The 57671-nt window shown below is 64.3% G+C and carries 46 protein-coding genes and 1 tRNA gene (1 of these 47 running past the window's edge); 23 read left to right on the top strand and 24 right to left on the bottom strand.

Going from position 1 to position 57671, the window contains the following annotated elements:
* On the top strand, positions 1-17 hold the 3' end of the coding sequence (locus tag IFU31_RS00235; protein WP_122477946.1) for a SulP family inorganic anion transporter. Its footprint begins 1435 nt before the window's first position; 17 of the gene's 1452 nt are visible here — the last part of the coding sequence; the start codon falls outside the window, past its left edge; its stop codon occupies positions 15-17.
* Between the two features lie 195 nt (positions 18-212).
* Positions 213-563, top strand: coding sequence for a putative holin (locus tag IFU31_RS00230; RefSeq protein WP_122477944.1), 351 nt, complete (start codon positions 213-215; stop codon positions 561-563).
* Positions 564-568: 5 nt separating this feature from the next.
* Here IFU31_RS00230 and IFU31_RS00225 read toward each other — a convergent pair whose 3' ends face one another.
* On the bottom strand, positions 569-949 hold the full coding sequence (locus IFU31_RS00225) for a helix-turn-helix domain-containing protein (protein ID WP_192057036.1): 381 nt from the start codon (positions 947-949) through the stop codon (positions 569-571).
* 300 nt (positions 950-1249) lie between these two features.
* Here IFU31_RS00225 and IFU31_RS00220 point away from each other — a divergent pair, with 300 nt between their 5' ends.
* Entirely contained in the window at positions 1250-1510 is a 261-nt protein-coding gene (locus IFU31_RS00220) for an ogr/Delta-like zinc finger family protein (RefSeq protein WP_122477941.1), read from the top strand.
* A gap of 132 nt (positions 1511-1642) precedes the next feature.
* Here IFU31_RS00220 and IFU31_RS00215 read toward each other — a convergent pair whose 3' ends face one another.
* Entirely contained in the window at positions 1643-2602 is a 960-nt protein-coding gene (locus IFU31_RS00215; RefSeq protein ID WP_192101949.1) for a 2-hydroxyacid dehydrogenase, read from the bottom strand.
* A gap of 205 nt (positions 2603-2807) precedes the next feature.
* On the opposite strand from IFU31_RS00215, the gene IFU31_RS00210 reads away from it, so the two are divergent.
* Complete coding sequence (locus IFU31_RS00210) at positions 2808-4343, top strand: sensor domain-containing diguanylate cyclase (protein ID WP_192101948.1); 1536 nt, start codon at positions 2808-2810, stop codon at positions 4341-4343.
* Between the two features lie 12 nt (positions 4344-4355).
* On the opposite strand, the gene IFU31_RS00205 is transcribed toward IFU31_RS00210, so the two are convergent.
* The gene (locus IFU31_RS00205; RefSeq protein ID WP_192055960.1) at positions 4356-4640 is read right to left on the bottom strand and encodes a hypothetical protein; all 285 of its coding nucleotides are present in this window, start codon (positions 4638-4640) and stop codon (positions 4356-4358) included.
* Between the two features lie 716 nt (positions 4641-5356).
* Here IFU31_RS00205 and tusD point away from each other — a divergent pair.
* The 11 genes from tusD to modC all read left to right on the top strand — a co-directional run bounded on the left by tusD (position 5357) and on the right by modC (position 13335).
* Positions 5357-5749 carry a sulfurtransferase complex subunit TusD gene (tusD, locus tag IFU31_RS00200; RefSeq protein WP_192101947.1) on the top strand — a complete coding sequence of 131 codons (393 nt, stop codon included), beginning with the start codon at positions 5357-5359 and terminating at the stop codon, positions 5747-5749.
* Between the two features lies 1 nt (position 5750).
* On the top strand, positions 5751-6110 hold the full coding sequence (tusC, locus tag IFU31_RS00195; protein WP_192101946.1) for a sulfurtransferase complex subunit TusC: 360 nt from the start codon (positions 5751-5753) through the stop codon (positions 6108-6110).
* Positions 6110-6403, top strand: coding sequence for a sulfurtransferase complex subunit TusB (gene tusB / locus IFU31_RS00190; RefSeq protein ID WP_122477931.1), 294 nt, complete (start codon positions 6110-6112; stop codon positions 6401-6403). Before tusC ends, tusB begins: the two co-directional genes overlap by 1 nt.
* Positions 6400-6735 (top strand): TusE/DsrC/DsvC family sulfur relay protein, encoded by a 336-nt coding sequence (locus IFU31_RS00185; RefSeq protein WP_185793283.1) that lies wholly within the window; start codon positions 6400-6402, stop codon positions 6733-6735. Before tusB ends, IFU31_RS00185 begins: the two co-directional genes overlap by 4 nt.
* Positions 6732-7748 carry a glycosyl transferase family protein gene (locus tag IFU31_RS00180; protein WP_192101945.1) on the top strand — a complete coding sequence of 339 codons (1017 nt, stop codon included), beginning with the start codon at positions 6732-6734 and terminating at the stop codon, positions 7746-7748. Before IFU31_RS00185 ends, IFU31_RS00180 begins: the two co-directional genes overlap by 4 nt.
* 378 nt (positions 7749-8126) lie before the next feature.
* Positions 8127-9134: a glutathione S-transferase family protein gene (locus IFU31_RS00175; protein ID WP_192059570.1), complete on the top strand. Its 1008-nt coding sequence runs from the start codon at positions 8127-8129 to the stop codon at positions 9132-9134.
* Positions 9135-9139: 5 nt separating this feature from the next.
* Positions 9140-9790 (top strand): DNA oxidative demethylase AlkB, encoded by a 651-nt coding sequence (gene alkB / locus IFU31_RS00170; RefSeq protein ID WP_192101944.1) that lies wholly within the window; start codon positions 9140-9142, stop codon positions 9788-9790.
* Positions 9791-9863: 73 nt separating this feature from the next.
* Positions 9864-10706 carry a bifunctional DNA-binding transcriptional regulator/O6-methylguanine-DNA methyltransferase Ada gene (gene ada / locus IFU31_RS00165; RefSeq protein WP_122477924.1) on the top strand — a complete coding sequence of 281 codons (843 nt, stop codon included), beginning with the start codon at positions 9864-9866 and terminating at the stop codon, positions 10704-10706.
* 115 nt (positions 10707-10821) lie between these two features.
* Positions 10822-11571, top strand: a complete 750-nt coding sequence (gene modA / locus IFU31_RS00160) for a molybdate ABC transporter substrate-binding protein (RefSeq protein ID WP_185793278.1) — start codon at positions 10822-10824, stop codon at positions 11569-11571.
* Positions 11571-12251 carry a molybdate ABC transporter permease subunit gene (gene modB / locus IFU31_RS00155; protein ID WP_192101943.1) on the top strand — a complete coding sequence of 227 codons (681 nt, stop codon included), beginning with the start codon at positions 11571-11573 and terminating at the stop codon, positions 12249-12251. The genes modA and modB overlap by 1 nt, the downstream gene beginning before the upstream one ends.
* A 4-nt stretch (positions 12252-12255) precedes the next feature.
* Complete coding sequence (gene modC, locus IFU31_RS00150; protein WP_192101942.1) at positions 12256-13335, top strand: molybdenum ABC transporter ATP-binding protein; 1080 nt, start codon at positions 12256-12258, stop codon at positions 13333-13335.
* Between the two features lie 471 nt (positions 13336-13806).
* Here modC and IFU31_RS00145 read toward each other — a convergent pair whose 3' ends face one another.
* The 8 genes from IFU31_RS00145 to IFU31_RS00110 form a co-directional block, all read right to left on the bottom strand.
* Complete coding sequence (locus IFU31_RS00145) at positions 13807-15015, bottom strand: EAL domain-containing protein (RefSeq protein WP_163007560.1); 1209 nt, start codon at positions 15013-15015, stop codon at positions 13807-13809.
* Between the two features lie 88 nt (positions 15016-15103).
* The gene (locus tag IFU31_RS00140) at positions 15104-18724 is read right to left on the bottom strand and encodes a transporter substrate-binding domain-containing protein (protein WP_192101941.1); all 3621 of its coding nucleotides are present in this window, start codon (positions 18722-18724) and stop codon (positions 15104-15106) included.
* Positions 18724-19350: a response regulator transcription factor gene (locus IFU31_RS00135; protein ID WP_185793275.1), complete on the bottom strand. Its 627-nt coding sequence runs from the start codon at positions 19348-19350 to the stop codon at positions 18724-18726. The genes IFU31_RS00140 and IFU31_RS00135 overlap by 1 nt, the downstream gene beginning before the upstream one ends.
* A 366-nt stretch (positions 19351-19716) precedes the next feature.
* Positions 19717-20343 (bottom strand): response regulator transcription factor, encoded by a 627-nt coding sequence (locus tag IFU31_RS00130; RefSeq protein ID WP_192101940.1) that lies wholly within the window; start codon positions 20341-20343, stop codon positions 19717-19719.
* Positions 20344-20469: 126 nt separating this feature from the next.
* Positions 20470-21201 (bottom strand): molecular chaperone, encoded by a 732-nt coding sequence (locus IFU31_RS00125; protein WP_122477911.1) that lies wholly within the window; start codon positions 21199-21201, stop codon positions 20470-20472.
* 17 nt (positions 21202-21218) lie between these two features.
* Positions 21219-22199 carry a hypothetical protein gene (locus IFU31_RS00120; RefSeq protein WP_192101939.1) on the bottom strand — a complete coding sequence of 327 codons (981 nt, stop codon included), beginning with the start codon at positions 22197-22199 and terminating at the stop codon, positions 21219-21221.
* 197 nt (positions 22200-22396) lie between these two features.
* Entirely contained in the window at positions 22397-24919 is a 2523-nt protein-coding gene (locus IFU31_RS00115; RefSeq protein ID WP_192101938.1) for a TcfC E-set like domain-containing protein, read from the bottom strand.
* Between the two features lie 82 nt (positions 24920-25001).
* On the bottom strand, positions 25002-25502 hold the full coding sequence (locus IFU31_RS00110; RefSeq protein WP_122477908.1) for a CS1 type fimbrial major subunit: 501 nt from the start codon (positions 25500-25502) through the stop codon (positions 25002-25004).
* A 230-nt stretch (positions 25503-25732) separates the two neighbouring features.
* Between IFU31_RS00110 and IFU31_RS00105 the strand changes: the two genes are divergently transcribed.
* Together IFU31_RS00105 and uvrA are read left to right on the top strand one after the other, a co-directional pair.
* Positions 25733-26770 (top strand): DNA topoisomerase IB, encoded by a 1038-nt coding sequence (locus tag IFU31_RS00105; RefSeq protein ID WP_185793271.1) that lies wholly within the window; start codon positions 25733-25735, stop codon positions 26768-26770.
* 81 nt (positions 26771-26851) lie between these two features.
* The gene (gene uvrA, locus IFU31_RS00100; protein WP_192059584.1) at positions 26852-29356 is read left to right on the top strand and encodes an excinuclease ABC subunit UvrA; all 2505 of its coding nucleotides are present in this window, start codon (positions 26852-26854) and stop codon (positions 29354-29356) included.
* Between the two features lie 60 nt (positions 29357-29416).
* Here the strand turns inward: uvrA and IFU31_RS00095 are convergent, their stop codons facing one another.
* Positions 29417-29560, bottom strand: a complete 144-nt coding sequence (locus IFU31_RS00095) for a hypothetical protein (protein ID WP_163007541.1) — start codon at positions 29558-29560, stop codon at positions 29417-29419.
* Positions 29561-29713: 153 nt separating this feature from the next.
* Between IFU31_RS00095 and IFU31_RS00090 the strand changes: the two genes are divergently transcribed.
* The 3 genes from IFU31_RS00090 (at position 29714) to csrA (IFU31_RS00080) (ending at position 32778) form a co-directional block, all read left to right on the top strand.
* Positions 29714-30514, top strand: coding sequence for a glucose 1-dehydrogenase (locus tag IFU31_RS00090; protein WP_192049308.1), 801 nt, complete (start codon positions 29714-29716; stop codon positions 30512-30514).
* Positions 30507-32324, top strand: a complete 1818-nt coding sequence (locus IFU31_RS00085; RefSeq protein ID WP_192101937.1) for a glycoside hydrolase family 15 protein — start codon at positions 30507-30509, stop codon at positions 32322-32324. Before IFU31_RS00090 ends, IFU31_RS00085 begins: the two co-directional genes overlap by 8 nt.
* Before the next feature lie 256 nt (positions 32325-32580).
* Positions 32581-32778: a carbon storage regulator CsrA gene (csrA, locus tag IFU31_RS00080; protein ID WP_122477900.1), complete on the top strand. Its 198-nt coding sequence runs from the start codon at positions 32581-32583 to the stop codon at positions 32776-32778.
* Positions 32779-32865: 87 nt separating this feature from the next.
* Here csrA (IFU31_RS00080) and IFU31_RS00075 read toward each other — a convergent pair whose 3' ends face one another.
* Positions 32866-33183, bottom strand: coding sequence for a hypothetical protein (locus IFU31_RS00075; RefSeq protein WP_192101936.1), 318 nt, complete (start codon positions 33181-33183; stop codon positions 32866-32868).
* A gap of 209 nt (positions 33184-33392) precedes the next feature.
* Between IFU31_RS00075 and csrA (IFU31_RS00070) the strand changes: the two genes are divergently transcribed.
* Positions 33393-33587, top strand: coding sequence for a carbon storage regulator CsrA (gene csrA, locus IFU31_RS00070; protein ID WP_192049304.1), 195 nt, complete (start codon positions 33393-33395; stop codon positions 33585-33587).
* Between the two features lie 18 nt (positions 33588-33605).
* Here csrA (IFU31_RS00070) and IFU31_RS00065 read toward each other — a convergent pair whose 3' ends face one another.
* The 3 genes from IFU31_RS00065 to IFU31_RS00055 form a co-directional block, all read right to left on the bottom strand.
* A complete protein-coding gene (locus IFU31_RS00065; protein ID WP_192101935.1) occupies positions 33606-35984 on the bottom strand; it encodes a hybrid sensor histidine kinase/response regulator in 2379 nt (792 codons plus the stop codon).
* A 111-nt stretch (positions 35985-36095) separates the two neighbouring features.
* A complete protein-coding gene (locus IFU31_RS00060) occupies positions 36096-36557 on the bottom strand; it encodes a response regulator (RefSeq protein ID WP_122477893.1) in 462 nt (153 codons plus the stop codon).
* A gap of 3 nt (positions 36558-36560) precedes the next feature.
* Positions 36561-38831, bottom strand: a complete 2271-nt coding sequence (locus tag IFU31_RS00055; RefSeq protein WP_192101934.1) for an ATP-binding protein — start codon at positions 38829-38831, stop codon at positions 36561-36563.
* 239 nt (positions 38832-39070) lie between these two features.
* On the opposite strand from IFU31_RS00055, the gene IFU31_RS00050 reads away from it, so the two are divergent.
* Positions 39071-39156 (top strand) — tRNA-Leu (locus IFU31_RS00050).
* Between the two features lie 108 nt (positions 39157-39264).
* Positions 39265-40371 carry a Gfo/Idh/MocA family protein gene (locus IFU31_RS00045; protein ID WP_192059592.1) on the top strand — a complete coding sequence of 369 codons (1107 nt, stop codon included), beginning with the start codon at positions 39265-39267 and terminating at the stop codon, positions 40369-40371.
* Between the two features lie 242 nt (positions 40372-40613).
* Here IFU31_RS00045 and IFU31_RS00040 read toward each other — a convergent pair whose 3' ends face one another.
* The 8 genes from IFU31_RS00040 to IFU31_RS00005 all read right to left on the bottom strand — a co-directional run bounded on the left by IFU31_RS00040 (position 40614) and on the right by IFU31_RS00005 (position 57318).
* The gene (locus tag IFU31_RS00040; protein ID WP_192101933.1) at positions 40614-42011 is read right to left on the bottom strand and encodes an FAD/NAD(P)-binding protein; all 1398 of its coding nucleotides are present in this window, start codon (positions 42009-42011) and stop codon (positions 40614-40616) included.
* Between the two features lie 29 nt (positions 42012-42040).
* Complete coding sequence (locus IFU31_RS00035) at positions 42041-44875, bottom strand: bifunctional diguanylate cyclase/phosphodiesterase (RefSeq protein ID WP_244657615.1); 2835 nt, start codon at positions 44873-44875, stop codon at positions 42041-42043.
* Between the two features lie 422 nt (positions 44876-45297).
* Positions 45298-46044: an SDR family oxidoreductase gene (locus IFU31_RS00030; protein WP_192101931.1), complete on the bottom strand. Its 747-nt coding sequence runs from the start codon at positions 46042-46044 to the stop codon at positions 45298-45300.
* 26 nt (positions 46045-46070) lie between these two features.
* The gene (locus tag IFU31_RS00025) at positions 46071-48161 is read right to left on the bottom strand and encodes a putative bifunctional diguanylate cyclase/phosphodiesterase (RefSeq protein ID WP_122477884.1); all 2091 of its coding nucleotides are present in this window, start codon (positions 48159-48161) and stop codon (positions 46071-46073) included.
* A gap of 169 nt (positions 48162-48330) precedes the next feature.
* Entirely contained in the window at positions 48331-49770 is a 1440-nt protein-coding gene (locus IFU31_RS00020) for an efflux transporter outer membrane subunit (RefSeq protein ID WP_192101930.1), read from the bottom strand.
* A complete protein-coding gene (locus IFU31_RS00015; protein ID WP_192101929.1) occupies positions 49767-52874 on the bottom strand; it encodes an efflux RND transporter permease subunit in 3108 nt (1035 codons plus the stop codon). The genes IFU31_RS00020 and IFU31_RS00015 overlap by 4 nt, the downstream gene beginning before the upstream one ends.
* Positions 52871-56026, bottom strand: coding sequence for an MdtB/MuxB family multidrug efflux RND transporter permease subunit (locus tag IFU31_RS00010; protein ID WP_185793259.1), 3156 nt, complete (start codon positions 56024-56026; stop codon positions 52871-52873). Before IFU31_RS00010 ends, IFU31_RS00015 begins: the two co-directional genes overlap by 4 nt.
* The gene (locus tag IFU31_RS00005) at positions 56023-57318 is read right to left on the bottom strand and encodes an MdtA/MuxA family multidrug efflux RND transporter periplasmic adaptor subunit (protein ID WP_192059605.1); all 1296 of its coding nucleotides are present in this window, start codon (positions 57316-57318) and stop codon (positions 56023-56025) included. Before IFU31_RS00005 ends, IFU31_RS00010 begins: the two co-directional genes overlap by 4 nt.
* Positions 57319-57671: the final 353 nt, after the last annotated feature.

The raw sequence follows: 57671 nt of genomic DNA, 5'->3' as shown, positions 1-57671 counted from the left end.
CCGTGACCATCGGCTGAGTTCATCTGCGCCGTTCAAGCGGGGTACCTCTGTCCGGCTTTCCTACAAGGCTCGATCCTTGAGCCATGAGAGTCGCCGGGCGAGGATGGGTCCAGTGCCGCTGGTTGCGGCTCCAGACCCGAGGCGAGGTGCCAAGTGCTTGAACAATACGGATCGTGCCATTGCGACGAGTCACCGGCCCCGGGGGACGCGTCATGAACCAGGACACTCTGGTCGCTGGCGCCGCCGCGGCATCGGGCCTGGCACTGGGTGCGTCAGCTTCCTGGCCAGCCTTCGATAACCTGCTGGGCGCGGCACTGGGCGCCTGCCTGGTGATCAGCCGACAACAAGGCGCGAGCTGCACGCGCAAATTGACCAACTTACTGCTATCTGCCGGCGTCGGTCTGCTGTTCGCGCCAATGGTGCACGATCAGGTACCGCAACTTACCGGGGGCATTGCCGCTTTCGGCTGCGCACTGCTGGTGATTCCGCTGAGCGTGAAGTTGCGAGACTGGGTTCGGGGGCTGGACATCGAGGACATTCTGCGCCGTTTCAGAGGTTCCTGAGCCCGTCAGTTCGAGCGCCGCAGGCTGGCAACTTCCCGTTCCAGCTCACGCAGCCGTTTGCGCTCGAGCGCAACCTGGTGAACATGCTCCAGGTCCTGGGCACACAGCCCTTGCAGGGTGGCCAGCACCGCAACCACCGCATCGTCGGCGAGCAGGGTCTGCGGTTCGAGCAGCATGGCACCGCGGCCCAACAGCAACCAGTCAAGGGAAATGCCGTCGGTGCGCGCCAGGTCCATGCACAACGCGTAAGGAATGCTGCAGCGAGCGCGCCAGCTGGCCAGGGTTTGCGGGCTGATGCTCAGGGCCTTGGCCAGCGCTGCGTCGTTGGAAGCCGCCAACAGATGCTTGAGCCGATTCAGCACTTCGGTTGTTTCAGAGGTACACACGTTGGGAACTTCCGCTTGACCCACTCAATTTGAGTATATTAATTTATTCGAATTGCATATTAATATTAACCCTAGTTCATAAATCAAGGATATCCAAGATGCAGCCCTACAGCTTACATACATCATAACGAAATTTCCTACATGGCGTGGCTACTCAGACTCAATGTATTTAGCCGCCCGTTGTGCAAAGGCAAGACGCAGGTAGCGCCAGCAGTTCACTCAAGGAAGACTTACTTAAAATTTTGTAGTTGATCCCGGTGTCTCGGTGGTACGAGCGGCGCGGGTCATAAGGTTTGAAGAATGAGCACTTACAAGATGGTTTGCCCTCACTGCAAGAACAGAATGCGCATCCGCACCAGCGAGGGCACCCATGTGTTCCTGCGCGTGGCGTACCTGCAGTGTACGAACGAGATCTGTGGCTGGTCGGTGCGGGCGGAGTTCGAGATGACCCATGAGTTGTCGCCCAGCGGGGTGGCGAACCCTGATATTCATTTGCCCAGCGCGCCCATCGCCCTGCGTCGCGCGGCGAGCAAACCGGCCGAGACGGCTGGCGCCGCCTGACCGTCTGCCTGCGCCGGGCACCCGATCAGGGCGGCCGGCGCCGGTGCAAACAAGCAAACAAGCAAACAAGCAAACAAGCAAACAAGCAACCATCGGCATGCCCGCGTTGCGCGGGCAGCTTTCGGATGTGTATCAGCCTACCGGCGTCAGCACTTTGCGCTCGTCGTGAAAATAACCCTGAATATTGCTCCACACCAGGTCGCCCATGGCCTGGCGTGTCTCGTGAGTGCCGCTGGCCAGGTGTGGCAGCAGGACGACGTTGTGCAGGTCGATGAGCGCCTGGGGCACATTGGGCTCGTCTTCATAGACATCCAGGCCGGCGCCAGCAATCCGACCCTCGCGCAGCGCCTCGATCAGCGCCGGTTGGTCGACCACGCTGCCGCGGGCGATATTGACCAGGAACCCCTTGCTGCCCAACAGGCCGATGCGCTTGGCATCGATCAGGCCTTCGGTGGACTTGCCACCGGGCACCGCCAGCACCAGCACGTCACAGTCGGCGATCATCGTATCCAGGTCGGCGTAGTACTGGTAGGCGACACCGGCCTTGGGTTTGCGATTGTGGTAGAGCACCTGCATGTCGAACGCCGCGGCGCGCCTGGCGATGGACTCGCCGATGTTGCCCAGGCCGACGATGCCGATCTTCTTGCCGCCGATCTTGCTGGCGAGCGGAAACTTGCCTTGGGTCCACTTGCCCGCGCGCACGAAGCGGTCGGCCTCGCTGTAGCGGCGCATCACATCCAGGGTCAGGGCCATGGCCGTATCGGCTACGCAATCATCCAGCACCGCCGGGGTGTTGGTGACCACGATGCCGCGGTCACGGGCGGCATCGACGGCGATCGAATCGTAGCCGACACCGAAGCTGAAGATGGCCTCGAGCTTGGGCAGGCGGGCGATCACTTGGCTGCTGGCGCCCAGGGCACCCGAGGTGACGATCGCCTTGATTCGCTCGCCGTGCTGCGCCAGCCAGGCGTCCTGATCGGGCAGTTCCCAAAAGCGGGTCGCGTCGAAGTGGGTTTCCACGGCCTCCTGCAGGCTGGGCAGCAGCGCGCCAATGATCAAGACGGGAACGTCGCGGGTCGATGGCTGTGTCATGAAACCTCCTGTTTGCATCGTTGAAATTGTTATGGAAGCCAAGCGTGGCGCAACGACGCCACGCAGCCCGTATGATGGACGACCAAGGTCATCGTACAACCTGCTCCAAGGTGATTACAACCACACAGGCCTGCGTCGCAGACAGCGGTTGTATGCTGAGCGTAACCCACTAGACTGCACCTACCTGCCGATCAAGAAGCCCCTGATGCCAGACGACGCACAGTATCGACCCGCCCTGAAGTCCGACAGTTCGGCCCAGCGCATGGCTATCCTCTTCGTGGCGCTGGTAGTCGTCTCGCTGATCGTGCTGGATGTATGGCAGACCCTCACCGCGCGCGCGCAGGCCATGCATGTCAGCGAGATCACCACGTCCAACCTGGCCCGCTCGCTGGCCCAGCATGCCGAAGACACCATCAAGCAATCGGACACGGTACTGCTGGGCCTGATCGAGCGCATCCAGGTCGACGGCACGGCGCCTGCCGAGGTGCAGCGTCTGCGCAACCTGATGCAGGGCTGGACGCGCTCGATGGAGCAGTTGCAGGGGCTGTTCATCTATGACAGCCAAGGGCGCTGGGTGGCCAGCTCCAATCTCGCGGATCCGCCAGCCATCAACAACGCCGACCGGGAATACTTCCGCTTTCACCAGGACAATCCCGACCCCGGGGTGCATGTCGGGCCGGTCATTCGCAGTCGTTCCACCAACGCCTTGGTGATTCCTGTCTCCAGGCGCCTGAGCAGTGCCGACGGCAAGTTTGCCGGCGTGGTGCTGGCTACCTTGAAAGTAGAATATTTCAACCAGTTCTACGCCGGCTTCGACCTGGACGAGCGCGGGGTCATCGCCCTGCTGCTCAACGACGGCACCATTTTGCTGCGCCGCCCGTTCGATGAGAACGTGATCGGCAGCAGCATGGCCAAGGGCAGGATCTTCAGCGAGATGTTGCCGCAATCCAGCCATGGCACGCTGATGCAGCGCTCGCTGGTGGACGATGTCGAGCGGATGTACAGCTACCAGGCGCTGCGCAATTATCCGCTGGTGCTGGAAACCGCCGAATCCAAGGCGTCACTGCTGGCCAACTGGTACGAGAACCTGCTGCGTTCGGCAGTCTTCGTGCTGGTGGTCGGGATAGCCTTGGGTCTGTGCGCGATGACACTGATCCGGCAGATTCGCCATGGCCTGCGCACCGAGGCGGAACTGCGCAATGCCCACGCCGCGCTGCAGAAGCTGGCGATGCAGGACGGCTTGACTGGCCTGGCCAACCGCCGCCAGCTGGACGCGGCGCTGCCCGACGAGATCGGTCGGGCGCGACGCAACGCCCGCCCACTGGGCGTGATCATGCTCGACATCGACCATTTCAAGCGCTTCAACGACCTGTATGGACATCCCGCAGGGGATGAGTGCATCAAGGCCGTGGGCCAGGCGGTGCTGAGCTGTGTGGGCCGTTCGGGGGACCTGGTGGTGCGCTACGGCGGCGAGGAAATTCTGGTGCTGCTGCCCGAGAGTGACGAGGCCGGTGCCTGGCAGGTCGCCGAGAAGGTACTGCTGGCGGTGCGCGCGCTGGCGATTGCCCATGCGGGCAGCGACCTGGGAATCGTAACCATCAGCGCCGGTGTTCACGTGTGGCGCAACAGCGACCCGGACGTACGCGCGCAGAGCCTGGTGGAAGCGGCGGATCAGGCGCTTTACCGGGCCAAGAGCTCGGGCCGCAACCGGGTCTATCCGCTACAACCGCTGGTGGTCTAGCGCAAGGCCGCTTCAGAGCATCTGCTGGTTGGCGGCCATGGACTCGATGACCATGCTTTTCTGATCTTCGGACAGCGCGTCCCAGATATGCACCTTGGCGTAAAAGCCCAGGCTGCCGAGGATATAGAAGCTCAGCACAGCGATGGTCAGCAGCGTCAACCACGACCAACGGCCACCCTCCTCGGCTTCTTCATAGGTCGAGTAGGCGTTTTCGATGCGCTGATCGCGCATGGAGGCCAGGCTGGTGGTGACGCGTTTGTAGCAATAGGACAGCAACAGCAGAAACAGGCGCAACATGGAAAAAAGGCCTCGGTGGGTGGCGATGTGTGAGCGGCAGCCTGGAAAAAGGCGCGCTGAAAACGCAAAAAGCCCGTCTTGGACGGGCTTTTTTTATGGGTAGCGCGCTGTCGACCGGTCAGGCCCCGACGCTTGGGGTGAATTTTAGGCAGCTGCTTGGGCGCTGTAAACCGCACGGAGGCGCAGATGTATGACAACCAAGCCCGCTCGTCTGCGCAATCGCACGGCCCAGAGCGGTGCGCGGTGGCACTGCGGCACGCTGTCACACCGGCCACGACAGGCCTCCTGTGGGAGCGATCGGTGGCCGCGAACCGGGGGCCGAGGTGCATCAGCCCATCGGCGGCGCCTTTTCGCGGCCGCTGACCGCTCCTACGGGAAACACATCCTTGGCAACCATGGACAACCTCTGTAGGAGCGGTCCGTGGCCGCGAACCGGGGACCGAGGTGTATCAGCCCGTCGGCGGCGCCCTTTTCGCGGCCGCTGACCGCTCCTACGGGAAACGCATCCTTGGCAACCATGGACAACCTCTGTAGGAGCGGTCCGTGGCCGCGAACCGGGGACCGAGGTGTATCAGCCCATCGGCGGCGCCCTTTTCGCGGCCGCTGACCGCTCCTACGGGAAATGTGCGAGCACTGATTCCCCGCGCGGCGCTTCTTGCTAGGCTTTTTGCAAAGGCAGCCTTTATCATGGCCACAGTTCCACACCAGAGCCGACCATGAAGTTTGCCATCGCTGTCTATTCGCCCGCCCACTCGCCGGCCTCGCGGCGCGCGCTGCTGTTCGCTCGAGCGGTCTTGGCTCAAGGCCATCAACTGCTGCGGGTGTTCTTCTACCAGGACGGCGTGCACACGGCTTCCAGCAACATCGTCACCGCCCAGGATGAAACCGACACGGCGGCGCAGTGGCGCGCTTTCGTCGTCGAACATCAGATAGACGCGGTGGTGTGCATCGCCGCGGCCCTGCGGCGCGGCGTGCTCGACGAAGAAGAAGCACGTCGCTACCAGCGCACGGCCGCCAACCTGAGCCAACCCTGGCAGCTGTCCGGGCTGGGGCAATTGCACGAAGCCGCCCAGCAGGCCGATCGGCTCGTCAGCTTCGGGGGACATTGACATGGCCAAGTCCATGCTGATCATCAGCCGCCAAGCCCCCTGGGCAGGCCCCGCCGCGCGCGAGGCGCTGGACATCGCCCTGGCCGGCGGTGCCTACGACCTGCCGCTGGCCATGCTGTTTCTCGACGACGGTGTCTACCAGTTGCTGGACACCCAGGCGCCGGCTGCCCTGCAACAAAAGAACCTGGCGGCCAATCTGCAGGCGCTGCCGCTGTTCGGTGTCGACGAGGTATTCGTCTGCAGCGCCAGCCTTGCCCAACGTGGCCTGACCTGCTCCGGGCTGGCCTTGCCCGCGCAGGCGCTTGCAGATGCGCAATTGCGCGAGCTGCTGGCGCGCTTCGACCTTGTGGTGACCTTGTAATGAGTACTCTTCACGTATTGTCACACTCGCCTTTCAGCGACCAGCGCCTGCACAGTTGCCTTCGTCTGCTGGGCGACGACGACGCCATTCTGCTCAGCGGCGATGCGGTCTACGCCCTGGCGCCCGGCAGCGAGCCCTGGGCAGCGCTGGCGAGCGCCGGCGTCGCCGTCTTTGCCCTGGCCGAAGATGCGCAGGCACGCGCTTTGCCGAACAACCCCGGGGTCGAGCTGCTCGATTACCCGGCGTTCGTCGAGCTGACGCTGGCCTATGAAAAGGTCAATAGCTGGCTATGACGACACTCATCGTCGACGGGCGCAGCATCGCGCTGGATCAGGACGGCTACCTGCAGTCGCTCGCCGACTGGAGTCCGCAAGTCGCCCAGGCGCTGGCCGGCGCCGAGGATCTGCAGCTGACGCCCGACCACTGGCAGATCATCGAACTGCTGCGCCGCTTTCATGCCCAGTACCAGCTGTCGCCCGCGACGCGGCCGCTGATCAAGTACGTCGCGCAGCAGCTGGGCGCCGACAAAGGCAACAGCCTGCACCTCAATCGCCTGTTCAACGGCACTCCTGCCAAACTCGCTGCGAAGCTGGCGGGCCTGCCCAAACCGACCAATTGCATATGACCGACTACCCTGCACTGATGCTGGAAACCCCCGAAGAACACCCATTCGCGCAATTCGTGCGAGCCTTGGGCAAGGGCAAGCGCGGCGCACGCAACCTCACCGGTGAAGAGGCCCGCGAGGCCATGGGCATGCTGCTCGATGGGCGGGTAGAAGACGCGCAGCTGGGCGCCTTCCTCATGCTGCTGCGGCACAAGGAAGAAAGCGCCGAGGAACTCGCCGGTTTCACCCTCGCCTTGCGCGAACGCTTGCAGGCGCCGGCGTTGGCGGTCGATCTGGACTGGCCGACCTACGCCGGCAAGAAGCGCCATCTGCCATGGTACCTGCTGGCGGCCAAATGCCTGGGCGGCAGCGGCCGGCGCATATTCATGCACGGCGCGGGCGCCCACACCGCCGGGCGGCTGTACAGCGAACAATTGCTCGGCACCTTGAACATCGCGCTGTGTCGGGACTGGGATGCCGTCGGCCAGGCGCTCGACCAGCACGGCCTGGCGTTTTCCCCGTTGATGGACTGGGCAGCGCCACTGCAACGCATGATCGACCTGCGCAACACCTTGGGCCTGCGCTCGCCCATTCATTCGCTGGCGCGGATTCTCAACCCGCTCGGGGCACGCTGTGGCCTGCAGAGCATCTTCCACCCGGGCTACCAGGCAGTGCATCGCGATGCCAGCAGCCTGCTCGGCGACACGGCGATCGTGGTCAAGGGTGACGGTGGCGAAATCGAGATCAACCCGGACAGCGCCAGCCATCTCTATGGCACCGGCGACCACCTGCCCTGGGATGAGGAATGGCCTGCCCTGGCCGCCCAGCGCCACGTGAAGCCGCCGACTCTCGAAGTCGGCCACCTGGTTGAGTTCTGGCAGGGTGAGCGGCAGGACAGCTACGGCGAAATGGCCTTGATCTCCACCATGGCCCTGGCCCTGCGAGGGCTGGGCAGCTCCCGCGAGCAGGCCTTCGACGAAGCCCGCGCGCTGTGGGCGGCACGCGACCTGGCGGCGTGTACGAAGAAGAGCTGACAGCGCCCTCTGTGGGAGGTCTGTGGCCGCGAAACAGGCCCTGCGGCTTGCCTGATCCATCGCGGCGCCAGTTTCGCGGCCACTGACCGCTCCTACGGAGAATCGCGGGGCGTATGTAGCAGCGGCGCAAGCCGCGTCGGCGGCACACGCGCTGTGCCCTGATTACGCGTGTAGCAGCGGCGCGAGCCGCGTCAGCGGTACACGCGCTGTGCCCTGATTACGCGTGTAGCAGCGGCGCGAGCCGCGTCAGCGGTACACGCGCTGTGCCCTGATTACGCGTGTAGCAGCGGCGCGAGCCGCGTCGGCGGTACACCCGGTATGGGCCGCTGCGGCGGAGCAGCGTGATACAGTTCGCCGATACGCACTCGGGAGACGACCATGGGTTTGCTGATCGAAGGACGCTGGCACGACCAGTGGTACGAAAGCAGCGAGGACGGCGCGTTCCAGCGCGAAACCTCGCAGCGCCGCCATTGGGTCACCGCCGACGGACAACCCGGCCCCAGTGGCCAGGGCGGCTTCAAGGCCGAAGCCGGTCGCTACCATCTGTACGTCTCGCTGGCGTGCCCGTGGGCCCATCGCACCCTGATCGTGCGCAAGCTCAAGGCCCTGGAAACGCTGATCGACGTATCGGTGGTGAGCTGGCACATGGGCGAGCACGGCTGGACGTTCGACAGCCAGACAGGCTCGAGCGGTGATCACCTCGAGCCTTTGCGCTACCTGCACGAACGCTACACCCGCGACGATCCGCGCTACACCGGCCGGGTCACGGTGCCGGTGCTGTGGGACAAGCAGCAGAGCCGTATCGTCAGCAACGAGTCGGCCGAGATCATTCGCATGTTCAACAGCGCCTTCGATGCCCTCACCGGCAATCGCCTGGACCTCTATCCCGAGTCGCTGCGCCCAGCCATAGACCGCGTCAACGACGCGGTCTACCCGAATGTGAACAACGGCGTCTACCGCGCCGGCTTTGCCACTTCGCAGCAGGCTTACGCCAGTGCGTTCGACGATGTATTCGCCGAACTCGACCGCCTCGAAGCCACGCTGGACACCCAGCGCTACCTGACCGGGGAGTCCCTGACCGAAGCCGACTGGCGCCTGTTCACCAGCCTGATCCGCTTCGACGCGGTGTACCACGGACACTTCAAGTGCAACCTGCGGCGCATCGCCGATTACCCGAACCTGTCGAACTGGCTGCGCGAGCTGTACCAATGGCCGGGCATCGCCCAGACGGTGGACTTCGAACACATCAAAGGCCACTACTACACCAGCCATCCGACCATCAATCCGACCGGTATCGTGCCCAAGGGGCCCGCGCAGGATTTCAACGCTGCGCATGACCGTGAGCGCCTTCACGGCCGGGGTATCTGGCAACACGGCGAGGGGTGAGCCCGGTGCAGTCCTCACTGTTCGATGAGCCACAACAACCCAGTCGTCGCGAATCCCTGGGCGAGCAAACCTTCGTCCTGCGTGGCTTCGCCCTGCCCTGGCTGGACGGCATCCTGCCGGCCTTGCGCGAAGTGCTCAAGGCAGCCCCGTTTCGGCGCATGGAAACGCCCGGTGGGCACACCATGTCGGTGGCGTTGAGCAACTGCGGGCAGTTCGGTTGGAGCACGGATGCGCGAGGATATCGCTACGTCAGCGACGATCCTCTCACCGGTCGCCCGTGGCCGGTGCTGCCCGAAGTGCTGCGCACGCTGGCTCGGGAAGCAGCGGCAGCGGCCGGTTTCGATGATTTCATACCCGATGCCTGCCTGCTCAACCGCTACGTGCGGGGCGCCAGGATGTCCCTGCACCAGGACCGCGATGAACGTGACTACGGCGCGCCCATCGTTTCGGTTTCACTGGGCCTCGCGGCGATGTTCCAGCTCGGTGGCCTGCAGCGCAGCGACCGCCCGCTGCGCGTGCCCCTGCTGCACGGCGATGTAATGGTATGGGGCGGTGTCGACCGTCTGCGCTTTCACGGCGTGCTGCCGCTCAAGGAAGGCGTGCACCCGGTGATGGGCCCACAACGGATCAATTTCACCCTGCGCAAGGCTGGCTGAGCGCAAGCAGCGGAGTGTCAGTGCCCGCAGCAACGGCTAACATGGCTGCTTCGACGATCCACGGAATCGCGCCATGCCCACCCCCACCGCTCACCACAGCCAACTGGTTGCCGCCGCTTGCCGCCAGATCGAGGCCAGCGACGCTCCGCCCGAGTTGAGCGCGCTGGCCGAACGGGCCGGCTTGAGCCCATGGCACTTCCACCGGGTGTTCAAGGCCGTGACCGGGCTGACGCCGCGCAGCTATGCCAGTGCCCGACGGGCGCAGAAGGTCCGCGAGCAGCTTCAGCAGGGCAAATCCGTCACCGAAACCCTGTACGCCAGCGGTTTCAATTCATCCGGGCGGTTCTACGAGGCCGCCAACGGCATGCTCGGCATGACCCCGGCGGCCTTCCGCCAAGGGGGCAGCAAGGCTTCGATCCATTTCGCCCTTGCCCAATGCAGCCTTGGCGCGGTGCTGGTGGCCTGCAGCGAGCGCGGTGTGTGCGCGATCCTGCTGGGTGACGAGCCGCAAGCCTTGCTCGATGATCTGCAACGGCGCTTTCCCAAGGCAGCACTGATAGGCGCCGACTCAGACTTCGAAGCGATCGTGGCCAAGGTGCTGGGCTTCATCGAGGCGCCGAGGGCGGGTCTGGACTTGCCCCTGGACATTCGCGGCACGGCTTTCCAGCAACGGGTATGGCAAGCACTGGGCAAGATCGAACCGGGCACTACCGCCAGCTACGCGCAGGTTGCGGCCAGCATCGGCGCGCCGAGCGCGGTACGTGCGGTGGCCGGGGCCTGCGCGGCGAACGCCCTGGCCGTGGCGGTGCCCTGTCATCGAGTGGTACGCACCGACGGTGGGCTTTCCGGATACCGCTGGGGTATCGAGCGCAAGCGCGAACTGCTCGAGCGCGAGCGTCGGCCTGACACGCCTTGACGCCGATCTCGTCAGTGGACTTCTCGCAGGCTGCGGACACCAGCGTGCAAAACTGGCAAAGCGCTATATATTTTGCTATATGACGGTAGTCTTTTTTCTCACAGAGCGCCGCCCAATGAAGTTTACCACCCGCCTGCTTGCCCTCGGCGCCGCCATGGCCCTCAACAGTGCGTACGCCGATGAGGTACAGGTGGCTGTCGCCGCCAATTTCACTGCCCCCATACAGGCCATCGCCAAAGCCTTCGAGGCCGACACCGGGCACAAGCTCGTCGCCGCCTATGGCTCGACCGGCCAGTTCTATACCCAGATCAAGAACGGCGCGCCGTTCGAAGTGTTCCTGGCCGCCGACGACAGCACCCCGGCAAAACTGGAAAGCGAGCAGGAAACCGTTCCGGGCTCACGTTTTACCTACGCCACCGGCACCCTGGCGCTGTGGTCGGCCAAGCCTGGCTACGTCGACGCCGAAGGCGCCGTGCTCAAGGGCAACAGCTATCAGCACCTGTCCATCGCCAACCCCAAGGCCGCACCCTACGGGCTGGCGGCGACCCAGGTGTTGGCGAAGATGAACCTGACTCAGGCCACCCAGCCCAAACTGGTCGAAGGGCAGAACATCACCCAGGCCTTCCAGTTCGTCTCGACCGGCAATGCCGAGCTGGGTTTCGTGGCACTGTCGCAGATCTACAAGGATGGCAAAGTCGAACAAGGATCGGCCTGGATCGTCCCGGCCGCCTTGCATGATCCGATCAAGCAGGACGCGGTGATTCTCAACAAAGGTCGTGACAGCGAAGCCGCCAAGGCGCTCATGCAATACCTGAAAGGCCCGGCAGCTGCGGCCATCATCAAGTCGTACGGCTACCAGATCTGATGCCGCTGGACGCCAGCGACCTGGGTGCGATCTGGCTGACGGTGAAGCTGGCCAGCCTGACCACGGTGATTCTGCTGCTGGTCGGTACGCCCGTCGCCTGGTGGCTGGCGCGCACCGCGTCGCCCTGGCGCGGTGCTGTCGGCGCAGTGGTCGCCCTGCCCCTGGTATTGCCGCCGACGGTCATCGGCTTCTACCTGTTGCTGCTGCTGGGCCCCCACGGTTTCATCGGCCAGGCAACGCAAGCGCTGGGTCTGGGCTCGGTGGTGTTCAGCTTCACCGGGCTGGTGATCGGTTCGGTGATCTACTCCATGCCTTTCGTGGTCCAGCCCCTGCAGAACGCTTTCAAAGCCATCGGCGAGCGACCTCTGGAAGTGGCGGCGACCTTGCGTGCAAGCCCTTGGGATTGTTTCTTCACCGTGGTGCTGCCGCAGGCCAAGCCTGGTTTCGTCACGGCCAGCATTCTCGGCTTTGCCCATACTGTGGGTGAATTCGGCGTGGTGCTGATGATCGGCGGCAACATACCGGACAAGACGCGGGTGGTGTCGGTGCAGATCTTCGACCATGTCGAAGCCATGGAATACACCCAGGCGCACTGGCTGGCCGGCGCCATGCTGGTGTTTTCCTTCGCCGTGCTGCTGTTGCTGCACCGCGGCCGCCAATCGCGCTCGGCGTGGAGTTGATGGAATGATCCGTGCCCGTATCGACATGACCTATGGCGCGTTTTCGCTGGACGTCGACCTGCAACTGCCCGGACGTGGTGTCAGCGCGCTGTTCGGTGACTCCGGATCCGGCAAGACCACCTGCCTGCGCTGCCTGGCCGGGTTGGTGAAAGCGCCCGATGCCTGCATCGAAGTCAATGGCGAGGTCTGGCAGGACAGCGCCAGGGGAATTTTCCTGGCGCCGCACAAACGTGCGCTCGGCTATGTATTCCAGGAAGCCAGCCTGTTCGAGCACCTGTCGGTGCGCGGCAATCTTGAATACGGCTGGCGGCGGATCAAGCCTGGTCAACGCAAGGTCGCGCTCGATCAGGCGTGCGACCTGCTTGGCATAGAACATCTGCTGGAACGCCAGCCGGCCAACCTGTCCGGCGGCGAACGGCAGCGCGTCGGCATCGCCCGCGCGCTGCTGACCAGCCCCGGGCTGCTGCTGATGGACGAGCCGCTGGCGGCGCTGGACAGCCGCCGCAAGGCCGAGATCCTGCCCTATCTGGAACGGTTGCATGACGAACTGGACATTCCCGTGGTGTACGTCAGCCATGCCCAGGATGAGGTCGCGCGACTGGCCGACCATCTGGTGGTGCTGCAGGAGGGCCGCGTGCTGGGCAGCGGGCCGCTGGGGCCGACGCTGGAGCGCCTCGATCTGCCCATGGCGCGCGAAGCCGACGCCGGTGTGGTAGTGCAGGCCACGGTCCGCGGCTACGATCCGGTCTATCAGCTACTGTCCCTGCAACTGCCGGGGGCCGTCGAACCGTTGCGCGTCGCCCATACCCCTCGGGCGGTTGGCGACCGCTTGCGGGTCAAGATCCAGGCCCGTGACGTCAGCCTCAGCCTGAGCCCGGACGACGCCAGCAGCATCCTCAATCGTTTCGCCGTCACCGTCGAGCAGGTGTCGACAGCGCACAATCCGGCCCACGTGCAGCTGAGTCTGCGCGCCGGCGAGACAGTGATCCTGGCGCGAATCACCCGTTATTCGGCGGATCAGTTAGGGGTGGTGGCGGGCCTGCAGGCGTGGGCGCAGATCAAGGCCGTGGCGGTATTGGCCTGAGCACTGCAGCGCACCCGGACGCGGCTTGCGCCGCTGCTGCAGACCGCGATCCCCTGTAGCAGCGGCGCTAGCCGCGTCATCGGCGCACGCAACCCACCTGACACCCCGCAGCGCACCCGGACGCGGCTTGCGCCGCTGCTACAGACCGCGATCCCCTGTAGCAGCGGCGCTAGCCGCGTCATCGGCGCATGCGATCCAGCTGAGACTCCGCAGCGCACCCGGACGCGGCTTGCGCCGCTGCTACGGACCGCGATCCCCTGTAGCAGCGGCGCGAGCCGCGTCATCGGCGCATGCGATCCACCTGACACCCCGCAGCGCACCCGGACGCGGCTTGCGCCGCTGCTACAGATCGCGATCCCCTGTAGCAGCGGCGCGAGCCGCGTCATCGGCGCACGCAACCCACCTGACACTCCGCAGCGCACCCGGACGCGGCTTGCGCCGCTGCTACAGGTCTTGCGCACGCGGACGGGGCTACTCCCGGCGTATCGGTTGCAGCGTTTTCGGTTGCTGGAGACGTTCGCGCAGCGCGTCGGCGCTCAGCGGCTTGGCGAAGTAATCGCCCTGTCCGCGCAGGCAGCCGAGGTCGAATAACAGCAGATGATGCACCGCACTCTGCACCCCCGCCACCGTCAGTTCGATACCCAACGTGCGCGCGGCGACCGACATGTGCTGCACCACCGCCAAATGGCGCGACTGGTGCGGGGCTTCCAGCAGAAAGGGTGACGCCAGACGCAGCTGATTGATCGGCCACTGACACAGGCGCTGCAGCGAGGCACCGCCGAAACCGAACCCCTGCATGCCCAGGTCACAGCCCATCAACCGCACGCGCAACAGGGTTTCCAGGTATTCCGCCTTGGGCCGGGCCAGGCCGACATGGCTGAGCTCCAGTGCCACGCGGTGCTTGCCGGTCAGGTGCCCACGCAATATGCCCAGCAACTCGTTCATCAGCGGCTGGTGACCGAGTTGTTCGAGCCGCATACCCAGGCTCAGGCCCACCTGCAATCCGGCTTGGGCAAGCTGCTGCTGCACCTCGACCGCCTGCTCGGCCATGTACAGCAGCAACGCATTGCCCAGCCCGGCCCGCTCCACCGCCGGGCAGAACTGCGGCATGGCCAGCAGGCCGTGGCGTGGATGCTGCCAGCTCAGTTGCGCATCGACGCTGCGGATGCGTCCGTCGGCCACCGTGCAGCGCGGCAGGAAGCACACCTCGAACTGGCCGCCAGCGATCGCCGCCTGCACCTCCACGCGCCCGATCCGCACCTTTGCAGGCGCTGGCACCAGCGCGCCGCGAGGCGTGTTCAAGGCTTCGAAGAATCGCTGCAAGCGGTTGAAGTCCAACGGGCTGCCAGCGTCGACCAGGTACTCCAGGCCGAGCATCGACACCCACTGGTACAGCCCGGTGCGCACTTCCGGCTCGATCCCGCCGCCGATCAGCACGGCGCGCACACGCTTGCGGGTAACCGCTTCCTGGATGATGCGCAATGCACCCACGCCCAGCACGTCGACGTTGCACACCAGCACATCGATCGGCTGGTGCTCGCGCAGCAACTGCAGCGCCTGCTCGCTGGTCTGCGCCTGGTACACGCACGAGCAACCCAACTGGCTGAGCATCTGCACCGCGATCGCACGCTGGAACCCATGACTTTCGACGAGTAACACCGTTGGCTTGATGTCTGACACGATCACTTCCCCTGTTTCTTCATGCCTATGTTCAACTCCGTGCAATGACCGGGATGCAGGCAATTTCCCAATACGCATCGGAAAATTCCTACGGTTTGCCGGATGTGCCGTGCCGTGCCAGGTAGTCATCGAGGCCAACCATGGCCGCTGCCAGATCGTCGACGCCACGCCGCATCCGCTCAACCGAAGAGCTTGCCGTGCAGGCCTGCTCCAGGGCTTCGCAGGCCGCCAGCAGGCGTCGCGCCCGAACGATGCGGGCCCCGCCCTTGATCCGGTGCACCAGGTCGGCGACTTCGCCGGTCTGGTAGGGCTGAGACAGCGAATGCAGGCGCTTGAGGTCCTGCAGGTTGCTCTCGGCCAAATCATCGAGCAGGCGCAGCAACAGGCTGGCATCGCCGCCGGTGAGCTGATCGAGACTGCCCAGGTCGACGTCGTCTTCCGGCGCACCGAGCATGCGACGGGCGCGGTGCGGGTCCAGGTGCAGTGCCAGGGTTTCCAGGCTCAACGGTTTGAACAAGCAGTCATCCATGCCTTGCTGCAGGCAACGGCGGCGCTCGCTGATCTGGGCATTCGCCGTACAACCGAGGAACAGGCACGGTTCCTGATGCTTGCGCCGTTCGTGCTCACGCACCGCCTTGACCAACTGATAGCCATTGATGCCGGGCATGTTGCAGTCGCTGATGACCACGTCGTAGGCGCCGCGCAACCAGGCGCGCAACCCGGCAGCACCGTGCTCGGCTACCGTTACGCGGTGGCCGAGGAATGTCAGTTGGCGCTCCAGCAGCACCCGATTGGCGGGGTAGTCGTCGACCACCAGCACCTGCAACGCCGGCAGGTCAATGCGCGCAGGCTCGCGAGCGGCCGACGGCGGTGCGTTCGCGCCAGGCACCGCGTCGAACTGCAGCTGCACCCGCGTGCCGCAGCCAAGCACACTGTGCAATTCCAGCCTGCCACCCATCAGGTCGGCCAGGCTGCGGCAGATACTCAAGCCCAGACCGGCACCGACGCGGCTGCCGCGGCCACCGGCGGCCTGTCGATAAGGCGCGCCCAGGCGCAACAGGTCGGCCTGGGCAATGCCCTGCCCGCTGTCCTCCACACTCAGTTCGACTCGCGCGCCGTGCGCCTGCGGCCAGACCCCGAGCACCACCGAGACCTGCCCCTCGCGGGTGAACTTGATCGCGTTGCTCAGCAGGTTGGCGATGATCTGCTTGAACCGCACCGGGTCGACGCTGAGCCAGGTGTCGGGGGCACCAAGCACCTCCAGCTTGAGCCGCAGGTATTTCTCCCGTGCCTGGGCCTGGAACAGCCCCACGGTTTCACCGGCCAGTTGCCCCAGCTGACACGGCGCCGGCAGCAGTTCCAGGCGACCGGCCTCGATGCGCGTGACATCGAGAATATCCCCGATCAACGCCAGCAGACCGTTGGCCGACTGCGAGGCGACCTCCAGCGCAGGCTTGTCGAGCATGCCCTGCTCGGCTTTCTTCAGGGCCAGTTCGAGCATGCCCAGCACGGCGTTCATCGGCGTGCGGATTTCATGGCTCATGGTTGCCAGGAAGGTGGTCTTGGCCTGGTTGGCCGCTTCGGCCTGCGCCTGGGCGTCACGGTACGCCTGGCACAGACGCTGGCGCTCGGTGATGTCGACCCACCCGGCGATCAGCCCCTGGATTCGTCCGTCGCCGCCGCGGTACGGCAGCATCCAGTGGTGAATGATCAGCACCTCGCCCGACGGCAAGGTCAGCGTGCGATCCTCGACCACTGGCTCGCCGTGCTCCATGGCTTGCAGATACGCGTCCTGGGCCAGCTGGGCGTGCCGTTCTTCGAGCAGGCCATAGCCGGTCAGCGGCTTGTTCAGGATCGCCTCGCGGGTGACACCCAGGGCTTGCAGGTAACTGGTGTTGCAGTTGATCAGGCGTGCCTGGCGATCTCGGATGTAGATCGGATGGGGTGTGCCGTCGATCATCACCCGCATGAACTCCAGCTGTGTGGTCAGGGCCCGTTCGGCATCGACCCGCTGGCGGATCAGACGCTTGAGGTAGCTGACCCAGCCCAGTGCCAGCAGCAACAATAGCGAGGCGGCGGCGAACCCCTGGATGATGGCCCCGCGGTAACGTTGCCAAAGGCCATCGGCGACGATCATCTCGGTGCGCCAATGGCGCGTCAGCTCGCTCATGTGTGGCGGCGGAATGTCCTGCAGGGCGCTGTCGAGGATCGACTGCAACACCTGGGCCCGGGGCGAGACGGCGAACGCGAAATGTACCGGCGCCACCGGCAGCGCCGCGCTGACGCGCAGCCGACCACGGTACTGCCGCGCGATCATGTAGCGCGCCGCGATCAATGGCAGCACCGCCGCGTCGGCCTGACCGCGGTCGAGCATGGCCAGGGCCTCGGCGGAGCTTGCGGCGCGCAGGCGGTTGATCGAGGGGTAGTGTTCCTGCAGCCACTCATGCAGCAGGCTGCCCTCCACCAGCACCACCCGCTTGCCCGCCGATTGTTCCAGCGAAACCGGCTCGCGCCCGCCCTCGCGCGTGACCAGCACCGGGGAGCTGCTCAGGTAGCCGCGGCTGAACGCCAGGCGAGTCTGGCGCTCCGGGCTGGGAATCATCGCGGCGATCAGATCGGCCTCGCCGCGCTCGATCATTTCGCTCATGCGCGTGAGCGAGGTGCTTTCGATCACCTCGATGGCGAGCCCGGTGCGCCGTGCGATCTGGTGCAGCACGTCGGCGGCCACGCCGGCGAAGCGGCCCTGATCGTCACGGTAGCTGACCGGCACGAAGCGCGGATCCATCAGCACCCGCAGTTCGGTACGCCCGGCCAGCCATTGGCGCTGCGTGGCGGTCAGGGGCATTGCGGCCGGTTCCGCCACGCGCGGGCGCTCGACGCTCCAGCGCCGGGCGATGGCCGCCCGGGCCTCGTCGGGCACCACCGCCAGGGCCTTGTCGAGCAGGCGCAGCAGACGCGCATCGCGTGGGTTCACGGCGAAGCCGAAAGCATTGCCGCCAATGCCCTCGGCCGATTGCAGGCGCAGGCCGGGCAGCTGGCTGCCGTCGGCCTGGTGGAACACCGCCAGCGCGCCACCGACGAACAGATCGGCCTGCTGATAGGCCACCGCTGCCAGGGCGTTCGAGGGTGTCGGATGCAATTGCAGCTGGGCCTCCGGAAAGCGTTCGCGGACCTCGCTCGCCGCGACGTGATCGCGCACCAGGGCAACGCGCAGCGGCGCAGTCGCGTCGAGCGACTGGCCGGGTCGCATGGCGAGCACGGGCCGATCCTGTATGTAGGCGTCGGAAAGCAGCAGGCCGTGGCGCAATGCTTCACGGCGGCTGGTGGTGCCCAACACTTGCACCTCGCCCGCTTCGAGCGCGGCAAGCGCAAGCTCGCGGGAAGGATAGGCCTGCACCTCGACATCCAGTTCGAGCAGCCGAGCCACCAGCGCCAGGTAGTCGGCGCTGATTCCCTCATAGCTGCCGCCATTGGCGGAAAGGTCGAAAGGGCCGTAGTCCGGACGGCTCACGGCGACGCGCAAAACGCGTCGTGCGCGCAGCCACTGTCGGTCGCGGTCGGCCAGTTGCATGTGCAACCGCTCGAACCAGGCCGGCTCGGGCTGCGAGCGTCCGTGCAACGGCAGCAGCTGGGCATGGGCGAGTGCTGTGCCGGCCAGCCACACCAGCACCCAGCGAGTGCTGCGGCCGACCCACGCGATCAGGCTCATCACACCAGGAAGTTACGTTTGGCGAGCTCGGCCAGTTCCACCAGCGAGCTCATCTGCAGCTTGTCCATCAGGCGGAACTTGTAGGTGCTCACGGTCTTGTTGCTCAGCAGCATCAATTCGCCGATGGCCTTGTTGCTCAGCCCGCGAGCCAGGTGCTGGAGGATGGTCAGCTCGCGATTGGTCAGACGCGCAATGCATTCGGTTTCGCTGCCCAGCCCGTCACTGCTGCGCACCGAGCTGAAAGCCACGACCGGAAAATAGGTGAACCCGGAGCCGATGGCCGTCACCGCCTTGCGCAGCTCGTTGAGGTCATCACGCTTGGACACATAGCCCATGGCGCCCAGCTTCATGCAGCGCAGGGAGAAGTGCTCGGCGGCCTGGGAAGTGAGAATGACGATCCGGCTGCTGGTTCCCAGCTCCTTGATTCTGGCGATGACTTCCATGCCGTCCAGCCCGGGAAGGGAAATATCCAGGACGATCAGGTCGGGTTGGTGAGTCTTTGCCATCAGGACTCCGTCGACACCGTCCTGGGCCTCCGCCACCACGCTGAAGCGTTCCTGTTTGAGCAAGAGTTTGACGCTCGATCGAATGAACGGGTGATCATCGATTATCAGTGCTGTACGCATGTCTTTCTCCTGAGTGCGTGAGCGCGGGACGGCGCTTGCATGCCCGGCGCGGGCTTCCTTTGCAGCGTTCTGCATCGACTCTGTTGGTTCTGGATCAGGAGACAGCTGTCAAGCGCAGACGAGGCTATCTACCGTAGGAGTGTTCCGTAAATTCAGGCCGAAGTCGGTCGTCAAATTCTGAATTAGCGATGGGAAGGTTCCGGGATACCTGAAGGAAATTTTCCCGCACACCGTAGGATGTCCGTGCCCGTGTCGCCCTCCTTGTTCGGCGGCGGCAGTATTGCCGCGCCGGGATGACATTGAAGCCGGACATTTCCCAAGCTTTCGGCGAAATCTCCTACGGAGCCGACCGTTTCGGCACGGGGCTCAGATCAATTCATGACGCCTGGCCAGGTCCGTCATTTCCATCACCGAGTTGAGCCGCAGCTTGCGCATCATGCGCATCTTGTAGGTGCTGACGGTCTTGTGGCTGAGTAGCATGGTGTGGGCGATGTCCTGATTGCACAGGCCTTTGGCCAGGTTCACCAGCACCAGAATCTCGCGGTCGGTGAGGCTGGAGATTCGTGCCGCCTCGGTGCTGTCACTGTCCACGCGGCCCAGGGACACGTCGGTGCAGTCCGGAAAATAGGTGTATCCCGATTGCACCGCGGCGATTGCCTTGCGCAGTTGGTCGAGCGCATCGGATTTGGAGACGAAAGCGGTCGCACCGGCTTTCATGCTGCGCATCGAGTAGTAGCCGGGAGGCATGGAGGTGAGCACGATGATCTTGCCCGGCGAGGTCGATTCCCTCATGCGCCTGAGCACATCGAAGCCGTCGAGACCGGGCATCGACAGGTCGAGGATGACCAGGTCCGGCCGCTCGTCGCGATACAACCGCACCCCGTCGGTGCTGTTGCCGCTTTCGATGACCTGGTACTGCAGCTCCTGAGCCAGCAGCGTCCTGACACTGGCGCGGATAAACGGATGGTCATCCACGATCAATGCCTTGCGCATGGAACACCTCCTTGGAGTGGGTGAGTGTTGTATAGCGCATCGGCCAGTGGCACAAATCCGGACTTTTCCGCTTGCGATGTAGGTAGATGCTCCAGTGTGCGCAGGGCGTTTCCGACTGTGTGCACCCTACCCTTCACTGATCACCTTTCGCCGCGCCTGACCCTCGATCAGCTCGAAGCTGTAGGTGCGCCCCGGTTGCTTGTCGAAACGCCGTTCCAGGCCGGGCAGTACGTGATGCAGGGTGGCGGTTGCGCAGCTTTTGCCGCTGCGATCGCAGTCGTTGAAGTGGTCCATCACGATGGTGGCGTTGCCGTCATTGCGCACCTGAAGGCTGCCGGGGGTTTCACGGATATCGGTGGCGTACCGGGTGTCCTGCGGCTGTACGAAGAGCAACGCACCGTAACCGGAAAGCACCTGCACGCCGGCTCGCAGTGACTCGCGATACTGCTGCGCCTGCTGGTCGGTCATGGCGAAGTCGTCGTTGCCGGTGGGCATCACTGGCATGAAGCGCACGCGAAAGTAGCGTTCCTGCTGGCGCTCGCCGCGGTGCAGCAAGCGCACGCTTTGCATGCCGTTGGCCGGCACGATCAACCGCGCCGGGCTGGCGATCAAGGGCCGTTCGGCCACGGGCAAGCCTTCCAGGGATCGCTCCAGATCGGGCTGGCCCGGGCGATGAATGATTTCAACCACTTCGACCTTGACGAATGCGGTGGCATCGCCGCCGTTGCGCACGCGCTTGACCAAGGTACTGCGCGGGCCTTCCAGATAGTCGTAGAAGGCACCGATATTGAGCTCGGGGCCGGCGAGCACGGCGCTACTGGCCATCATCAGGGCCAATGCCCCCAGGGTCTTGTGCATGGGTTGGATCTCCTTGTTTACAGTTGTGCATCGAAGACAATCCGCACCCAGCCTTCATAACGAGCTCCGGCGCGCTGCATCATCTGCGCGACGTAAGGCTGCACCACCTGGTAATGCAGCATGCCCGGGCGATTGAGCAGCGGTGCCTGGGCGTCGAACTCCAGGGCGTTCACCGCCTCCACCGGCAGCGCAACTCGCCGCGCCGGTGCGCCGTTGTGCTCGGCGCCGCTGGGCAGAGACAGAGCGACCTCCACGGGCACCCGGTGGTCGTCGCCGGGGTTGCGGATCGCACACTGGCCAGCCATGGGAAATTCACACAGGGTATGCACCTTGAACGGGCCCGCCGACCACAGTCGCAGGGGGTGGTCGCGGTACAGGCGCGGTGGCGTCCGCGAGCCGCCGCTCCAGTTCAACCAGCCGCCCTGCGGTTCGAGCACGGCCAGCTCGGAACCGGGCGGGGTTTCCACGATGAAGGGGTGCTGCACGTCGAGCTGGAACTTGATGGTGAGGGTGTCGTCGTTGAGTTCGGTCACCTGGTTGCCCAGGTCGATCTGCCCGCCGTTGCCCACGGTGAAGGTGACTTCACCGGTGTAGCGGCCGTTCTTCATTCTGAATGGCGAAGGGGTTTGAAGGGTATAGAGGATGCCGAACTCGGTGACCCTACTGCTGCGCAAGTCTCCGGGACTGCCTCGGTGACTGCTCGAATAGCAACCGGCGCCGCTGGTGGTGCTGCGCAGCCGCCAGAGCGCAGCCGCCCAGGTGGTATCCGATGCCACGGCGTTGATGGCGCAACTACTGTTGTGCGGGGTGGTGTTGGGAGGGCCGTCTGGTGAGGTCCGCGTGTGGTGGCTATGGCGTGTCGTGGTGAACACCACATCATGCGTATCGCCTACCTGATTGCGCAGCTGTACCGTCACCGGCGTAGGCATGCGGATATAGAACTGGTCGCGGACGTCGGGCGCCGAATGCTCGGTGCCCTTGCGATACGTGATAGGCAAATTAGCCGATGCGCTTGAGAGACACATTCCAGGAAATCGCGAGCAGAAACGCGCAACCGGTGTGGTGGTCCTGAAGCCTTGCTGTGTAGCGTCGTAGACAGCAGAAAGCACAACGTCGGCAGCCCACGCAGGTGCTGCCAGAACCATCAGGGCCCAGGCCAGCAGGGCACGTGACCGATGTTTTGCGACAATGCCGTTCATCCGGCCTCTCCTGTCGGTTTCGGTGTCGTCAGGGCGGCAACGCCCTCGGCGACGCATGCAAGATCACCCAGCAGCAGCACATCCTGCTCGCGCTTGCTGGTGTGGGTGTCGAGGGTCAGCAGGCAGCGCTGGACGCCGCCCTGGCGGATCTCCAGGGTCGGATTGCTCTCGCTCATTTCCAGTGCGAAGAAGCCATCGGCTTCGGTCACGCTGCGGCTGGCATGGTTGATCACCTGCGCCCCTTTCAGTGCCCTGCCCTCGTGGTCGACGACCCGACCCAGTACGGTGACGGTACGCACCACCTTCAACTGGCGGTACTGCACCGCGCCTTTGTTGAGGTGGTAGTCCAGGGTCGGCGGCTGGATGTCGGCCGCCAGGTGGTCCTGCTTGTCGAAGCCCAGCTGCACGTGACCAGCGCGATAGGCACCCACCGGCAGCACGTTGCGCCCGGGACGCAGCAGCGCAGCGCCGCCCAGGTGGTCATCGGCACGCAGCTCGAGCCCGGGGACGTCCGACTCCAGGTCGACGATCAGGCTGGCGTCGTGGGGCATGACTTCACCACTGAACGCAGCCTTGCCATCACCCAGCGCCAAGGTGCTCTCAAGGTTCAGGCCCGAAGACAATTGGCCGTTGTAGGACGAACTGAGCGCAAACGCATCGCCGTACAGGGCGCTGTTCTGGAACCCCGCGTTGACCCCCAGCCCGGTGCCGTAGCGGTCGGCATTGAGGGTCCCGCCCAAGGTACGCAGCGTGCCTTGCCCCATGTCCTGCTGGTAGCTGAGCGAGGCATTGCGATCGCGTTCGCCGTCGCGCCCGGTGCGGGTGCCCAGGCTGGCAGACAAGCGCTTGCCCGGCCCACCCAGCGCCATGCTCAGCGTGAGGTTGATACCGCGGTTGCGCTGGTCGTCGGTGCTGGCGGTGCCGGGACGGTCGAACAGCGAAACTCGCCAGTTGGCGTCGGTGCCCATGAACTGGCCATAACGTGCCCAGCCCAGGTCCAGTGCATTGCCGGCTTCAATCCCGTCGGTTCGGCTGAGCCGGGCGGTGAGCGTGCTGTTGCGGGTGAGCCGATGGCTGACCGACAGCGAGGTCTGGGTGGTGAGCCGAGCGGGCTCGCGGCGGTCCACGTAGTAGCTGTCGCCGCGTTCGCGCTGGGGGTGCAGCCAGGCACGGTTGTGGTTGACCACCACATTGCCCGAGCCATGGCTCCACACGCCCTGCAGGTCGTAGCCATTGCCGCGACGGTCGGTGCGGTACAGGTTGCCATACAGCTTGAGGCGGTCCAGGGCATCCCAGTCCAGTGACGTGCCCACTTGCGTCTGCGTATCGACCTGCTGCGCCGAAAGCCCCACGATTGCCCGGGGATGCATCAGGTAGTTGGTCATCACACCGGCAGCCAGCCCGCCGTTCGGGTCTTGCTCCCAGTTACTGAACAGCGTGCTCTGTCGACCCACGTAGGCGTTGTAGCGCCAGCGCTGTTCCGGGTTGCGCCAGGCACTGGGCTTGTACACGAATTCGTTGCTGCGCGACGTCACCTGGCCGTCCTCCAGCAAGCGCACTTCCACCGCGTAGATGCCGCCGGGCAAGACCCGAGTGTCCAGGGTCTGCAGGCCCGGCTGCACCGCCTGGGTGTTGATCAGCTGGCCATTGCGGTAGATCTCGACCGTACCGGGCCGGCTGGGCGTGACATAGATGGGCGTGGTACTGGTTGTGCCATTGTCGATGTACAGCGTGTCGCTGCTGCCGAGCATGACCCCCAAGGCGGTTTGCGCCGTGCTGCCCATCAACCGCGGCTGGCGTATCAGGCCTTGGGCGACCGGGTCGAAATACCCCAGGCGCAGGAAACGATCGCGCTCGATGCGTTCGGCATAGAGCTGGTCCACGCGATGGCGCAGGCCATGAAAATTGGTCTTGTCCATCTGCAGGTTGGCCTGAGTGCTCCAGTCGCCGACACTGCCCACCCCTTGCACGGCGTAGCGGCCAACGGTTTCATCGCCTGCCTGGCTGAGGTTGAGCTGGTTGCGCAGGATCAGCCCGTGCTCGGCCTGCTCGGGCAAGGCATGGTAGCGCTGGACATCGGTGGTCTGCTCGACGGCGCGCGTCAGCAACGAGAGCTGCGAGTTGACCAGGCTGTAATGCACGGCCACCAAGCCATCGGTGCACTGTGTCGTGCAGCTGCCCAGACTCACGCCCTCGCTCAACCGTTGTGCCCAGCGTTGCCGTACCACCGGGGTCTCCCGGCTTTCGCTGGTATCGGTGTACTCGAGCCACTGCAGCGTGTCGTCACGGCCGAGCACCACCAGCGCCTCGCCCAGCAGGCGGCCGTCCAGATCGACACGCACCGCCAGCGGGACATCGAAGAAATGCTCGGCGAAATCTGCCGGCAGGCCCTGGGCCTGGCCGAGGATCCCCAGGGCAGGCGGCGTGTTGGCGGCGTGCGTCGGCACGGGTCCGAGCAGCAGCCAGCCCGCGCCTAGCGCCACACCGATGGCGTTGGCCAATGAGGTAGTCTTGAACATGCAGGTCTTTTCGTGAACGCGCTTCGCGGCCCAGCACGAGTGGATGGCCAGGAAGCGCGTGGGTGGTGGGGTCTATCCCGGGTCAGGGCGCAACGACTGGACCGGGCTCGAACATCATGTTCACTTCACCCTGGTAGTTGCCTGCGTTCGGTGCGGTACCGGCCGCCAGTGCCGAGGCGATCTGGAAGTCCACCACGGCGCCGTTGCCGGCCTGGGCATCGGCCTGGGTGACCACCAGCTGCGCAGTGGTGTGGTTCAGGCTCTTGCCGCCTACCGACACGGTGAGAGGGATCTGGTCGGCACCGCTGACGATCACCGCCGGGCGCATCAGTTTGGCGCTGATACCGCCGGCGGCGGTGTTCTTGGCCTGCAGCTGCTTGCGGATCGGTGCGAAGGTCTTGGTGAACGAGTTGTAGGCCATGTCCTGTGGGTCGTTCATCCAGTTGCCGCCGATGGGCTCGACGAAGAAGGCAGCGGTGGGAACCGTTGCGGTCACCGTGACCTGCTTTTCGATTTGATCGGCAGCCCACACCGGGCTGGCCAGACAACATGCCAATGGGAACGCGGCGTAGATTTTCTTCATGGGGACTTCTCCAGCTTGGGCATAGGGACGATGGATCGAATTGGCCGCAGCGTTCACGGCTGAGCGGCGTTCAACTCGATGGGCGACATTGTCCCGAAGCCTCGCTGGCTTGGCTGTCAGACAGGTCTGACCGATGAAGTGACGAGTCTGACAATACGGGCGATCTGTCTGACTGCACGGCGAAAGATTCCTACTGTCTACAAGGCTAAGTACCTTCACTGAGCCGAGCCATGCCTGACATCGAAGACGACCTTCAGACCGTTGTACTCCCGCCAGACCTGCATTACGTGGACGACAACCAGCCAGGGTTGCGCCGCAAGACCCTGCGCGGCAAATTTGCCTACTTCGATGCCAGCGGCGAGCGCATCACCGATGCCGACGAGATCAAGCGCATCAATGCACTGGTGATTCCACCGGCCTATACCGATGTGTGGATCTGCGCCGACCCCCAAGGCCATTTGCAGGCCACCGGGCGCGATGCCCGCGGCCGCAAGCAGTACCGCTATCACCCGCGCTGGCGCGAGGTGCGCGACGAAGACAAGTATTCGCGCATGATCGAGTTCGGCAAGATGCTGCCCAAGGTGCGCCGGCAGCTGGAAGCACATCTGGCTGCGCCGGGCCTGGACCGCAACAAGGTGATGGCCGCGGTGGTCTCGCTGCTCGACAACACGCTGATCCGGGTTGGCAACAGCCAGTACGCCCGGGACAACAAGTCCTATGGACTGACCACGCTGCGCAACAAGCACGTGGAGGTCAAGGGGCATACCATCGCGTTCCAGTTTCGCGGCAAAAGTGGCGTCGAACACGCCGTGACGGTGAAGGACCGTCGGCTGGCCACCATCGTCAAGCGCTGCATGGAGCTGCCTGGGCAGAACCTGTTCCAGTACCTGGACGAGCATGGTGAACGCCATAGCGTCAGCTCCCATGACGTGAACGCCTATCTGCACCAGATCACCGGCGCGCATTTCACCGCCAAGGACTACCGCACCTGGGCCGGCAGCGCGCTGGCGCTGGCCATGCTGCGCGAGCTGCACTGGCAGCCCGAACCCGATGCCAAACAGCACATCGTCGACATGGTCAAGGCCGTGGCGAGGCAGCTGGGCAATACCCCCACGGTGTGTCGCAAGTGCTACATCCACCCCAAGGTGCTGGAGCATTTCGTCATGGGTGAGCTGGCCAAGTTGCCCAAGCCGCGTCAGCGCAAAGGGCTGCGCCTGGAAGAAGTGGCCCTGGCCACGTTCCTGGAGCGGCTGGTGGCGGCGGCCTGAGCGAGCGCTGCAACGACCACCGGAATTGTGCGCGGCCACTGCGGTCGGTTATAGCAACGCTCATACATTCCAAGGCTTTTCATGAAACCTACCGCTCCCAGCGGCTACGTCCAAGTGCGCGGCGCGCGCGAACACAACCTCAAGAACGTCGACGTCGATATACCCCGCGATGCCCTGGTGGTGTTCACCGGGGTGTCGGGCTCGGGCAAGTCGTCTCTCGCCTTCGGCACCCTGTACGCCGAAGCCCAGCGGCGCTATTTCGAATCGGTGGCGCCCTACGCCCGGCGCCTGATCGATCAGGTCGGGGTGCCCGATGTCGACAGCATCGAGGGGCTGCCGCCGGCCGTGGCTTTGCAGCAGCAGCGCGGCACGCCGAGCACACGCTCGTCGGTGGGCAGCGTCACCACCCTGGGCAGCCTGGTACGGATGCTCTATTCGCGGGCCGGCGCCTATCCGCCTGGCCAGGCCATGCTCTACGCCGAAGATTTCTCGGCCAATACGCCACAGGGGGCATGCCCGCATTGCCACGGCCTGGGCCGGGTGTACGAGGTCACCGAAAAAACCATGGTGCCCGACGACAGCTTGACCATTCGCCAGCGCGCGGTCGCGTCCTGGCCGCCAGCCTGGCAGGGCCAGAACCAGCGCGACATCCTCGTGACCCTGGGCTACGACGTCGACGTGCCGTGGCGTGACCTGCCGAAAAAGCAGCGCGACTGGATTCTCTTCACCGAGGAAACCCCGACGGTGCCGGTGTACGGCGGGATGACCCCGGCGCAGACCCGCGACGCGCTAAAGCGCAAGCTGGAGCCCAGCTACCAGGGCACCTTCACCGGCGCACGGCGCTATGTGCTGCACACCTTCACCCACTCGCAAAGCGCGCTGATGAAAAAGCGCGTCAGCCAGTTCATGATCGGTGCCGCGTGCGAGGTCTGCGCCGGCAAGCGGCTCAAGCCGGAAGCACTGAGCGTGACATTTGCCGGGCTGGACATTGGTGAGTTCTCGCGACTGCCGCTCACCCAGCTGGCGCAGAAACTCAAGCCGGTGGCAGATGGCAAGCAAGTCGGCAAGAAGCTCAGTGAAGAGAAGCGCATGGCCGCCGAGCAGCTTGCGCAGAACCTGCTGGGTCGCCTGAACACCCTGATCGACCTTGGTCTGGGCTACCTGGCGCTGGAGCGCAGTACGCCCACCTTGTCCTCGGGCGAGCTGCAGCGCTTGCGCCTGGCCACCCAGCTGGGCTCGCAGCTATTCGGCGTGGTCTATGTGCTGGACGAACCGACCGCCGGCCTGCACCCCGCCGATGGCGAATCGTTGCACGCCGCCCTGCAAGGGCTGAAAGCGGCAGGCAATTCATTGTTCGTGGTCGAACACGACCTGGACACCATGAGCCGCGCCGACTGGGTGGTGGATGTCGGGCCACTGGCGGGCGAGCAAGGCGGCCAGGTGCTCTACAGCGGACCGCCCAAAGGGCTGGCCCAGGTCGACGCGTCGCAGACCCGTGCCTACCTGTACGGCAGCGCCGTGCCGCTGCCGCGCCCGCGTCGGCCTACCGCAAGCTGGCTGAAGCTGGCCGACGTCAGCCGCAACAATCTGCACAAAGTCGCTGCCGACTTTCCCCTGCAGTGCTTCACGGCCGTTACCGGGATTTCCGGCTCGGGCAAATCGAGCCTGGTCAGCCAGGTGCTGCTGGAACTGGTGGGCGAGCATCTGGGCCAGGCTCGCGAAGACGTCGAGGACGTGCTCGAAGACGCCGTACCGCAGACCGAATCGGGGTATATCGTCGAAGGCATGCACAGCATCAAGCGCCTGGTGCAGGTCGACCAGAAGCCTATCGGTCGTACGCCGCGTTCGAACCTGGCCACCTACACCGGGCTGTTCGACGCCGTGCGCAAGCTGTTCGCGGCCACCCCCGATGCGCAGCGGCACGGTTTCGATGCCGGGCAGTTTTCTTTCAACGTGGCCAAGGGACGTTGCCCTGAGTGTGAAGGCGAAGGCTTCGTCAGCGTCGAGCTGCTGTTCATGCCCAGCGTGTTCAGCCCCTGCCCGACCTGCCATGGCGCGCGCTACAGCCCCAAGACCCTGGCGGTAAAATGGCAAGGCCGCAGCATTGCCGACGTGTTGCAGCTCACGGTCCACCAGGCGTGCGAGGTGTTCGCCGAACAGCCGGCAGTGCTGCGGCCATTGACCGTGCTGCGTGACATCGGCCTGGGTTACCTGCGCCTGGGCCAACCGGCCACCGAACTGTCCGGCGGTGAAGCACAGCGCATCAAATTGGCTACCGAGCTGCAGCGCAACCAGCGGGGCGCCACGCTTTACGTGCTCGATGAGCCGACCACGGGGCTGCACCCCAGCGACGTCGACCGGCTGATGCAGCAACTCAATCATCTGGTGGATGCCGGCAACAGCGTGATCGTGGTGGAGCACGACATGCGCGTGGTAGCGCAGGCGGACTGGGTGATCGACATCGGCCCGAAGGCCGGTGACGAAGGCGGTAAAGTCGTCGCAGCCGGGCGCCCGGAAGACGTGGCCAAGGTCAGCGCCAGCCGCACTGCAACCTATCTGCAAAGCGCACTGGCGGAACCTGTATAGCGGCTGTCCACCGAGCACACATAGCGGCAGCCCCAGCGCGCGGGGCTGCCCAGGGTTGCTTCAACCGACCGGCTTGCTCTGGCCTTCGTCGGACGGGCTGCGGGCCTTTTCGCCCTGTTGGTTGGCGCGCTTGTGTTGCTCACCCACCTTGCCGGCATTTTCCGGCTTGTGGTCGAGGTCTTCACGCTTGGATTCTTTGTCCACGGTGTCTCTCCTGGCAGGGGCTGGACGGCTCATCGAGCCGGTACTTGATTTAGGCAGCTGCCTTCGGCATTCGTGCCCAAACGTTTCTGCGCTGAACTCCCGCACCGCATCGCCAGTCAGCATTGAAACGCCATTATTGGAGGATCATCCCGGATGCAGATTTCATTGGACAAACAGGTTGCCCTGGTCACCGGCGCCAGCTCCGGCCTGGGCGCCGCTGCCGCCAAGGCACTGGCCGCCGCCGGGGCCGCTGTGGTCGTCAACTACAATTCCCACGCCGAGCCCGCCGAACGCCTGGTTGCAGAGATTCGCGAGGGGGGTGGCAAAGCCATTGCGGTGGGCGCGGACGTGTCGAAGGAAGACGACGTCGAGCGGCTCTTCGCCGCCACCATCGACACCTACGGCGCACTGGATATTCTGGTCGCCAATTCGGGCCTGCAGCGTGATGCTGCCACGGTCGACATGACCCTGGCCGACTGGAACAAGGTGATCGAGGTCAACCTCACCGGCCAATTCCTCTGTGCCCGCGCTGCCCTGCGACAGTTCCAGAAACAGGGCCCGCGCTCCTGGCTGTCGCGGGCGGCCGGCAAGATCATCCACATGAGCTCGGTGCACCAGTTGATTCCCTGGGCCGGCCATGTCAACTACGCCGCCTCCAAGGGCGGCATCGATCTGCTGATGCGCAGCATCGCCCAGGAAGTCGGCGAGCAGCGCATTCGCGTCAACTCGATCGCCCCTGGCGCGATTCGCACCGCCATCAACGAAGAAAACACCCAAGGCGACGCCGAGAAGAAGCTGCTCGAACTGATTCCCTACGGCCGTGTCGGCGAGGTCGACGACGTCGCCAACGCGGTCGTCTGGCTGGCATCCGATCTGAGTGACTACGTGCACGGCACCACGCTGTTCATCGACGGTGGCATGAGCTTGTATCCGGGGTTCCGAAACAATGGCTGAAGACGTCTGCAGCACCCTGCAAAGCCCGATCGAGGCCCACGGCATCATCGGCGACATGCGCAGCGCCGCGCTGGTCGCGGACAACGGCAGTATCGACTTCTGCTGCTGGCCGGAATTCGACAGCCCTTCCATTTTCACGGCCCTGCTGGACTGCGAGCGCGCAGGTGTGTTCGAACTCGCCCCGGACCTGCCCGGCGCGCGTCGCCAGCAGATCTACCTGCCCGACAGCAACGTGTTGCAAACCCGCTGGATCGACCAGGACGCAGTGGTCGAGGTCACCGACCTGATGCCGGTCGCCGCAGCGGCCGACGCCCTGCCCCGGCTGATACGTCGGGTAGAAGTGCGCAACGGCACTGCCACCATCCGCTTGCGCTGCCGGGTTCGGCACGACTACAGCCGCGCCGATACCCAGGCCCACGCCAGCGGCGAGGACGTCTGCTTCAGCGCCGAAGGCCAGCCCACCTTGCGGCTGTCGGCGACCCAGGCTTTGCGCATCGAGGCGCACAGCGCCATCGCCGTGTTCGAACTCAAGGAAGGCGAATGCGCCGAATTCATCCTCGGCGGCGCCGAAGACCCGATGGTGCGTGCCGGTGAAGGCCAGGCCTGCCTGGACGAAACCCTGGCGTTCTGGCGCAACTGGATCGGCCACTCGAACTACAAGGGTCGCTGGCGCGAGATGGTCGATCGCTCTGCACTGGCCTTGAAACTGCTGACGTCACGTCGTCACGGCGGGATCATCGCCGCCGCGACGTTCGGCCTTCCCGAAGCGCCCGGTGGCGTGCGCAACTGGGACTATCGGTATACCTGGATCCGCGATGCATCGTTCACCGTGTACGCCTTCATGCGCCTGGGTTTCACCACCGAGGCCAACGACTACATGCGCTGGGTACGCGACCGTGTCGGCGAATGCTGCGACGAGCCAGCCCGGTTGGGCGTGGTGTATGGCCTGGACGGACGCGAAGAGCTGCCAGAGTCCGAGCTCGATCACTTGAGCGGGCATGGCGGTGCCAAGCCGGTGCTGGTGGGCAACGGCGCCCATGATCAGGTTCAGCTGGATATCTACGGCGAACTGCTGGACGCCGTGTACCTGGCCAACAAGTACGGCGAGGCGATCTCCCACCAAGGCTGGAAACACGTCACCCACATCGTCGACAAAGTGTGCAGCAGCTGGCATCAGAAGGACGTCGGCATCTGGGAAATGCGCAACCCGCCCGAGCATTACCTGCACTCACGCCTGATGTGCTGGGTTGCTCTGGATCGGGCCCTGCGTCTGGCCGAGAAGCGTTCGCTGCCAGCTCCATTCGAGCGCTGGGACAAGGAACGCCAGGCGATTCACGACGACATCTGGAATAATTTCTGGAACGCCGATGCTGGGCATTTCGTACAGAAGCTGGGCAGCGTCGAGCTCGACGGCTCCATGCTGTTGATGCCACTGGTGCGTTTCGTGGGTGCCAGCGACCCGCAATGGCTGAGCACACTGGAGGCAATCGAGCGCACCCTGGTGCGTGACGGCATGGTCTACCGCTACCGCCAGGATGATGGCCTGCCGGGCGACGAAGGTGCGTTTACCGCCTGCTCGTTCTGGTATGTGGAGTGCCTGGCACGGGCTGGCCAGGTGGAAAAGGCGCATCTGGAGTTCGAGCAGTTGTTGCGCTATGCCAACCCGCTGGGGCTGTTCGCCGAGGAGTTCGATCGGCATGGCCATCACCTGGGCAATACCCCCCAAGGGTTGAGCCATCTGGCTCTGATCAGCGCCGCCAGCTTTCTTGACAGGAAGCTGAGTGGCCAGCGTACCCAGTGGCAACCCTAGGGTTTCGTTTCAGCGATGGTGGCAAGAGTGCCACTATCGCCCCGATAAACCAAACGTAATGCCAATCTGCTAGGCGCCTGTACAGAACCACGCCATACTGGCGCCTAGTGCCACTCGTTGTGCCATGACTGCCGCGTATCCACAAACAGGGCGCTTCGAGGGAATTAAATTTGTCACGTTGCGTCCGTATTCAGGTAGCAATCGACACCCCACAAACACCGGATAAATTCTAAGCAAAGGAATCAAGGAGCCGTTCATGCTGATACTCACCCGCAAGGTAGGCGAAAGCATCGTCATTCATGACGACATCAAGATCACTATCCTTGGCGTGAAAGGGATGCAGGTGCGAATCGGCATCGATGCGCCGAAGGATGTACAGGTACATCGCGAAGAAATCTTCAAGCGTATCCAGGCAGGCAGCCCTGCACCGGAAAAGGGAGATGGCCAGGCCTGATCGGCCACTTGCCGCGGTCCTTCGAACGCCGCCATGCAGCTGGCTTCAGCCAAGCTGCACAGCGGCGCGAAGTCACCGCTCACACGGTCAGACAGGCGTTGCCTGGTGATGATTGTCGTCTGGAGCCCCTGCCCCACCCCCTGCATGACGCTTTGCCTTGTCCGTGGCGAACGCCAGTGCATCCTTGGCACATGTCAATCCATCGCGTATTTCGGTCTGTTCCTTGATCACCCGGCCATCCACGCCGTAGGTGCCAAAGAACACCGAGATTTTGTCTTCGCCGATCTTGCGCGCACGCACCACGATACGGCAGCCGTTTTTGAGCGTTTCCTCATGGCGAACTTGCTCGTCCAGATAGTTCGCTGACAAGTCTTCCCATTCCATGAACTGCTTGGTGGTTTCCAATTCTACATCTGTCATATGCCTACCTCTTGTGGGTAATCAAGGCGATGCCTTATATAACCGACCCTCTACAAGCGCCGTGGTTCAGTACAACCCAGCGGTAGGAAATCTCGCCGACGACAAATGCGCATCGAAGGGAATTATTCCCACACGGCATACGTCACTAATCAGAGATGCCAGGAACGAAATCCCTCGAGCGCAAGGATTCCATCATGCTGATATTGACGCGCAACACTGACGAAAGCATCGTTATCGAAGACAATATTCGTATCACCATCATCGACGTCAAGGGCGGTCAGGTCCGCCTGGGCATTGACGCGCCACGGGATGTGGCGGTGCATCGCCAAGAGATCTACGAGCGGATCAAGGCAGGCGTGCCGATGGTACCCAAAACGGCCGGCCGCTGAATCGGCAGGCATCGGTCGCTAGGCACGGAAGGCAGCGCTGATCTTGCTCGCCAGGTCCTGCTCGCGAAAGGGTTTCTGGACCAAAGGATAGTGCTCGGAATCGAGGCCATCGAGCTCGGCATAACCGGTCACGAACACGATCGGCAATCGTGGGTGACGGCGGCGGATCATATGCGCCAACTCGCCGCCGTTGGTGCCAGGCATGGCGAAGTCGGTCAGTACCAGGTCGACACTGGGGTCCAGCTTGTTCAGCGCCTGCTCGGCACTGTCGGCCTCGATCACACTGTAGCCGAGGCTCTGCAACATGGTCGCCGTCACCTCGCGCACGCCATGGTCGTCGTCGACCAGCAGGATGGTCCGTCGCTCGCCTTCGTTCTGAGCGACTGCGATATAGGCAGGCTCGTCTGCGTGCGCCACAAGCTGATCCGGAACGCCCGGCAAGTAGACCTTCACCGTGGTGCCGTAGCCCGGCGAGGTCATGATCGCCACGCCCCCACCCGACTGTTTGGCAAAGCCGAACACCTGAGCCAGACCCAAGCCTGACCCCTTGCCCACTTCCTTGGTGGTAAAGAACGGCTCGAAGGCCTTGGCCACCACCTGCTGGCTCATGCCAGTACCCGAATCCTGGATCGACAGCACCACGTAGTTGCCGGGCTCCGGGTCTTCCGGACGCTGCGCCGCCATGCTTACCGTTTCGTTGGCCGTGGACAGGCGCAAGGTGCCGCCACCGGGCATGGCATCGCGGGAGTTGATCGCCAGGTTGAGAATGATCATCTCGGTCTGGGTCGGATCCACCAATGCATTCCACAGGTCGGGCGCGGTGTCGGTTTCGATCCAGATGCTGCCACCCAGGGTGCGCTGCAACAGCTCGATCATGCCTTCCACGGTACCGTTGAGGTTCACCGCCACCGGCTCGAGGCGCTGGCGGCGGGAGAAGGACAGCAACTGACCGGTGAGCTTGGCACCGCGTTCGCCCGCCTCCTTGATGTTCTGCAGGCGGCCCTGAATGCGTTCGGTCCTGCCCTTTTCGAAATCGCGGGCAATGAAGGTGGTACTGGCCAGGATCACCGTCAGCAGGTTGTTGAAGTCGTGCGCCACACCCGCCGTCAGCTGGCCGACCGCTTCCAGGCGCTGCAGCTGGTGCAGCGTGGCCTCGATGCGTTGGCGCTCGTCGATCTGCTCGCGCAGCTGATGGTTGGCACCGGCCAGCTCATCCAGCACTTCACGCTCACCGGTGATGTCGCGCACGGCGGTGTACATCAGCCCCTCGTCCGGAACGATGGTCCAGGACAACCAACGGTAGTTTCCGTCGGCGTGGCGCATGCGGTTGACGAAGCGGGTCGAGACATTGCCGTTGGCGATGTTCTCGGTCTCGCGGCGGGTCGCGGCAAGATCGTCGGGATGAATGATCTCCCACAGCTGGATACTGCCCAGTTGCTCACGGGTCCAGCCCAGTGTGGATTCCCAGGCAGGGTTGAGCGACACCGGCGACATGTCGAAGCGCATCACGCCCAGCAACTCGCGGGACAGCTCCCAGGTGCGGTCGCGCTCACGAGTGCGCTTGACCACCCGCTCACCGAGCATCTCGTTGAGCTGCTCGAGGGCCTGGGTGGCTTGCTTCTGCTCGGTGATGTCCTGAATGACGCCGGTGAAACGCACGCACGCACCCTCTTCGAAGAAGGCCTGCCCGTGGCTGGCAATCCAGCGCAGGGTACCGCTGGCCAGACGCACGCGATACTCGATGTGAAACAACCGCCCATCGTCGACCGTCAGGGCCGCAGTCATGCGTTCCTGAACCACGGGCAGATCTTCGTCGTGGCAGTAGTCGAGAAACAGCGCCAGGTTGACTTCGGTAGCGGGGTCAAGCTCGTACAGTGCCCGGCAGCGTTCGTCCCAGAGCAACGTATCGCTGCGCGGCGCATAGTCCCAGACCCCCATGCGCGCCGCGTTGGTGGCGATGTGCGCACGTACTTCGGCATGCTGCAGGGAACGTTCCGCGTCGCGCCGACGATGACGCTCGTGAACTTCGTCCATGGCGCGCTGGATGGCGCGGGGCAACAGGCTCAGGTTCTGTTTGAGCACATAGTCGATGGCGCCCTGGCGCATCATCTCGACCGCATGCTCTTCGCCGTAGACCCCGGACAGGAAGATGAACGGCGTCATCGGCGCCAGGCGCTGCGCTGCCTGCAGCACCAAAGGGCCGGATGAGCCTGGCAGCATGTAGTCACACAGAATCAGGTCGAACGCACCGTCCGCCAGCGCCTGCTCCACACCCTGATGATTGAACACCAGGGTCGACTCGACGGCCACGCCCGCGCGCTCAAGGGTCATCAGCGCCAGTTCGGCATCGAGGGGGCTGTCTTCCACGAACAGCAGTTGCAAAGGCTTGGGCGGCATAGAGATCCGAATACGTGGCTGGAGTGTGGAGCGCTTAGCGCCGTCCGTGCGCCATTGGGTGGGGCACGCTGGGTGTGGTTGGTCTCGACCGTCACACAGCGCGAGCAGGACTCAAGAGCCGGGACGACGAACGATTCGCGACGAGCCGGGTGGGGGCTCGTTCAACACCGCCCAGAAAATACCCAGGTCGGAGATGGCAGACACGAATTCCTTGAATTCGACCGGCTTGACCACGTAAGCGTTCACTCCAAGTGAGTAAGCCCGTTCAAGATCCGGTTCTTCCCTGGATGAGGTCAGCATGACCGTGGGAATACTGCGCAACTGTTCGGTTTCGCGGACCACCTTGAGCACTTCCAGCCCGTCGACCTTTGGCAGCTTGAGATCCAGCAGCAGCACCGCCGGGTTGCCCGCGTCACGCGCCGCATGACTGCCACGGCGCAGCAGATAGTCGAGCGCTTCGGCACCGTCACGCATGACGATGACTTCGTTCGCCAGTTGGCTGCGCTCCAGCGCCACCAGTGTCAGCTCCAGGTCTTTGGGATTGTCCTCGACCAGAAGAATAGGTTTGAGCATCGCTTACCTCGGTAGATTCGTGCCGGCGGAATGTGTACGTCGCGGCAACGCCATGTAGAAAGTGGCGCCCTGATCCAGGGCGCCTTCGGCCCACACCCGGCCGTCGTGTCGTTCGATGATGCGGCGCACACTGGCCAGGCCAATCCCGGTGCCTTCGAACTCTTCCATGCGGTGCAGGCGCTGGAACACGCCGAACAGCTTGCCGGCATAGGCCATGTCGAAGCCGACGCCATTGTCACGCACGAAAATGATCGTCTCGGCATCCTGCTGGTAGGCGCCCACCTCGATCACCGCATGCTCGCGGGTGCGGCTGTACTTGATGGCATTGGACACCAGGTTGCGCAGCGCCAGGTGCACGAACGCGGCATCGGCCACCAGGCGTGGCAGTGCTGCCACTTGCCATTGCAGATCGCGACCTTCGTAATCGGGCTGCATCTCCAGGCGGATGGACTCGACCAGCGCGTTGAGGTCGACGTCGGTGAAACGCAGGGCCGAACGGCCCATCTGGGAAAAGCTCAGCAGATTGTCGACCAGGGTGCCGGCAAACCGCGCCGACTCGCCGATGTGTTCGAGAAACCGCAAGCCTCGCTCGGACAGCTTGGGGCCTTCGAAGTCGGCCAGCAGTTCGGCGTAGCCGGCAATGTGGCGCAACGGTGCACGCAGATCATGGGACACGCTGTACGAGAACGCCTCGAGCTCCTTGTTGGATTTCTTCAGTTCGCCGGCCAACTGCGCCAGTTCTTCGGCCTTGCGCAGGACGATGCCGAGCACGGCAGTGCGCAGTTCATGAACGCCTTCGATCTCGAGTGCATCCCAGGGGCTGGAAAAGCCGCTGACTTCCTGTTTCCAGCTGTCGAAGCTGGCGCGTGGATTGAGCACACCGGCGCTGTCCAGGCTTTTTTCTGCCCGTCCCGCCCAGGTCACCGTGTGCGCTTGCTCGGGCTTGAACCAGATCAGGTAGTGGGAATGGATCTCGGAAATGGCCACGGCCAGCACACCGCCGCAGTAACGCGCCAGTTCGGGCAGCTCGGGCAGGTCTCGACCGACGTTGTCGCTGTGGAATATCTCCTGCCCGCCGCGCTCGGCCAGCCACACCGCCAGGGCATCAACCAACGCCTGCGGGGGCGTGTCACCCAGCAATTCGCAGCGCGCCTCGGCGATGATCGCCGCACCACTGGCGCGGACGAAGCCCAGAAAGGTCTCGGGCAGCGTCAGCAGGCCGGCACGCACGCTGTCGCTGTCGGCCATGGCGGAGAGCAACTGGACGATCTGCCGACGCAGTTCGAGCATGCGCTCGTTCTGCGCATGGACGGCTTTGGTTTCGATCTGCAGCGACAGGACGCTGCCCAGCAGCTCACAGGCGGTACGGGTCTGAAAACCGACCGCATGAGGCTGGTCGTGGTGACAGGAGATCAGACCCCAGAGCCGACCGTCGACCACGATGGAAATCGACATCGACGCCATCGTCTGCATGTTGCGCATGTACTGCACGTGCACGGGTGAAACGCTGCGCAGTGCTGCATGACTGAGGTCCAACGGCTCGCCGGTCAGGGGGTTGTTGGCCGGCATCAGCGGCGATGCCTGGTAGTTGGCATCTTCGATCACCCGGATGCGGTTGATGCAGTACAGTTCCCTGGCCTGACGCGGAATATCGGACGCCGGGAAGCATAGCCCCAGGTAGCTGGGGTAGCCCTCGTCCCGTGCCTCGGCCAGCACGGTGCCGTTGCCCGTCTCGTCGAAACTGTAGGCCTTGACCCGACCGAAGCCGGTCACGCGCTTCACCTCGACCACCGAGCGCTCGCACAACTCGAGAATGTCCCGGGCGTTGTGCAACTGGCCAATGAACGTCCGCACCATTGGGTACAAGGCGCCATAGGCATGGGCCTCATCGGCAGCGGGCTCGAACTCGGCGACGATCACCCCGTCGACGCGGTGCACCATCATCGCCGTGGCAATCTGGCGACGGCTGCCCTGGGCGAAGCGCACATCGGCGAAATGAAATGGCTGCTGTTCTTCCCCGGACCAGGCGGCCAGGCGCGCCGACAGTGCCGCACCTCGCTCGATCAGGTCGGCGACCGGCGTTTCCAGCAGGTGCGCAGGCTCGAGCTGCAGCCAATGGCGGACGTTGTCGCTGACCTGCAGCACACGCTGGGCGGCGGCGTCGAGCACCAGCATGAAACCCTGCGGCTGGATGCTGCCCGGCGTACGTATGGGCTCGCTCGCGCACTGCTCGATGGCAGCGGCGAGCAGGACCGAAGTCTCGCGTGATGTCACAGTGAATCTCCTGGCGGCCTATCAGCGCGGCGCTGCAAGCCATTGCATGGTCGCCAACCGTGGCATATGAAAAACTTACAATCGGCTACCACCTTAGCAAATTAGGACGCGCCATGTAGGCTTTACGTTCATTAATGGCAAATTGATTTTAGCCACTGCGGGTGCATGTTTTGCAGGCCGCGCCATCGAACCATTAGCGCATGACATTTCTCAGCCTAATCAGTATGATGCGCGACTGTGCGAGGTTGGCGAAATTGGTAGACGCATCAGACTTAAAATCTGACGACCTTTGGTTGTGCGGGTTCGATTCCCGCACCTCGCACCATCTTGATTTCTCCCCCCTCTTCCCAATCTTCGGGAACTCCTGCCCTCTCAGCTTGCCGACTTCCTATACGCCACGCATTTCGCCTGGTGACACAAGGAGGCCCGACCCATGCCTGATGCTCAGGGAAAAATTCGTTACGCCGTGGTTGCAGGTGGCTGGATTTCGCAAGGTGCGTTCATGCCCGGTGTGGACCAGACCAGCAATTCGGTGATGACTGCACTGGTAACCGGCGACCCGATCAAGGCCGATGAACTGGCCGCAATGTATGACCTCAAGAGTTATAGCTACGAGCAGTTTCCCGAACTGCTGGCGTCTGGCGAGATCGACGCGATCTACCTGGCCACGCCCAACTTCCGTCATCGCGAATTCGCCGTCCCGGCGCTCGAAGCCGGTATCCATGTGCTGCTGGAAAAGCCCATGGCTGCCAGCGAGGAAGACTGCTTGGCAATCAATGCGGCTGCCGAGCGTGGCAACGCCAAGCTGATGATCGCCTACCGTCTGCATTGCGAGCCGGGCACCGTGGACATGGTCCAGCGCGTGCGCCGCGGCGATATCGGTGAGCCACGGCTGTTTACCGCCACCTTCACGCAACATACCGATGCCGAGAACCACCGGATGAAAAGCGGCTTCTGGGCGGGCCCAGCGGCGGACATGGGGCCCTACCCGCTCAATGCCGTGCGCAACCTGTTCGGCGGCGAGCCGCTGGAAGTGCATGCCGTTGGTGCGCAAACACCCGGACGGCCGATCAACACGCCAGACACCGTCAGTGTGACTCTGCGGTTCTCCGAGCAGCGTCAGGCTACGTTCACCGTCAGCTACAGCCTGCCGGCAACCGAGCGGTTCCAGTTGATCGGTACCAAGGGGGAGTTCGAGGCATCGCCTTGCTTCGGTTTCGGTGAAGGCGTCGCCATTGCCTATCGCGCGATCATCGACGGCGAAACGCAGGCTCATACCTTCCCGGTGGTCGATCAGTTCGGCGGCGAGACGGAGTACTTCTCTCAGTGCATTCTCGAAGATCGCCAGCCTGAAGCGGATGGTGACGAAGGTTGGCGTGACGTGCGAGTGCTGGCCGCTATCGAGCGCTCGCTGCAGACCGGCGAGATCCAGAAGCTCGAGCCGCTGGCTTCGCGCCAGGGCATTCAGGCCGATCAGGCGCGATCGCTGACCCTGGCCAAGGTGCCGCCGTACGTCAATACCACTGAACCCAACGACTGAGCAGTGCGCCGATCTGCCTGAATGACCGCAGCGCCTGCTTCGCGGCCGATGACCGCTCCTACGAAGATTGGGGTTCCCCAGTAGGAGCGGTCCGTGGCCGCGAAACGGTGGCTGCGGTCTGTGGGCTGTACCGGGTCCTCTTTTCACAGCCGATAACCGCCCGAAAAGAGGAACCACAATCCCTGTAGGAGCGGTCCGTGGCCGCGAAGGGCGCGCTGCGGTGTGGCGGGTGCACTACGGGTTCAGCAGCGGCTCAGCAGGGTCGTTGCCAGGCGTTTGGCCTGCGCCGCGACGTCGGTCACAGCGGTACTCTCCCACCACATCCCCCGCAACGGCGGGCCCATGGCGAACAGTCGCTCGGCGACCAGCCCTTGGGCGTCCACGACAGCACCATCGACGTCAGCCTCTATGCCCAGGGCCAAGGGTCCCGGCCGGATCAAGCCACGCGCCAGAAGCTGGCGCGGCAACGGCTTGTCGACCCGCCGCCAGTCATATTCGATACCACTGGAATTGATCAACGCATCCCCGTGCAGCTGCACCGAGGCAGATTCGCCCCGCCGGCGGATGGTCAGGGTCGTGCCGTCGGCGCGCTGATAGCTGGCCGCCTGAAGGGTCAGCCGTCCCTCGCGTATCAGCCTCTGCACCAGCGCGTCGCTGGGCGGCGGTGACCGATGGTGGTGGCTTTCCCACCAAGGCCGTACATGGCGTACGAACTGGCGTTTCTGGCGTTCGCTGGCCTGGCTCCAGAGCCGGGCGATATGCGCACGCACGGTGTCCAACGGCGCCTGCCAGTCGACGCCTTGCTGCAGCGCCTGGCGGCATTGCTTGCGCACCTCGGCCATGAGCTGGCGCGGGCTGCGCACATCGTCGGCCGCTGCCAGGAAATCCGGCCAGCTCGGCGGCTGGCGACGAACATGAGGCCACAGACCGTGCCGCGAAATCACCGTGATCGGCCCGCGATGGCCGGCCTGGTCGAGCGAAACCACGGCATCGACCATGGTCAGTCCCGAGCCGATGATCAACACCCGGGCCTGACGGTCAAGGCCACGCATGGCCTGCACGTCCCACGGGTCGACCGCCCCAGCGTTCAGCCCACCCGGCGCCTTCAAGGCGGTGCGCGCGGCGGGAAACATGCCCGTGGCCAGCACCGCCTGGCGCCCGAACCACACTTGGCCGTTATCCAGGGTGATCTCGACCTGCTCAGGATGGGTCTGCAGATCGATCGCCTGTGCGCGCACATGCTCTGCCGTGGCCCCGTACTGGGCACCCGCTGCACGTGCCTCGGCCAGGCGTTGCTGGGCATAGAGCCCGAAGATGCCGCGCGGCGGGAACAGCTCCGCCACCGGCAGCGACTGCTCGGCCGACTGCGGCCACCCGCCGTCGTCGATGAACCGGGTGAGCCACTCGGTCAGGTCGTCGGCGTTGTCGGGGTCGACGCTCATGCGCGCCGCGTTGCCATTGAGGGTGTGCCCCAACTCAGTGGCACTGTAAGCCTCACCTCGGCCGAGCTCGGGGCGCGGCTCGATGATGACGATCCGCCGTGCGTGAGATTGCCTGAGCAACTGCACCGCCAGCAGGGTCCCGCTCAAGCCGCCACCGATGATCACTACATCGGCGTGCCTGGATACAACATCGGTCATGGGTAAGTTCTCAAGGACGATGGCGCCGATCATACGTCATGCAAGGCACCCGGCCGCTGCGACGCCGCCACGATGCCCCGGCAAGCCGCCAGATCCAGATCGTGCAGTGCTGCGGGCCGGGCGAAGTAATAGCCCTGGGCCTGGGAAGCACCCATCTCGCGCAACAACTGCAGGGTGGCAAGGTCCTCCACCCCTTCGGCGACGACCGTCAGCCCGAGCGATTCGGCCATGCGCACGATGGCACGGACGATCGCCCGGCTGCGCGCGCTGCTGGTCAATTCGAGAATGAACGACTTGTCGATCTTCAACCCGTTGAATTGGTATTGGTGAACGTAGCTGAGCGATGAAAAACCGGCTCCGAAATCATCGAGCACCACGCTCATGCCGTGCTCGGCCAGCTGCTGCATGGTCCGCTGCGCCATGGCCGGCTCGGCCACCAGCGCGCCCTCGGTGAGTTCCAGGCAGATTCGCGACGCCGCTACGTGGTGCCGCGCGAGCACGGCCAGCACTTCGTCGGCGAACCCGCTGCGGGTAATGCTGTAGCTGGAGCAGTTCACGTGCACCGGCGGCCAGTCTGCGTGCGCCGGCTGGGCGAGAATCTCCGCTACGCAGGTCAGCATGTAGAGGTCGAGGCGGCCGATCAGCCGCAGGCCTTCGAGCGCGGGCAGGAAATGCCCGGGGGCGATGATGCGCCCGTCCGGCTGGTGCCAGCGGATCAAGGCCTCCAGCGCCCGCACCTCGCCGGTCTGTACGTCGACGATGGGCTGGAAATAGGGCAGCAGTTCGTCGCTGCGCTTGAGCGCATTGCGCAACGCGCCCTCCTGTTCGACCTGGTCGGAGACTTCGCGGCGCAATGCCTGGTTGAACACTGCGTAGCTGTCGCGACCGGCATTCTTGACCCGGTACATCGCCTTGTCGGCGTCACGCAGCAAGTCGGCCGTCTCGCTGTGGAACTGGCTGTCGGCGCCGACGATGCCGATGCTGCACGAAGAAAACACCTCGTGGGCATTGATGAAAAAAGGCCGGTCGAACGCCACCAGAATGCGCTCGGCAATTTCCACGGCAGCTTCCAGGTTCGAATCCGGCGCCAGCACCGCGAACTCGTCGCCGCCCAGGCGGGCCAGCAGGTCATCTTCACGCAGGCAACTGCGCAGGCGCGCACCGGCTTCCCTGAGCAACTGGTCGCCGAAGTGATGACCAAAACTGTCGTTGACCATCTTGAAACGGTCCAGGTCGATGAACATCACCACCAGTTCTCGGCCATCGGTGCAGTACTGGTCCCAGGCCAGGGCCAGACGCTGCTGCAGGTGAATGCGATTGGGCAGCCCGGTCAGTGCGTCGTGGGCGTTTTCGTACTGCAGCTTGGCGTTGGCATGGTCAAGCTCGCGCGTTCGACTCTGCACCCGCGCTTCCAGCCGCAGGTTGGCTTCGTAGATGGCTTCGGCAGCGCTGCGGCGCGACAGCGCGGTGTCGATGTGGCGCGAGACGAAGGTCAGCAGGTCCTGGTCGCGCAGGGTGTAGTGCACGTCACTGGCGTAGCTCTGCACCACCAGTACGCCGCGCACGCGATCATCGTCGAACAGAGGAACACCGAGCCAGGATTGCGAGCGGACCAGCTCGCGGCTGTCTTCGATTTCACCCTGGATCATCAGACGCGTCGCGGCGTCGAAGTCGATCAGGCAGGCGCAGCGCTGGCGAATCACGTACTCGGTCAGGCCACGCCGCCCCCGGCGCGGCTGCGGGCGGCCGGTGAGCTGCTCATCGACATAGTAAGGAAAGCTGACTTCGCCGCTTTCGCCGTCGAAGATCGCAATGTAGAAGTTGCGTGCATACAGGAGGTCGCCGACGATCACGTGCAGGCTGTGATAGAGGCCGTCGATTTCGCCTGGCTTGCTCGACAGCTCGGCAATCTGGAACAGCGCGACCTGCAGGTGCTCTGCGCGCTTGCGCTCGGAGACTTCCAGGCGCAGCGCGGCATTGAGCTGGGACAATTCCTGGGTACGCCGCGACACCGTTTCTTCCAGGTCGGCACGATGCAGAATCCGATCCAGAGCCATGGCAACGTGCCGGGCGACCACCAGGAACAGGGCACGGTCTTCCGCACTGTAGGCCCGTTCGACGTCGTAGACCTGCATGGCGATCATGCCGAACACTTCATCGCGGGCGTTCTTGAGCGGCGAACCCATCCAGAATTCGGGGATGTGCCCCACGCAGTGGAAACGCCCCTGCCGCCCTGCCAGGGCGATACCCTTGGCGTCGATCAGCAGGGGCTGGCCGCTGGTCAGTACCTGGCCGGTCAGCGACAGATGTTCGGGGGTCAGGTACTCGTAGTTTTCCGCTTCCAGCGCTTCGACGTCGATGACGTCCACGTAGTAGGGGTAGGTGATCTTGCCGCTTTGCGCATCGTAGAGCGCGAGGTAGAAGTTCTCTGCATCGATCAGGCTCGCGAGGAGCTTATGTACACCCACTAGAAAAATCCCGCGGTCGCGGGTCGAGCTGGCCAGGTAGGTGATTTCGTAAAGTACGCGTTGGGTGATCTGCGCGCGGGCCAGAGCGTCGGTCTGCACCTGGCGGCCGATGGCAGCGGCCAGGTCTGCGAGGGCCCCGTCGTGGGTGACGTGCACAGGGGCCATCAGCCAGCCAAGTACCCCTTCGCCCTGCCCGGTCGGCCACAACTGGAGGCTGCAGCTTTCGCAGAAACGCTGCAGTTCGTGGTTGGCCAGCACCAGGGGCCAGTGTCGCTGCAGGTCGCCCTGGCCTTCGAGATGCAGCTGTTCGCCCGCCCGGTACCACGCCCACGCAGTGCTGTGGGGCCATTCACGGGCCTGCTGCAGAATCGCTTCCAGCGATGCTGCCTCGAGCATGGGCGTAGAGCCCTTGCCGAACTCGGCAAAGGTCGGGGAATCGGAACTCATAGACGCTCCATGCCAGAAAACCAACGGCGTACATCTTCGAGCCTATGGCCATCTAATGGCAAGCCCCACGAACGGCCCTGACGTTTACGGCAAACCTTTGTGTCGCAAACCCCTTGTCCCGCCACAAGCGACACAACATCGACGCTCTGCTGGCGGATCCGCAGGAGCGGCCTGTGGCCGCGAACCAGGCGCTGTGGTGTGGCAGGTACACGGCGGCGATTCTTTCGCGGCCGATGACCGCTCCTACCGGAGGGGTAAATGCAATCTCTGTAGGAGCGGCCTGTGGCCGCGAACCAGGCGCCGCGGTGTGGCGGGTACACGGCGGCGATTCTTTCGCGGCCGATGACCGCTCCTACCGGAGGGGGTCGGGTTTACAGGCCGCCGCCGACGTCCAGCAGGGCGCCGGTGGTGTAGCTGGCCTGATCGCTCACCAACCACATGATCGCCTGGGCAATCTCATCCGGCTGGCCACCGCGGCCCATGGGCACGGCGCCTTCCTTGCGCGTAACCCGGCCCGGTTCACCGCACAGGGCATGGAAATCGGTGAAGATCATTCCGGGACGAACCGCATTGACCCGTATGCCCTCGCCGGCCACCTCCTTGGCCAACCCGATGGTGAAGCTATCGATAGCCCCCTTGGACGCCGCGTAGTCGATGTACTCGTCCGCGGAACCCAGCCGAGCGGCAATCGACGACACGTTGACGATCACCCCACCCTGGCCGCCATGCCGCCGCGACATCCGCCCTACCGCATGCTTGGCGCACAGCATGGGGCCGACTACGTTGGTCGTCATCAACCCGAGCAGGCGCTGCTCGGACATCTCGTCCAACCGCGCCCTGGGGCCGTTGGTGGCCGCGTTGTTGACCAGCGCAGTGACCCGGCCCAACTCGGCATCCACCTGGCTGAACAAACGGAACACGCCATCTTCGCGGCTGACGTCGGCACGCACCGCGATCGCCTGCACGCCCAGCGCCCGCACTTGCTGCAGCACATCCATGGCCGCTGCGTCGTCACTGCGATAGTTGATGCACACACGATAGCCCTGGCTTGCCGCCAGCAGCGCGGTCGCAGCGCCGATACCTCGGCTGCCGCCTGTGATGACAATGACTTTTTCCATGAAATACCTAGCCTCCAAAGACGGATTCAGGCGCGGCTGGCGCTCTTGACCTGCCTGGCCGCCTGAATGTCGTGCATGAAACGCTCGGCCGGAAGCGGATGGCCAAGCAGATAGCCCTGCAGGGAATCACAGCCCAGGCGGGTCAGGAACTGCTGTTGATTGCTGGTTTCCACCCCTTCGGCCACGATCCGCAGGCCCAGCGCCCGACCTAGCGCGACGATCGCCGACACGATGGCGGCATCGTCGCTGTCCTGCTCCAGATCGCGGACGAAACCGCGGTCGATCTTCAGCTCGTTGGCCGGCAGCCGCTTGAGGTACATGAGGCTGGAATAACCCGTGCCGAAATCGTCGATGGACAGATCGACACCCATGTCCGAAAGCTGCTGCAGCACGTTCATACTGGCGTCGGCGTCGCTCATCGCCGTGGTTTCGGTGATTTCCAGGGTCAGGTTGGCCGCGTCGAGCCCGTGCCGATCCAGGGTGCTGGCTACCCCGCGGACCAGGCCGGCATGGCCGAACTGCAGGGCGGAAAGATTGACCGCGATGCGCCAGTGCCCGAAGCCCTGGTCGACCCACTCGCGCATCTGCCGACAGGCCTCGTCGAGCACCCAGCTGCCAATGTCGATGATCAGCCCGGTTTTCTCCGCAAGGTCGATGAAGGCGGCAGGCGCCAGCAGGCCCATTCGCGGGTGCTGCCAACGCAGCAGCGCTTCGGCGCCGATCGGCTCGCCGCTGCGGGCACCGAACTTGGGCTGGTAGAACAGACGCAACTGCTGCTCGGTGACTGCCATGCGCAGTTCCTGCAGCAGCTGCAGTTGCTTGCGGGCATTGGTGTTCATCGAGCTTTCGAAAAAGCTGTAGCCGTTCTTGCCGATGCTCTTGGCGTGGTACATGGCCGCGTCGGCATTCATCAGCAACTCGTTCTGATCGACGCCGTTGCCTGGGTACAGGGCAATACCGATGCTCGCTGAAATCTGCAATGTGTGCCCTGCCACCTCGAAAGACTGACCGATAAGATGCACCTGCTGCGCGGCGATACCCTTGGCATAGGCCGGCTCTTCCAGGCTGACGAGCAGGACGAACTCGTCGCCGCCGATCCGCGCCAGGGTGTCCTGACCATGCAGACCGCCGCGCAGACGCGAGCCCACGGCACGCAGCAACTGGTCGCCCATGTGATGGCCGAAGGCGTCGTTGACGGGCTTGAAGCCATCCAGATCGATGAACATCACCGCCAGGTAGCCGCCGACGGCATCGACCTGGCTGATCGCCTGGCCAATGCGGTCGGCCAGCAGTATGCGGTTGGGCAACCCGGTCAGGTTGTCGTGCAGGGCCAGTTGCGTCAGCTCCTGGTTGGCCAGGGTCAGCGAGTTGGCCAGCGCCGAGGTACGCGACTCCATGCGCGCATCCAGTACCGACGTCAGCAGGGTCATACCCAGCACCGCCAGGGTGGTCACCAGCACCAGATAGTCGAGGCCGTCGCCGGTCAAGCCGTTCAGGGCCCCGCCGCAGACGCTGCCCGCCGGGAATTCGGCCGCAGCCATGCCGGTGTAGTGCATGCCGACGATGGCGATGCCCATCACCACCGAGGCTCCAGCACGGGCCACGCGTACATTGGGACGATTGCGGCGCAGGCGGAAGGCGATCCACAACGCGGCACCGGAAGCCCCTGCGGCAATCGCCAGCGACGCAACGAACAGCACAGGGTCGTAGACGATGCCTGGCTGCATCTGCAGCGCCGCCATGCCGGTGTAATGCATGCTGCTGATACCGGCGCCCATGATCAGTGCGCCGACGGCCAGTTGCGGCCCCGGCAGCTGCGGCTGGCTGACCAGCCACAGGGCAAAGCCGGAACTGAGCACGGCAATGAGCAGCGAAGCTGCCGTGAGGCTGAGGTCGTAGCCCAACTGGATCGGCAGTTCGAAAGCGAGCATGCCGATGAAATGCATCGACCACACGCCGATGCCCATGGCCAGCGCCCCGCCGCTCATCCACAGGTACACAGCCCGGCCCTGCGCCGTGGCAATACGTCCGACCAGATCAAGCGCGGTGTACGACGCCAGAATGGCAACACACAGCGATACGACGACAAGAGCGGAAGAATAAGTACCAATTAGCATCGATATCTCGACAAGGCCGTGCGGGGTTTCAAAGGGTGACGTGACTCTGCGCAGCCATCCTGTAGCAGCGGCTCAAGCCGCGTCACGAACGCCATGGTGAATCCGACGAAAGGCGCCCACCGTTGACGCAGCTTGCGCCGCTGCCAGGGACGTGCGCGTGACAAACCCGCTATTGTGCCGGTTCCTGCCAGCCGCCGCCCAGCGCCGCGATCAACTGCACGCTGGCGACCAGCCGACTCTGCATCAGCGTCAATACGCTGCGTTCGTTGCTCAACGCCGTGGCCTGCACGTTGACCACATCAAGATAGCCAATAAGGCCGGCTTTGTATTGGTTCGATGTAAGTCGCAACGACTCCCGCGCCGCCTGCAGCGCCTCGTTGCGCACCGAGGCTTCCTCGTCGAAGACTTTCAACTGGCTCATGTAGTCTTCCACTTCGCGAAAGCCATCGAGCACCGTCTGCCGATACTGCGCGACGGTCTGGTCATAGGCCGCCTCGCTGCGGTCCACTTCGGCCGCACGCTGCCCACCGTCGAACAGGGTCATCGCCAACTGCGGGCCGACCGACCAGAAACGATTGGGCAACGATACCCAGTTGCTGAAACTGCTGCTGCTGTAGCCGCCCGCCAGACTCAGGGTCAGGTCGGGAAAATAGGCCGTCTTGGCCACGCCTATTTCGGCATTGGCGGCCATCACCGAGCGCTCGGCGGCGGCGATGTCGGGACGGCGCTCAAGCAGTTGCGATGGCAGCGCCAGGGGAATGGCCGGCAACGACGGAATGTCGGTACTGCCGGCCAGGCTGAATTCCGAAGGTGCCATGCCGATCAGCACCGCGATCGCGTTCTCCAACTGCGCCCGCTGCCAGACCAGATCGATCAGGTCGGCCTGGGTCGATTTCAGCTGGGTTTGCGCGAGGAACACCGCATCCTTGCCGGAAATGCCCGCGCGGTACTGATTCTGGGTCAGGTCGAGGGAGCGCTGATACGCCTGGACGGTCGCTTCGAGCAAGCGCTTCTGCTCATCGATCACGCGCAACTGCAGGTAGTTCTGTACCAGCTCCGACTGCAGGCTCAGGCGCATCGCCGCCAGATCCGCCAGGCTGGCCTGGGCGCTGGCGCGGTCGGCTTCCAGCCCGCGGCGCAGTTTGCCCCAGATGTCGGCTTCCCAGCTCACGCCCAACTGCGTGTTGTAGGTGTCGCGGATACCACTGCTGGATTGGCTCAGGCTCGAACCGCTGCTGCCGGTGCCCTGGCTGGAGCGGGTCTTGCCGGCGCTCAGATCGACGGTGGGAAACAGCGCCCCGCGCGTGCTGCGGACCAGCGCCTGGGCCTGCCGGTATTGCGCTTCGTACTGGGCGACGGTCTGGTTGGAACGGTTGAGCCTGACCACCAGCGCATCGAGTTGGCGATCACCGTACAGTTCCCACCAGGCGCCACGCGCCAGGGCATCGCTGGGATTGGCCTGGCGCCAGCCATCGGCCTGTTTGAATGCCACCGGCGTGGCGATGGTCGGGCGCTGGTAGTCCGGGCCCAGGGTGCAGGCACTCAGCATCAGGCTGCACAGCGCCACACTGGCAAGGCGCGAGACGCGCGGAAAAACGGAGTCGGTCATAGCGGAGTGTCCAGAGCGGCATCGGTACGCACGCCGCGCCACGTGTTGAAGCGGTGGCGCAGGCGGTCCAGATAGAGGTAGACCACCGGAGTGGTGTAAAGCGTGAGGATCTGGCTGAACACCAGGCCGCCGATGATGGTCAGGCCCAGCGGCCGGCGCATCTCGGCACCGGCGGCGGTGCTGAACATCAATGGCAGTGCGCCGAGAATGGCCGCCATGGTCGTCATCAGGATGGGGCGCAGGCGCAGCAGGCACGCGCGGCGGATCGACTCGGCCGGGCCCAGCCCCTCGTTGCGCTCGAGCTGCAGCGCCAGGTCGATCATCATGATGGCGTTCTTCTTCACCACGCCGATCAACAGAAACAGGCCCAGCAGCGAGATCAGGCTGAACTGGCCACCGGTGAGGTAGATGCTCAAAAGCGCGCCCACCCCCGCCGAGGGCAAGGTCGACAGAATGGTCAGCGGATGTATGTAGCTTTCGTACAGAATGCCGAGCACCAGATAGACCGCGACCAGCGCGCCGAGAATCATGAACGGCTGGCTCTTCTGCGCCGCCGCGAAGGCATCGCCGGTGCCGGCGACCTTGACGATGATGTCTTCGGGCAGGCCGACTCGCACCAGCGCCCGCTCGATCAACGGCGTGGCGACGTCGAGGGTCACCCCGTTGACCAGGTCGAAGGAGATGCTCTCCGAGGCGAACTGCCCTTCATGGCTGACACTGTCGTCGGCCAGGCTGTTTTCGTAGTGGGCGATGCTCGACAGGGGTACGCGCTTGTTGTCCATGGTGATCACCTGCACCTGCTCCAGGGTGATCGGGTCCTGGGCGTACCTGGGGTTGATTTCCATCACCACCTTGTACTGGTTGAGGCTGTCGTAGATGGTGGAAATCTGCCGCTGGCTGTAGGCGTTGTTGAGCACCGAGGTCACAGTACTCATGTCGATGCCCAGGCGCTTGGCCTTGTCGCGGTCGACGATCAGCGTCACCTGCGCGGCGCCACGCCCTTCGCGCGCATCGATGGCGGTCAGTTCCGGCAGTGCGCGGAAGGCCGCGACGATTTTCGGGTACCAGGTGCGCAAGGCCGACAGATCACCGCTCTGGATGATGTACGAATACTGCGAGGTGCTCTGCTCGCGTGCGCCGCCGAACTGCAGGTCCTGGTCGGCCATCAGCATCAGGCGGCCGCCGGGCACCTTGGGCAGTTCCTTGCGCAGCCGTTCGATGACCTGCTGCGCGTTGATCTTGCGCACTTCGATCGGCTTCAGGCGAACCAGAATGGTCGCGTTGTTGCTGCCGTTGTTGCCGCCAATGAAACCGGCCACGCTGTCGACCGCAGGGTCGGCGAGCAGCGCGCGGCGATAGGTTTCCATCTTCGGCTGCATGACCGAGAACGACAGGCCGTCGTCGCCACGCACGAAGCCGATCAACTGGCCGGTATCCTGTTGCGGCATGAAGGTCTTGGGCACCACCACGTAAAGTGCCACGTTGCCGACGATGGTCAGCAACAGGCTGAGCAGGGTCAGCCGACGATGACGCAAGACCCAGCCAAGGCTGCGGTCGTAGCCGGCGACCATGCGCTGATTGATGCGGTTGCTCAGGCGCTGCAAGCGGTTGTCGTGCTCGGGCCGATGCGGCTTCAACCAGCGCGCGCAAAGCATTGGGGTCAGGGTCAGGGAAACGAACAGCGAAACCACGATGGCCACGGCCAGGGTGATGGAGAATTCGCGGAACAGGCTCTCGATGATGCCACCGATGAACAGGATCGAGAGGAACACCGCCACCAGCGAGACGTTCATCGACAGCAGGGTGAAGCCCACTTCCTGCGTGCCCAGGTAGGCGGCGCGCAGCGGCGGCACGCCGTCGTCAATGTGCCGGGAAATGTTCTCGAGCACCACGATGGCGTCATCCACCACCAGCCCGGTCGCCAGGATCAGCGCCATCAACGACAGGTTGTTCAGCGAGAAACCCCACAGGTACATGATCGCGAACGTGCCGACCAGCGACACCGGAACGGCCAGGGTGGGAATCAGCGAGGCGCGGAAATTGCCCAGGAACAGGAACACCACCAACACCACCAGCACCACGGCGATGAGCAGGGTCATCTCGGCCTCGTGCAGGGTGGCGGTGATCACTGGCGAGCGGTCCATGGCGATGTTCAGCTCGACACTTTCGGGCAACAGCGCTTCCAGGGCCGGCAGCTGTTCCTTGATCTGGCTGACGGTCTGGATGATGTTGGCGCCAGCCTGACGGTTGATCACCAGCAGCACGGCCGAGTTGTCGTTGTAGAAGCCGCTGTTGTAGCGATCTTCCACACCGTCGGTGACCTTGGCCACATCGCTCAGGCGCAGCACCGAGCCGTCCTGGTAGCGAATGATCAGTGGCTTGTAGTCGTCGGCCTTGTCCAACTGGTCGTTGGCCTGCACCTGCCACTGGCGCTCGCCGTCCTCGACGAAACCGATGGGCCGGCGCACGTTGGTGCCGTCGATGGCCGTGCGCACGTCATCGAGCGAGACGTTGTACTGGTTGAGCAACTGCGGTTCGAGCTCGATGCGCACTGCGGGCAGCGAGCTGCCGCCGATCTGCACCTCCCCTACCCCGGGCACCTGGGACAGGCTCTGCGACAGGATGGTCGAGGCCAGGTCATAGAGCTTGCCCTTCTCCAGCACATTGGAGGTCAGCGACAGGACCATGACCGGGGCTTGCGAGGGGTTGATCTTCTTGTAGGTCGGCATGCTGCGCATACCGCTGGGCAACAGGTTGCGCGAAGCGTTGATCGCCGCCTGCACTTCACGGGCCGCGCCGTTGATGTCGCGGTCGAGGTCGAACTGCAGAATGACCCGCGTCGAGCCCTGGCTTGAGCGGCTGCTCATGGTGGTCACGCCCGGAATCGCCCCGAACGAGCGTTCCAGGGGCGTGGCCACGGTCGAGGCCATGACCTCGGGGCTGGCACCGGACAGGTTGGCGGAAACCACGATCACCGGAAAGTCCATGCTCGGCAGCGGCGACACTGGCAGCAGGCTGAAGCTGACCCCGCCGAGCAGCATGATCGCCACGCTCATCAGGAAGGTCGCCACCGGGCGGCGGATGAAAGGTCCGGACAGGTTCATGATTCAGCCTGTTCCACGGCGGCCGGCTGGCGTCCCCAGCGCCGCCCCAGGCGGTCGAAGTATAGGTAGATGACAGGGGTGGTGAACAGGGTCAGCACCTGGCTCACCAACAGCCCGCCGACCATCACCAGCCCCAGCGGCTGACGCAGTTCCGCACCCGAGCCACTGGCAAGCATCAGCGGTACCGCGCCGAACAGCGCGGCCATGGTGGTCATCAGGATCGGCCGGAAACGCAGCAGCGCGGCCTGGTAGATTGCGGTTTCCGGGTCCAGACCCTGATTGCGCTCGGCCTCCAGGGCGAAGTCGATCATCATGATCGCGTTTTTCTTGACGATGCCGATCAGCAGGATGATGCCGATGATGGCGATCATGCCCAGGTCGTTGCCGCTGATGAGCAATGCCAGCAGGGCCCCCACCGCCGCCGAGGGCAGCGTCGACAGAATGGTGATGGGGTGGATGTAGCTCTCGTAGAGCACACCCAGCACGATGTACATGGTGACGATGGCCGCCAGCACCAGCAGCAAGGTGCTCTGCAGCGACGCCTGGAAGGCCTCCGCCGCACCCTGGAACTGGGTCTGCACACCCAACGGCATGCCGATGTCGCGCTGCACCTGCTCGATCACGTCGACCGCCTTGCCCAGGGCCACGCCCTCGGCCAGGTTGAACGACATCATCACCGCCGGAAACTGACCGATGTGCGCGATCGCCAGTTGCGCCTGGCGCTGTTCGATGTGCGCCAGGCTCGACAGGCGCACCTGGGTGCCGCTGGTCGCCGTGGTGTCGCTGTCGGCGGTCTGGTTGGTGGTACCGGTGCCGTTGACACTGGCCTTGACGTAGATCTGCTCCAGCGCCTGCGGTCCCAGGGTGCTGGCATCGGTGGCCTGCAGCACTACGCGGTATTGGCTGGACTGGGTATAGATGGTGGAAATCTGTCGTTGACCGAAGGCGTCGTACAGCGCGTCGGTGATATCGGCGACGTCCACTCCGACCCGCTTGGCAGCATCGCGGTCGATCACCAGGTACACCTGCAGGCCTTTGTCCTGCAGGTCGCTGGCGACATCGGTGAGCTCGGGTCGCTGCTTCAGGGCGTCCACCAGGCGTGCGCTCCAGGTGGCGAGCAGGTCGGCATCCGGAGACGACAGGCTGAACTGGTACTGGGTGCGGCTGACCCGGTCTTCGATGGTCAGGTCCTGCACGGGTTGCATGAACAGGCGCATGCCCAGCAGCTTGTCGACCTCCGGCTGCAGGCGCGCAATGATCTGGCTGGCCGTGAGGTCGCGCTCGCCGTGGGGCTTGAGGTTGATCAGCAGCCGGCCACTGTTGAGCGTGGCGTTGTCGCCGTCTACCCCGATGTACGAAGACAGGCTGGAGACGGCTGGATCCTGCAGGATGATCTTGGCCAGGGCTTGCTGCCGCTCGCTCATGGCCTTGAAGGAAATGGATTGCGGGGCCTCGGAAATGCCCTGGATGACCCCGGTGTCCTGCACCGGGAAAAAACCCTTGGGGACCACCAGGTACAGCAGCACCGTCAGGCCCAGGGTGGCAACCGCCACCAGCAGGGTCAGCGGCTGGTGGCGCAGCACCCAGCGCAGACCGCCGGCGTAGCGCGCGATCAGCCAGTCGATCCAGGCGCCGCTGGCCTTGTAGAAGCGGCCCTGCTCCTCTTCCTTCGGCTCGCGCTTGAGCAGGCGCGCGCACATCATCGGCGTCAGAGTCAGCGAGACCACCAGGGAAATGAGGATGGCTACCGCCAGGGTAATGGCGAACTCGCGGAACAGGCGCCCGACCACGTCGGCCATGAACAGCAGCGGGATCAGCACCGCGATCAACGAGAACGTCAGCGACAGCAGGGTGAAGCTGATCTGCCGCGCGCCCTTGAGCGCAGCCTGCATCGGTGTTTCGCCTTCTTCGATGTGGCGCGAGATGTTTTCCAGCATGACGATGGCGTCGTCGACCACGAAGCCGGTGGCCACGGTCAGCGCCATCAGGGTCAGGTTGTTGATCGAGAACCCGGCCAGGTACATCACGCCGAAGGTGCCCACCAGCGACAGCGGCACGGCGATGGACGGAATCAGGGTGGCGCTGAAGCGACGCAGGAACAGGAAGGTGACCATCACCACCAGGGCAATGGCGATAAGCAGTTCGTGCTGCACGTCGGTGACCGAGGCGCGGATGGTCTGGGTGCGGTCGGTCAGCACGGTGACGTCGAGCCCGGCCGGCATGGTGTCGGTGATGGTCGGCAGCAGTGCCTTGATCCGGTCGACCACGTCGATGACGTTGGCGCCCGGCTGGCGCTGGATGTTGAGCAGTACCGCCTGGTTCTGATTGGCCCAGGCAGCCAGCCGCTCGTTCTCGGCGCCGTCGACGATCTGCGCGACGTCACGCAGGCGCAGCGGCCCGCCATTGTTGTACGCCAGGATCAGATTGGCGTATTCCTCGGGGGAGCGCAGCTGGTCGTTGGCGTCGAGCATCGACACCCGCGTGGGCCCGTCGAAGTTGCCCTTGGGCTGGTTGACGTTGGAGGCGCCGATCAGGGTGCGCACGTCGGACAGGTTCAGGCCGTTGGCCGCCAGGGCTTCAGGGTTGACCTTGATGCGCACCGCCTGGCGCTGCCCTCCAGCGATGCTGACCATGCCCACGCCACTGATCTGAGCGATCTTCTGCGCCATGCGGGTGTCGACCAGGTCGTTGAGCTTGGGCAGCGGCATGGTCTTGGAGCTGATGGCTATGGTCAGCACCGGGGTGTCAGCCGGGTTGACCTTGTTGTACACCGGCGGCGCGGGCAGATCGGACGGCAACAGGTTGCTCGCCGCATTGATCGCCGCCTGCACCTGCTGCTCGGCGACGTCCATGTTGATTTCCAGGCTGAAGCGCAGGGTCAGCACCGACGCGCCGCCCGAGCTGGTCGAGGCCATCTGGGTCAGGCCGGGCATCTGCCCGAACTGGCGTTCGAGGGGGGCGGTGACCGCACTGGTCATCACCTGCGGGCTCGCGCCGGGATAGAGCGTCATGACCCGAATCGTCGGGTAGTCGACCTGCGGCAGCGCCGACACCGGCAGCAAACGATAGGCGAGCACGCCCGCCAGAACGATGGCGAGCATGGTCAGCGTCGTTGCGACAGGCCGCAGGATGAACAGCCGCGAGATATTCATGCGCCGGTCTTGCCCGTCGTTCCAGGCACAGCGGCTCCGTCCTGCCCCTGCAGGTGTTGCCCAGGCGAGGTCGGCACCTTGGCGCTGTCATCGACCACTTCGACACGGCTGCCGTCGCGCAGGCGGTCGGTGCCTTCGAGCACCACCCGGTCGCCTTGCGCCAGGCCCTGCTCGACGACGGTATTGCTGCCGTCGGTCGCGCCCACCTTGAGCTGGCGAATCTTGACCTTGTCGTTGCCATCCATGGCGTAGACGAAGGTGCCGTCGACGCCATACTGAACGGCCGCCGAGGGCACCAGCACCACGCCCTTGAGGGTATCGGACAGCAGCCGTACGTTGACGAACTGGTTGGGGAACAGGGCTTCGTCCTGGTTCTCGAAGCGCGCCTTGAACTTCAGCGTGCCGGTGGTGGTGTCGATCTGGTTGTCCAGGCTGCCAAGCACACCGGTGGCCTGTTTGCGCGTGTCGCCTCGGTCCCAGGCCTCAACTGCCAGTTTCGCGCCGCTGCGATAGCGCGCCAGCACCGGGGTGAGCTGGCTTTCAGGCAAGGTGAAGGCCACCGTGATCGGCTGCACCTGAGTGATCACCACCAGCGCATTGGTGTCGTTGGCGGCCACCAGGTTGCCGATGTCCAGCTGGCGCAAGCCCAGACGGCCGGCAATGGGCGCGCGGATGCGGGTGAAGTCGAGGTTGAGCTTGGCGTCGTTGACCGCAGCCTGGTTGGTCTGGATGGTGCCCTGATATTGGCCCACCAGTGCCTGCTGGGTGTCCAGGGTCTGGCGGGCGATGCTGTCTTCGGCGAACAGACCCTTGTAACGCTGCAGGTCGATCTGCGCGTTCTTCAGCTGTGCCTGGTTCTGCGCCAGCGTGCCCTGGGCTTGCTGCAGGGCGATTTCATAGCTGCGCGGGTCGATTTCGGCCAGCAGGTCCCCGGCCTTGACTCGCTGCCCTTCCTGGAAGTTGACCTTGATCAGTTCGCCTGCGACACGGCTGCGCACATTCACGGTATTGGTCGCCGTCACCGTACCCAGGGCCTTGTAATACACCGGGAAGTCGCCGGTGATCACCTCGGCAACACGCACCGGGGTGGGCTCGGCAGAGCCGCCGAAGCCGGGCCGCGCGGCACCTGCATTGCGCCCGGCGGCGGGCGCCGAGGCCGCGTCGTTCTGGGAATTCTTGGTGGCTGGCCAGAACCACCAGCACAACACGGCGACAACCACCACCATCAACAGGCCGAACAGCCAGCGACGCGATTTACGGGGACCTGGGGACTGCATTGAATGATCGACCATTGTGCGGGTGGGCTTCTACTTTGAGGAGGCTGAACGATAAGGAGTCGGGATGCATAAGCAAAGCGCCTTTACGGGCAATTTACCTTGGCAGGAAATAACACGCCCTGTAGCAGCGGCGCGAGCCGCGTCGTGGCTTGCGCGCAAGCATCAGACACATCGCAGTGCTCCCGGACGCGGCTTGCGCCGCTGCTACAGGAGCGCGGTGCTGCCGGACGCGGCTTGCGCCGCTGCTACGGGAGCGCGGTGCTGCCGGACGCGGCTTGCGCCGCTGCTACGGGAGCGTGGTGCTGCCGGACGCGGCTTGCGCCGCTGCTACGGGAGCGCGGTGCTGCCGGACGCGGCTTGCGCCGCTG

Origin of the sequence: Pseudomonas sp. CFBP 13602 (genome assembly GCF_014842725.1) — a bacterium.
Taxonomy (GTDB): Bacteria; Pseudomonadota; Gammaproteobacteria; order Pseudomonadales; family Pseudomonadaceae; genus Aquipseudomonas; species Aquipseudomonas baltica.
Note: the sequence above shows the minus strand (reverse complement) of the source record. Positions and strands in the feature narration are given on the sequence as shown.

Bases quoted from the DNA above. Each gene is read 5' to 3' on its own strand.
- IFU31_RS00090 (WP_192049308.1), top strand. From the start codon at position 29,714: ATGCAGATTTCATTGGACAAACAGGTTGCCCTGGTCACCGGCGCCAGC.
- tusD (WP_192101947.1), top strand. From the start codon at position 5,357: ATGAAGTTTGCCATCGCTGTCTATTCGCCCGCCCACTCGCCGGCCTCG.
- csrA (WP_192049304.1), top strand. From the start codon at position 33,393: ATGCTGATATTGACGCGCAACACTGACGAAAGCATCGTTATCGAAGAC.
- IFU31_RS00135 (WP_185793275.1), bottom strand. From the start codon at position 19,350: ATGCGTACAGCACTGATAATCGATGATCACCCGTTCATTCGATCGAGC.
- IFU31_RS00185 (WP_185793283.1), top strand. From the start codon at position 6,400: ATGACGACACTCATCGTCGACGGGCGCAGCATCGCGCTGGATCAGGAC.
- IFU31_RS00115 (WP_192101938.1), bottom strand. From the start codon at position 24,919: ATGTTCAAGACTACCTCATTGGCCAACGCCATCGGTGTGGCGCTAGGC.
- IFU31_RS00210 (WP_192101948.1), top strand. From the start codon at position 2,808: ATGCCAGACGACGCACAGTATCGACCCGCCCTGAAGTCCGACAGTTCG.
- IFU31_RS00180 (WP_192101945.1), top strand. From the start codon at position 6,732: ATGACCGACTACCCTGCACTGATGCTGGAAACCCCCGAAGAACACCCA.
- IFU31_RS00060 (WP_122477893.1), bottom strand. From the start codon at position 36,557: ATGCTCAAACCTATTCTTCTGGTCGAGGACAATCCCAAAGACCTGGAG.
- IFU31_RS00175 (WP_192059570.1), top strand. From the start codon at position 8,127: ATGGGTTTGCTGATCGAAGGACGCTGGCACGACCAGTGGTACGAAAGC.
- ada (WP_122477924.1), top strand. From the start codon at position 9,864: ATGCCCACCCCCACCGCTCACCACAGCCAACTGGTTGCCGCCGCTTGC.
- IFU31_RS00020 (WP_192101930.1), bottom strand. From the start codon at position 49,770: ATGACCGACTCCGTTTTTCCGCGCGTCTCGCGCCTTGCCAGTGTGGCG.
- IFU31_RS00010 (WP_185793259.1), bottom strand. From the start codon at position 56,026: ATGAATATCTCGCGGCTGTTCATCCTGCGGCCTGTCGCAACGACGCTG.
- IFU31_RS00035 (WP_244657615.1), bottom strand. From the start codon at position 44,875: ATGCTCGAGGCAGCATCGCTGGAAGCGATTCTGCAGCAGGCCCGTGAA.
- IFU31_RS00205 (WP_192055960.1), bottom strand. From the start codon at position 4,640: ATGTTGCGCCTGTTTCTGCTGTTGCTGTCCTATTGCTACAAACGCGTC.
- IFU31_RS00105 (WP_185793271.1), top strand. From the start codon at position 25,733: ATGCCTGACATCGAAGACGACCTTCAGACCGTTGTACTCCCGCCAGAC.
- IFU31_RS00040 (WP_192101933.1), bottom strand. From the start codon at position 42,011: ATGACCGATGTTGTATCCAGGCACGCCGATGTAGTGATCATCGGTGGC.
- tusC (WP_192101946.1), top strand. From the start codon at position 5,751: ATGGCCAAGTCCATGCTGATCATCAGCCGCCAAGCCCCCTGGGCAGGC.
- csrA (WP_122477900.1), top strand. From the start codon at position 32,581: ATGCTGATACTCACCCGCAAGGTAGGCGAAAGCATCGTCATTCATGAC.
- IFU31_RS00005 (WP_192059605.1), bottom strand. From the start codon at position 57,318: ATGGTCGATCATTCAATGCAGTCCCCAGGTCCCCGTAAATCGCGTCGC.
- tusB (WP_122477931.1), top strand. From the start codon at position 6,110: ATGAGTACTCTTCACGTATTGTCACACTCGCCTTTCAGCGACCAGCGC.
- IFU31_RS00130 (WP_192101940.1), bottom strand. From the start codon at position 20,343: ATGCGCAAGGCATTGATCGTGGATGACCATCCGTTTATCCGCGCCAGT.
- IFU31_RS00085 (WP_192101937.1), top strand. From the start codon at position 30,507: ATGGCTGAAGACGTCTGCAGCACCCTGCAAAGCCCGATCGAGGCCCAC.
- IFU31_RS00215 (WP_192101949.1), bottom strand. From the start codon at position 2,602: ATGACACAGCCATCGACCCGCGACGTTCCCGTCTTGATCATTGGCGCG.
- IFU31_RS00125 (WP_122477911.1), bottom strand. From the start codon at position 21,201: ATGCACAAGACCCTGGGGGCATTGGCCCTGATGATGGCCAGTAGCGCC.
- IFU31_RS00025 (WP_122477884.1), bottom strand. From the start codon at position 48,161: ATGCTAATTGGTACTTATTCTTCCGCTCTTGTCGTCGTATCGCTGTGT.
- uvrA (WP_192059584.1), top strand. From the start codon at position 26,852: ATGAAACCTACCGCTCCCAGCGGCTACGTCCAAGTGCGCGGCGCGCGC.
- modA (WP_185793278.1), top strand. From the start codon at position 10,822: ATGAAGTTTACCACCCGCCTGCTTGCCCTCGGCGCCGCCATGGCCCTC.
- IFU31_RS00140 (WP_192101941.1), bottom strand. From the start codon at position 18,724: ATGAGCCTGATCGCGTGGGTCGGCCGCAGCACTCGCTGGGTGCTGGTG.
- modB (WP_192101943.1), top strand. From the start codon at position 11,571: ATGCCGCTGGACGCCAGCGACCTGGGTGCGATCTGGCTGACGGTGAAG.
- modC (WP_192101942.1), top strand. From the start codon at position 12,256: ATGATCCGTGCCCGTATCGACATGACCTATGGCGCGTTTTCGCTGGAC.
- IFU31_RS00110 (WP_122477908.1), bottom strand. From the start codon at position 25,502: ATGAAGAAAATCTACGCCGCGTTCCCATTGGCATGTTGTCTGGCCAGC.
- IFU31_RS00030 (WP_192101931.1), bottom strand. From the start codon at position 46,044: ATGGAAAAAGTCATTGTCATCACAGGCGGCAGCCGAGGTATCGGCGCT.
- IFU31_RS00065 (WP_192101935.1), bottom strand. From the start codon at position 35,984: ATGCCGCCCAAGCCTTTGCAACTGCTGTTCGTGGAAGACAGCCCCCTC.
- IFU31_RS00045 (WP_192059592.1), top strand. From the start codon at position 39,265: ATGCCTGATGCTCAGGGAAAAATTCGTTACGCCGTGGTTGCAGGTGGC.
- IFU31_RS00220 (WP_122477941.1), top strand. From the start codon at position 1,250: ATGAGCACTTACAAGATGGTTTGCCCTCACTGCAAGAACAGAATGCGC.
- IFU31_RS00015 (WP_192101929.1), bottom strand. From the start codon at position 52,874: ATGAACCTGTCCGGACCTTTCATCCGCCGCCCGGTGGCGACCTTCCTG.
- IFU31_RS00230 (WP_122477944.1), top strand. From the start codon at position 213: ATGAACCAGGACACTCTGGTCGCTGGCGCCGCCGCGGCATCGGGCCTG.